39 protein-coding genes and 1 pseudogene are annotated in these 46,060 nt (G+C 74.1%); 24 read left to right on the forward strand and 16 right to left on the reverse strand.

Annotation, left to right across the window (positions count from 1 at the left end; translation table 11 throughout):
* Positions 1-93: 93 nt before the first annotated feature.
* The 3 genes from ACFWH7_RS05370 to ACFWH7_RS05380 form a co-directional block, all read right to left on the reverse strand.
* The gene (locus tag ACFWH7_RS05370) at positions 94-8,022 is read right to left on the reverse strand and encodes a DUF5979 domain-containing protein (protein WP_378215431.1); all 7,929 of its coding nucleotides are present in this window, start codon (positions 8,020-8,022) and stop codon (positions 94-96) included.
* 180 nt (positions 8,023-8,202) lie between these two features.
* Positions 8,203-10,092 carry an alkyl/aryl-sulfatase gene (locus ACFWH7_RS05375; protein WP_378215432.1) on the reverse strand — a complete coding sequence of 630 codons (1,890 nt, stop codon included), beginning with the start codon at positions 10,090-10,092 and terminating at the stop codon, positions 8,203-8,205.
* A gap of 58 nt (positions 10,093-10,150) precedes the next feature.
* Positions 10,151-11,221 (reverse strand): DUF389 domain-containing protein, encoded by a 1,071-nt coding sequence (locus ACFWH7_RS05380; protein WP_378215433.1) that lies wholly within the window; start codon positions 11,219-11,221, stop codon positions 10,151-10,153.
* A gap of 234 nt (positions 11,222-11,455) precedes the next feature.
* On the opposite strand from ACFWH7_RS05380, the gene trxB reads away from it, so the two are divergent.
* From trxB to ACFWH7_RS05405, 5 genes are read left to right on the forward strand one after another with little or no spacing between them, the layout of a single operon-like run.
* A complete protein-coding gene (trxB, locus tag ACFWH7_RS05385) occupies positions 11,456-12,469 on the forward strand; it encodes a thioredoxin-disulfide reductase (protein WP_378215434.1) in 1,014 nt (337 codons plus the stop codon).
* Complete coding sequence (trxA, locus tag ACFWH7_RS05390) at positions 12,466-12,789, forward strand: thioredoxin (RefSeq protein WP_378215435.1); 324 nt, start codon at positions 12,466-12,468, stop codon at positions 12,787-12,789. The genes trxB and trxA overlap by 4 nt, the downstream gene beginning before the upstream one ends.
* A complete protein-coding gene (gene arsB, locus ACFWH7_RS05395) occupies positions 12,786-13,892 on the forward strand; it encodes an ACR3 family arsenite efflux transporter (protein WP_378215436.1) in 1,107 nt (368 codons plus the stop codon). The genes trxA and arsB overlap by 4 nt, the downstream gene beginning before the upstream one ends.
* On the forward strand, positions 13,889-14,899 hold the full coding sequence (locus ACFWH7_RS05400; protein WP_378215437.1) for a metalloregulator ArsR/SmtB family transcription factor: 1,011 nt from the start codon (positions 13,889-13,891) through the stop codon (positions 14,897-14,899). The genes arsB and ACFWH7_RS05400 overlap by 4 nt, the downstream gene beginning before the upstream one ends.
* 23 nt (positions 14,900-14,922) lie before the next feature.
* A complete protein-coding gene (locus ACFWH7_RS05405; RefSeq protein ID WP_378215438.1) occupies positions 14,923-15,360 on the forward strand; it encodes an arsenate reductase ArsC in 438 nt (145 codons plus the stop codon).
* A gap of 21 nt (positions 15,361-15,381) precedes the next feature.
* On the opposite strand, the gene ACFWH7_RS05410 is transcribed toward ACFWH7_RS05405, so the two are convergent.
* On the reverse strand, positions 15,382-16,800 hold the full coding sequence (locus ACFWH7_RS05410) for an FAD-dependent oxidoreductase (protein WP_378215439.1): 1,419 nt from the start codon (positions 16,798-16,800) through the stop codon (positions 15,382-15,384).
* A gap of 87 nt (positions 16,801-16,887) precedes the next feature.
* Here ACFWH7_RS05410 and ACFWH7_RS05415 point away from each other — a divergent pair, with 87 nt between their 5' ends.
* Entirely contained in the window at positions 16,888-17,253 is a 366-nt protein-coding gene (locus ACFWH7_RS05415; RefSeq protein WP_378215440.1) for an ArsR/SmtB family transcription factor, read from the forward strand.
* A gap of 31 nt (positions 17,254-17,284) precedes the next feature.
* Here ACFWH7_RS05415 and ACFWH7_RS05420 read toward each other — a convergent pair whose 3' ends face one another.
* Entirely contained in the window at positions 17,285-18,865 is a 1,581-nt protein-coding gene (locus ACFWH7_RS05420; RefSeq protein ID WP_378215441.1) for a SulP family inorganic anion transporter, read from the reverse strand.
* Positions 18,866-19,087: 222 nt separating this feature from the next.
* Here ACFWH7_RS05420 and ACFWH7_RS05425 point away from each other — a divergent pair, with 222 nt between their 5' ends.
* The 4 genes from ACFWH7_RS05425 to ACFWH7_RS05440 all read left to right on the forward strand — a co-directional run bounded on the left by ACFWH7_RS05425 (position 19,088) and on the right by ACFWH7_RS05440 (position 23,227).
* Positions 19,088-19,474, forward strand: a complete 387-nt coding sequence (locus ACFWH7_RS05425; RefSeq protein ID WP_378215443.1) for a MerR family transcriptional regulator — start codon at positions 19,088-19,090, stop codon at positions 19,472-19,474.
* 170 nt (positions 19,475-19,644) lie between these two features.
* Positions 19,645-20,340 carry a hypothetical protein gene (locus tag ACFWH7_RS05430; protein ID WP_277515297.1) on the forward strand — a complete coding sequence of 232 codons (696 nt, stop codon included), beginning with the start codon at positions 19,645-19,647 and terminating at the stop codon, positions 20,338-20,340.
* Positions 20,341-20,510: 170 nt separating this feature from the next.
* The gene (locus ACFWH7_RS05435) at positions 20,511-22,529 is read left to right on the forward strand and encodes a sensor histidine kinase (RefSeq protein WP_378215445.1); all 2,019 of its coding nucleotides are present in this window, start codon (positions 20,511-20,513) and stop codon (positions 22,527-22,529) included.
* Positions 22,526-23,227: a response regulator gene (locus tag ACFWH7_RS05440; protein ID WP_378215447.1), complete on the forward strand. Its 702-nt coding sequence runs from the start codon at positions 22,526-22,528 to the stop codon at positions 23,225-23,227. Before ACFWH7_RS05435 ends, ACFWH7_RS05440 begins: the two co-directional genes overlap by 4 nt.
* 52 nt (positions 23,228-23,279) lie before the next feature.
* On the opposite strand, the gene ACFWH7_RS05445 is transcribed toward ACFWH7_RS05440, so the two are convergent.
* The 4 genes from ACFWH7_RS05445 to ACFWH7_RS05460 all read right to left on the reverse strand — a co-directional run bounded on the left by ACFWH7_RS05445 (position 23,280) and on the right by ACFWH7_RS05460 (position 25,599).
* Complete coding sequence (locus ACFWH7_RS05445; protein ID WP_378215448.1) at positions 23,280-23,657, reverse strand: VOC family protein; 378 nt, start codon at positions 23,655-23,657, stop codon at positions 23,280-23,282.
* A 180-nt stretch (positions 23,658-23,837) separates the two neighbouring features.
* On the reverse strand, positions 23,838-24,236 hold the full coding sequence (locus ACFWH7_RS05450; RefSeq protein WP_378215449.1) for a DUF1214 domain-containing protein: 399 nt from the start codon (positions 24,234-24,236) through the stop codon (positions 23,838-23,840).
* Positions 24,214-24,948, reverse strand: coding sequence for a DUF1254 domain-containing protein (locus ACFWH7_RS05455; protein WP_378215451.1), 735 nt, complete (start codon positions 24,946-24,948; stop codon positions 24,214-24,216). The genes ACFWH7_RS05450 and ACFWH7_RS05455 overlap by 23 nt, the downstream gene beginning before the upstream one ends.
* Positions 24,949-25,143: 195 nt before the next feature.
* Positions 25,144-25,599, reverse strand: a complete 456-nt coding sequence (locus ACFWH7_RS05460) for a DUF6325 family protein (RefSeq protein WP_378215452.1) — start codon at positions 25,597-25,599, stop codon at positions 25,144-25,146.
* Between the two features lie 247 nt (positions 25,600-25,846).
* Here ACFWH7_RS05460 and ACFWH7_RS05465 point away from each other — a divergent pair, with 247 nt between their 5' ends.
* Positions 25,847-26,716, forward strand: a complete 870-nt coding sequence (locus ACFWH7_RS05465) for a CPBP family intramembrane glutamic endopeptidase (RefSeq protein ID WP_378215453.1) — start codon at positions 25,847-25,849, stop codon at positions 26,714-26,716.
* Positions 26,717-26,732: 16 nt separating this feature from the next.
* Here the strand turns inward: ACFWH7_RS05465 and ACFWH7_RS05470 are convergent, their stop codons facing one another.
* Complete coding sequence (locus ACFWH7_RS05470; RefSeq protein ID WP_378215454.1) at positions 26,733-27,026, reverse strand: hypothetical protein; 294 nt, start codon at positions 27,024-27,026, stop codon at positions 26,733-26,735.
* A 196-nt stretch (positions 27,027-27,222) separates the two neighbouring features.
* On the opposite strand from ACFWH7_RS05470, the gene ACFWH7_RS05475 reads away from it, so the two are divergent.
* The 4 genes and pseudogenes from ACFWH7_RS05475 to ACFWH7_RS05490 all read left to right on the forward strand — a co-directional run.
* Positions 27,223-28,185 (forward strand): 5'-3' exonuclease, encoded by a 963-nt coding sequence (locus tag ACFWH7_RS05475; protein WP_378215471.1) that lies wholly within the window; start codon positions 27,223-27,225, stop codon positions 28,183-28,185.
* A 158-nt stretch (positions 28,186-28,343) separates the two neighbouring features.
* Positions 28,344-29,081 carry a hypothetical protein gene (locus ACFWH7_RS05480; protein WP_378215455.1) on the forward strand — a complete coding sequence of 246 codons (738 nt, stop codon included), beginning with the start codon at positions 28,344-28,346 and terminating at the stop codon, positions 29,079-29,081.
* A 76-nt stretch (positions 29,082-29,157) separates the two neighbouring features.
* A complete protein-coding gene (locus tag ACFWH7_RS05485) occupies positions 29,158-29,955 on the forward strand; it encodes an alpha/beta hydrolase (protein ID WP_378215456.1) in 798 nt (265 codons plus the stop codon).
* A 115-nt stretch (positions 29,956-30,070) separates the two neighbouring features.
* Positions 30,071-30,610 (forward strand): annotated as a pseudogene (locus ACFWH7_RS05490) (FAD-binding oxidoreductase); the annotation flags it as partial.
* An 822-nt stretch (positions 30,611-31,432) separates the two neighbouring features.
* Here the strand turns inward: ACFWH7_RS05490 and ACFWH7_RS05495 are convergent.
* Complete coding sequence (locus ACFWH7_RS05495) at positions 31,433-31,873, reverse strand: protein-tyrosine phosphatase family protein (protein WP_378215472.1); 441 nt, start codon at positions 31,871-31,873, stop codon at positions 31,433-31,435.
* 11 nt (positions 31,874-31,884) lie between these two features.
* On the reverse strand, positions 31,885-32,511 hold the full coding sequence (locus ACFWH7_RS05500) for a DedA family protein (protein ID WP_378215474.1): 627 nt from the start codon (positions 32,509-32,511) through the stop codon (positions 31,885-31,887).
* Between the two features lie 219 nt (positions 32,512-32,730).
* Here ACFWH7_RS05500 and ACFWH7_RS05505 point away from each other — a divergent pair, with 219 nt between their 5' ends.
* Together ACFWH7_RS05505 and ACFWH7_RS05510 are read left to right on the forward strand one after the other, a co-directional pair.
* Positions 32,731-33,894, forward strand: coding sequence for a sensor histidine kinase (locus tag ACFWH7_RS05505; RefSeq protein WP_378215457.1), 1,164 nt, complete (start codon positions 32,731-32,733; stop codon positions 33,892-33,894).
* Complete coding sequence (locus ACFWH7_RS05510; protein ID WP_378215458.1) at positions 33,885-34,532, forward strand: response regulator transcription factor; 648 nt, start codon at positions 33,885-33,887, stop codon at positions 34,530-34,532. The genes ACFWH7_RS05505 and ACFWH7_RS05510 overlap by 10 nt, the downstream gene beginning before the upstream one ends.
* A 13-nt stretch (positions 34,533-34,545) precedes the next feature.
* On the opposite strand, the gene ACFWH7_RS05515 is transcribed toward ACFWH7_RS05510, so the two are convergent.
* Entirely contained in the window at positions 34,546-36,291 is a 1,746-nt protein-coding gene (locus tag ACFWH7_RS05515) for an acyl-CoA dehydrogenase family protein (protein WP_378215459.1), read from the reverse strand.
* A gap of 70 nt (positions 36,292-36,361) precedes the next feature.
* Positions 36,362-37,054 carry a TetR/AcrR family transcriptional regulator gene (locus tag ACFWH7_RS05520; protein ID WP_378215460.1) on the reverse strand — a complete coding sequence of 231 codons (693 nt, stop codon included), beginning with the start codon at positions 37,052-37,054 and terminating at the stop codon, positions 36,362-36,364.
* Positions 37,055-37,204: 150 nt separating this feature from the next.
* Here ACFWH7_RS05520 and ACFWH7_RS05525 point away from each other — a divergent pair, with 150 nt between their 5' ends.
* Positions 37,205-38,767, forward strand: a complete 1,563-nt coding sequence (locus ACFWH7_RS05525) for a class I adenylate-forming enzyme family protein (RefSeq protein WP_378215462.1) — start codon at positions 37,205-37,207, stop codon at positions 38,765-38,767.
* Between the two features lie 37 nt (positions 38,768-38,804).
* Here the strand turns inward: ACFWH7_RS05525 and ACFWH7_RS05530 are convergent, their stop codons facing one another.
* A complete protein-coding gene (locus ACFWH7_RS05530) occupies positions 38,805-39,266 on the reverse strand; it encodes an Lrp/AsnC family transcriptional regulator (protein ID WP_047231713.1) in 462 nt (153 codons plus the stop codon).
* Between the two features lie 191 nt (positions 39,267-39,457).
* On the opposite strand from ACFWH7_RS05530, the gene ACFWH7_RS05535 reads away from it, so the two are divergent.
* From ACFWH7_RS05535 to ACFWH7_RS05550, 4 genes are all read left to right on the forward strand, one after another.
* Entirely contained in the window at positions 39,458-40,906 is a 1,449-nt protein-coding gene (locus ACFWH7_RS05535) for an NAD(P)/FAD-dependent oxidoreductase (protein ID WP_378215463.1), read from the forward strand.
* Between the two features lie 87 nt (positions 40,907-40,993).
* Positions 40,994-41,719: a HEAT repeat domain-containing protein gene (locus tag ACFWH7_RS05540; RefSeq protein ID WP_378215464.1), complete on the forward strand. Its 726-nt coding sequence runs from the start codon at positions 40,994-40,996 to the stop codon at positions 41,717-41,719.
* 140 nt (positions 41,720-41,859) lie between these two features.
* Positions 41,860-42,495, forward strand: a complete 636-nt coding sequence (locus ACFWH7_RS05545; protein WP_378215465.1) for a sugar O-acetyltransferase — start codon at positions 41,860-41,862, stop codon at positions 42,493-42,495.
* Positions 42,496-42,592: 97 nt separating this feature from the next.
* Entirely contained in the window at positions 42,593-42,928 is a 336-nt protein-coding gene (locus ACFWH7_RS05550) for a YnfA family protein (RefSeq protein WP_378215466.1), read from the forward strand.
* 4 nt (positions 42,929-42,932) lie between these two features.
* Here the strand turns inward: ACFWH7_RS05550 and ACFWH7_RS05555 are convergent, their stop codons facing one another.
* Positions 42,933-43,358 (reverse strand): MerR family transcriptional regulator, encoded by a 426-nt coding sequence (locus ACFWH7_RS05555; protein ID WP_378215467.1) that lies wholly within the window; start codon positions 43,356-43,358, stop codon positions 42,933-42,935.
* Between the two features lie 66 nt (positions 43,359-43,424).
* On the opposite strand from ACFWH7_RS05555, the gene ACFWH7_RS05560 reads away from it, so the two are divergent.
* Both ACFWH7_RS05560 and ACFWH7_RS05565 read left to right on the forward strand, forming a co-directional pair.
* Complete coding sequence (locus ACFWH7_RS05560; RefSeq protein ID WP_378215468.1) at positions 43,425-44,663, forward strand: MFS transporter; 1,239 nt, start codon at positions 43,425-43,427, stop codon at positions 44,661-44,663.
* A 66-nt stretch (positions 44,664-44,729) separates the two neighbouring features.
* Complete coding sequence (locus ACFWH7_RS05565; protein WP_378215470.1) at positions 44,730-45,863, forward strand: RDD family protein; 1,134 nt, start codon at positions 44,730-44,732, stop codon at positions 45,861-45,863.
* Positions 45,864-46,060 lie beyond the last annotated feature (197 nt).

A 46,060-nucleotide genomic window follows, 5' to 3' on the forward strand; every position in this document is an offset into this window, starting at 1 on the left:
CCCCACTCACTTTATATGCGACCCCGCCCCCCCCCTGTCTACCGCCCCCCCCCCGGGGGCCCGCCCCCCGGGGGGGGGCCCCCCTGCCGCGCGTCAGACGTGGCGCGTCGCCCGCGTCCCGCGGCGTCGCGCGTCGGCGAGGAGCGCGCCGGTCCCGCTGAGCAGGACGGCGAGCACCGCGAGCGCGCCGACGCTCGCGCCGGTCGGCGGGAGGCCGCCCCCGCCGGTGGCGCGGAACGCGTTGGTCACGCTCAGATCGACCTCGGCCGCGTCGCCCGTCGGGACGGTGAACTCCTCGGACGTCGGGGCCCCGTCGTCGGGGTCGACCGTGACGCCGGGGCCGCCCGCGACGGTGAGCGTCACGGCCTCGGCGTCGCCGGCGTCCGTCTCGCTGACCGTGCACGTCGCGCCCTGAGGCACGAGCGCGTAGACGGCGGTCCAGTCGTCGTCGGCCGAGAGCGTGCGCTCCGCGCCGCCCGGGATCACGACGTCGGTCTCGACACCGTCGACGTCCCACGTGCACGCGAGGGTGACCACGAACTCGTCGTCGCGGTGCTGGGACGCCCCCGGCCCGGCGAGCTGCTTCGTCACGACGACCTGACCGGCGTCGAACGTGTTCGTGACCGTCACCTGGGCGGGGTCGGCGCCGATGGTGGCGGCCCCGGGCTCGCCGCCCTCCACGGACGCGGACACCGTCGTCGAGGACGCACCTCCCGTCGCGGTCTCCGTGACCACGCACTCCGCCCCGACGGGCAGGCCGTCGAACACGGCGACCTCGCCCCCGGAGATCGTGCGCTCGGCGCCACCCGGGACCTCGATCGGCTCACCCAGGAACGTGCACTCCGCGGTCACCGTGAAGGGTCCGGCGCCGAACGCCTCGCCACCGTCGCCGTCCACGACCTTGGTGACCTCGATCGCGCCGGCGTCGTAGGTGTTGGTCACGGCCGCCTCCACGGGGTCGAGCGCGCTCGACGTCCCCGTGATCACCACCGGGTTGGGGTCGTAGGTCACCCCTGTGGCACCGCCCGTCTCCGTCTCCGTCACGGTGCACGTGTCACCGTCCTGGAGCCCGAAGTAGAGCGCGGGGAACCCGGGCCCGAACCGGCGGTCGGGGCCTCCCGGAATCACGGTCACCGGAGCTCCCTGGGACGTGGTGCACTCCAGGGTCACCGCGTACGGGAACTCGTCGAACGGCACCGCCGCCAGGTACTCCTCGAGCTGCTCCAGCAGCTCGAGCAGCGTCTCCGGGTCGATCGGGCCGTCGGGCACCTCGGGCAGCGGCGGCAGCTCCGGCATCGGGGGCGCGAACTCCGCCGCGTCACCGTCGACCACCTTCCTCACGACGAGCGGTGCCGTGGTGAACGTGTTCTCGACCGCGACGGTGACCGTCGTCGGATCGCCGTCGTCCGCGGGCGGGACGACGATGCCCTCGACGCTCGACCCGTCGACCGGCTCCCCGCCGTCGACGGTGATCTGCGTCGACGAGGCACCGAAGTCGTCCGACTCCGTGAGCGAGCACACCGACCCGACCGGCAGCCCGTCGTACACGACGCTCGCGCCGCCGTCGACCTCGCGGACCGCGCCCCCCGGGATGGTCAGGGCCACGTCCTGGTAGAGGCACTCGAGCGTGAACTCGAACGGGCCAGGCCCGTAGAGCGCGCCGAGACCCGCGAGCTCCTTGTCCACCTGGATGGAACCGATGTCGAAGGTGTTGGTGATGACGACGTTCGCGACGTCGCCGCTGCCGACCGTGACGGTGTCCGGGACGACGACGGAGCCCGTGGCTCCGGCGTCGTCGATCTCCTCGATCTCGCACACTGCGCCGGTCGGCAGGTTCGCGATCTGTGCCGTGAGCGGCCCGGCGCCGCCGAGCACGACCTGGCTGTCGTAGACCGTGCGCGGCTCGCCCGGCCCGTCGCCGTCGTCGTCGTACGTGCAGACCACGGTGACGGTGAACGGGCCGGTCCCGTACGCCGGGCCGCCCGCGCCGTCCACGACCTTCTGCAGTCCGATCGCCCCGACGTCGTACGTGTTGGTCAGCGTCACGTCGTTGGTGCTCGCGCCGAGCACGTCCGGGGTCAGCGTGACGTCGGTCGTCGGACCGTCCGTCGTCACGGGGTGTCCCGGGAGGCCCTGGTCCACGGTGATCGTCACCGACGACGCGTTGCCCGTGCCCGACTCGGTGACGATGCAGACCGAGCCGACGGGCAGGCCCGTGAGCTCGACGGTCTCGCCGTCCTCGATCGGGATGTTCGTCATCGAGTTCTCGGCGTCGTACCCCTCGGCGTAGACGTCCTGCCCGAGGAAGGTGCACTCGACGTCGACCGCGAACGGCCCGAACGGCACGGGGTTCCCGTCCTGGTCCACCGCGTCGGTGACGACCTCCTTGGAGATCTCGATGCTCGACAGGTCGTAGCGGTTGGTGGCCGTGATCGTCGTCGGGTCCTCGGGATCCTGGCTGTCGATCGTCACGGTGCCGACGATCAGCTCGGTCTGCCCGTTGGTCCCGTCCTCCGTGATGGTGCACTCGGCGCCGTAGGGGAGGTTCGGCACGACGACCGGCGTCCCGGGGACGACCGTGATGGGGATCGGGTCCAGCACCGTCTCCACCCAGGTCCCGACCGCCGACGTGCACTGCACGGTCAGGGCGAAGGAGTCGGGCGCGTTCTCGGCGCCCTCGCCCGTCACGACCTTGTTGACCTCGAGCGGCCCGGTCGCCGTGGCGACACCGACCTTGGTGCCCTCGGTGGCGAGCATGGCGAACTCCGTGCCGTTCGGCGCGACGGCGATGCCGGACGCACCGGCGGAGTTCCACGCGATGGACCGGTCGCCGGCCTCGGGCACCTCGGCGGGCGTCGTCGTGGTTCCCTCGAGCGCGACGAACTGGCCCGGCCTGAACAGGTTGTCCGGATCCATCTCGACCACAGCCTTGATCGCCGTGATCTGCGCATACGTGTCGGCGCTGGTACCGGCAGTCAGCTCGACCCAACCGGTCGTCGGGTCGTCGGTCGGGCACAGCGGCTCGTTGAGCGGGTCGTTGATGTCGTCCATGCAGTAGTCGTCGACGGTCGTGTAGTAGAACGTCGTCGTGCTGCCCTCCGGCGCGTTGACCATCGTCGGCGGCGGGTCGTTCGTCAGCAGCGGAGCCCAGGCAGACCCACGGGCCTCGTCGACGGCGTACGAGCCCGTGTCGCCCTCCGCGGGCAGCCGGTCGTAGAGCACCACCTTGTCGAGCGGCAGGTTGCCCACGTTGTCCACGCGGATGCGCCAGGTCTCGTTCTGCCCCGGCGGGATGATCGGCGTGCACGGGTAGGCGTAGAAGCCGTCCGCGTCCACGGGCTCGCAGTCCTCGGCGCCCACACCGCCGGGCGGCGGCTGCGCCGGGTCGACGATGAAGCCGAGCGGGTACTGGCCGTCCGTCGCCTTGACGTACTTCGACTGCGCGATCGCCGCGCCCGGGATGGTCGTGACGTCCGAGTCGGCCTCGCACGCCCCGGTCTCCTCGTTCAGCCGGGTGACGCACTCGTCCCACGGGCGGTCGCCGGTCACCCCGGCGGTGTTGCGCACCACCGTGCCCGCGTCGAGCGTGACGCGGAACTGGACCTGGACCGTGATCGTGTACGTCTGGCCCACCTCGAGGACGGTGCCCTCGGGGAAGGTGAACGTCAGGCCGGCGAGGTTGCCGTCCTGGTCCACCGTCACGTCCGCGGCGTCTGTGGGCATGGGGGTGCCGTTGGCGGGGTCGGGCGCGTCCCCGGCGAGCGCGTAGGAGAACGGCTCGGCGACGTCCGCCAGGCGCAGCTGCGGCCCGTCGGCGTCGGCGGGCATCGGGTCGTCGAGGATCACCGGGTCGTAGATCGCCCGGTCCCCGGTGTTCGTCACGGCGATGTGCATGGGCACGACGGCGTCGGGCGCCTCGGTCCCGCCCGTGACGGTCCCGTCGAAGTCCTTGACGATCTGGACCCCGTTCGTCGCGTGCTGGTAGAGCATCGAGGCGGCCGCGTCGTCGTCGTCGGACACCGGGACCGTCCCACCGGTGCCCGGGTCGACGACGAGGTCGGCCCCGGTCACCGTGCCCTGGACGTCGTTGCTCGCCACACCGGGGGCGTCCTCCCCCGGCGCCGGCGCGTTCGCCGCGAGGTCGGGCAGCACGGGTCCCCCCGTACGGAGGTCGTCGCGCCGCAGGATCTGGATCGGGATCGGCTGCGTCGGGGTCGCCGGGTTCTCCCAGATGGCGCCGTCGGCGCGCGTGAACGTGAACCGCAGGCCCTGCACCTCCGACGGCTCGACGCCGTCGGGCAGCGCGAACGTGCCAGCGGGCTCACCGGTGACCCAGGCGCCCCCCGTCACCGTGACGCCGTCGGCGTCACCCGTGAACGTTCCTCCGGTGAACGCGTCCACCTGGACCTGGTCGATCGGGGTGACCAGGGCGGCGCTCGGGTCGAAGCCGACGACGTCGTACTGGTTCCAGAACTGCGGCTCGTCGTCGGTGAGCACCATCTCCACGGCGCGCGACGGACCGAGCGGCTGGCCGGTGAGCGTCATGACGACGGGCGTCTCCGACTGGTTCGCGCCGTGGAAGGGCTCGACCACCGTGGCGGGGTCGAAGGACTTCTCCACCGCGAGCTCGATGCCCGCGGTCTGGAGGGTCATGTCCGCGTCGTCGTTCGCGAGGCGGACGTCCTGGTCCGTGCCGCCGGGGTCGTTGATCGTCGCCGCGGACCCGTTCGGCACGGGGTTCTCGTCGACGACGATCACACCGTCGTCGCCGTAGACCGGTTCGCCCGTGTACCGATCGGTCTCGCGGAGCTGGAGCGTGAGGATCATCGACCCCGAGGCGCCCGGCTCCACCAGGCCGTCGTAGGCGACCTCGATGCCGACGACGTCCGCCAGGACACCGGGCGCGAGCGCCTCGGCCTCCGCCTCGTCGAACGTCGCGGTCTCGCCCTGGGCGTTGGTCAACGTCACCGTGGTCGACGTCGCACCCTCCGGCGGGGTGAGCGCGAGCGCGGTCAGGGTGAACGTGTCGAACGGGTGCGTCCCCGGGGCGGTCTGCACCGTGCCCGACCCCTGGTCCGCGGGGTCGACGAGGCGGAGCTGGTCCACCTTCGCGTTCGAGGCGTTGGTGCCCGTGACGGTGACCGTGGTCGACGGGTAGAACTCGGCCGGCGTGTCCGGCGGGGGCACGGAGATCGGGCCGCCCGTCCAGTCCTTGGTCACCGTGACGTTGAGCGGCTGGTCGATGATCAGCACGTTGTCGTCGTCCGCGTCGGTGAACTCCTCGCCGTCGAACGTCGCCGTGCCCTCGGCGACGTCGTTGACGAGTCCCGGGTCGTCGGTGTTGTACAGCGTGCCGTTCGTGGAGCCGAGCGCGGGAGAGCCGTCGCTCCGCTTGTCGTCCCGGACGTCGAACGTCAGGTCCAGGTGGCGACCGTCCGCCTGGGTCGACCGCGCCACACCGTCGCCGGCCGCGGGCGCGAGCGGGTCGCTCGGCGTGGCGGACCGGGAGGGCGACTCCGTGTACGTCAGGCGCACGGAGGTCGCGTCCTCCTGCTCCTGCGGCGTCAGCGTGTACCCGGGGAACCCGCCGTCGCACGGGCACGGGTCGCCCGAGGCCGGGACCCAGGCGCCGCCGACGAAGAGCTCGACGCTCTCGACCTGGTCGTACTGGATCAGCGGGTCGTCGACGGCCACGCTCACGAGGTCGAAGGCGTCGTAGAAGGAGTCGGCGATGTCGGTCGTCTCAGGGTTCTGGATGTCCGAGACGACCATCGGGTCCACTCCCGTGAAGCCGCCCGTCGACCAGGTGATCTGTGCCGTCACCTGGTCGTCGGAGCGTGCCAGCACGCTCACGGGCTGCTCCCCGAGGAAGGCCTTGTCGATGAAGTCGCCCGGGCCGTCGCCGTCGACCGGGAACGGGTCCACGGTGGCGCAGCCCTCGGCGGGTTCGGTGGGGTCGACGGTGCCCGACGACGCGCTGGAGGCGCCGCAGTTCTCGACCGGGTCGTCCCAACCCTCGGGGCCTGTGAACTCCGCGACGAAGTTCGGCTGGAAGGAGGTCCCCGGCGGAAACCCGTCCGCCGTGGAGTCGTAGACGAACTGGACGCCCTGCGCGCCGTCGGGCAGGTCACAGCTCACCGTCGTCGGGCCGGTGATCGGGCTCCCGCAGTCGGGGGCCTCGACCCACTCCGAGCCGTCCCAGTAGTTGACCGTCAGCGTCGAGCCAGCGGGGACGTCCGTGCTCCGCACCGACGTCGCCACGAAGTGGTCCCAGAACGCGTCAGGGTCGTTCGGGTCCGTCGGGTCGGAGATGACGACCTGGTCGGCGTTCGTGGTGGACCCGTCGGGGCCGAAGGGCAGGAGCTGGCTCGGGAGCTGGACGATGACGCTCTGACCCGGGACCGCGGGGATCGTCGACGGGGAGATGAGCTTGTCCGTGCTCGTCGCGAGCCGGTCGTTCAGCGTCACCAGCTCGGCGTCGGCCGTCGTGTTCGCGTTGGGGACCTCGGCGGAGATCTCGTTGGGGTGCGTGACGTCCTCAGGGTCCTGGTCCGGGTCGGTGTCCGCGGTGAACGGGATGACCGCGGCTCCCCCGGTGACGATGTTCCCGGTGAACTCGACGCTGAACCCGACGACCTCGCACCCGCCGGGCGGGTCCGGCAGCGTGTTCGGCGCGGTCGCCGGGATCGGGTCGGTCGTCGTGCCGTCGGCGCACGTGAACGTCACCGCTGCCGCGGTCGCGTTCGACGGCCACTGCACGCCCGCGCCGGCGCCGTCCGTGCCCCAGCCGGTGAACGTGATCGGGTCGTCGCCCTCGAACGGGCTCGGCGTGCCCGGCGCTGGCTCGGTGATCGTCAGGGACGTCACGGGCGTGCCGGTGTTCGTGCCGCCGAGCGTCACCGTCGTCGGCTCGCCCGCACTGACCGTGGCCGGGTCGAAGGTCTTCGACGCCGTGACGGAGTTGTTCGGGGGCGTGATGACGTACGCGTCCTCCGCGGTCGTCGGGTCGGACTGGCCCTCGGGGTGAGTCACGAAGGACGACGTGTCGTTGGTGACGGTCGTCGGGTCGGTGAGGTCCTCGACCGCGTCGCTCTGCTGGACGTTCACCGGGATCGTCGCCGTCGCGCCGGGCTGGATGTCGCCGCTGAACGTGTAGCGCACGCCCTGCACCGTCGCCGGGTCGACCGAGTCGTCGAGCGGCTCCCACGAGTCGCCGTCCCAGTACTCCTCGGTCACGGTGTCGGCGTTCGAGGGCAGCGTGATGTCGCCGGTGCTCACGTACTCGAGGTACGTGAACGGGTTCGGGTCGGCGGTCGGGTCCACCGGGTCCTGGATCACCAGGGTGTCCACGGGGTCGTTCGACTCGTTCGTCGACCCGATCGTCATCGTCGCGGGGGTGCCGGGCGCGGCGAGCGCACCCTCGGGCTCGATCGTCTTGGTCGTCGTGGAGTCGAGGACGAGCGGAACGACCGGCGTGATGTCGTCGCTGGCCTGGTTCTGCGCGGCGTTGTCCGAGACGACGGTCGCCGTGTTCGTGATCGTCACGCCGTTGGCCGAGTACGGGATGTCCTCGGAGACCTGGGCGGTGATGAGGATCTGCACCTGGCCGCCGTTGGGCACGCTGTCTGCGGTGTACGTCACGGTGTCGGCGTCCGTGTCCGCGACGAGGTTCGCGCCGGTCGCGCCACCGCCGCTCTGGATCGACGCGCTCACCAGCTCGATGTTGTCCGGCATCGGGTCGGTCATCGTGGTCGGGACGCAGGGCGCCGCGTTCGGGTCGGAGCACGACACGGTCACGACCCACTGCACCTGCTGCCCCGGCTCGTAGGGCCCGGTGCTGAGCTCGACCTTCTGGATGCCCCACGTCGCGGCCGACGCCGGAACGGTCGGCACGAGGACCAGCGGCAGCGCGAGCAGGAGAGAACCGAGGGTCGCCCACGTGCGCCGGAGGCGTCTGGCCCGCCGTTCGGCCCGCCCGCGCGTCCCTCGCGTCGTCCCGTCGCTCGCCCACGCGTTCGCCATGCTGTCGCCCTCCGGTCACGCCTGCCCCTGAGCGCACGCCAGCGTGCGCCTCGTCGCTACGACCTTGACACAGGGCCTTCACTTCGTCGCGGCGAAGGGGACAGCCGCCGGGGACCGTGGTCCCGGCACGACGACGCCGTGTCGCGAGTCGTCGGGGCTCGTGACGCGGGCGTCGGTCGGTCAGGGCGTGACGATCGCGAAGTTCGGGTCGCCCGCGTCGAGGACTGCCGTCAGACGCCCGAGCACGCCGGCATCGCCCGACACCTCGATCCCCGCGGCAGAGAGGGCGTCCGGCGTCGCCGCACCGGCGGCGAGCGCCGGGAGCGCGGCCCTCGTCGTGGTGAGCGTCGCGTCGGCGTCGCCGCGCTGTGGTGCGCCGCTGTAGGTGAGCACGCCGTGGCGCAGCCAGAGGCGGTACCGCTCGTCGGCGTCGGTGAGCACGACGTCGACCGACAGGTCCTCGTCCCACGCGCGCGGGCCGTCGACCTGCACGGCGAGCGCGTCGAACAGCATGGTCGGGGTGAGCGAGGCGACGATGTCGGGAGCCGACGTCGCCGTCGGAGTACCGAACGCGCCGTCGCGCAGCTCGGTGGCCCCCGACAGGTAGACGCTGCGCCACGTCCCGTTCTCCGAGCCGTAGCCGAGCTGCTCGAACGTGTCGGCGAGGAGGTCGCGCGCCGCGGCGTGGTCCGGCTCGGCGAACACGACGTGGTTGAGCAGCTCCGCGACCCAGCGGAAGTCCCCGGCGTCGAACGCCACTCGCGCCTTCTCCACGACGGCGTCTGCACCGCCGCCGAGATCGACGTAGCGCCTCGCCTTCTCCACCGGGGGGTGCTCCCACAGGTGCGCGGGGTTGCCGTCGTACCACCCCATGTAGCGCTGGTAGATGGCCTTGACGTTGTGGCTCACGGATCCGTAGTAGCCGCGCGCGTGCCACGCGTTCTCGAGCGCGGGTGGCAGGACGATCTGCTCCGCGATCTCCGGGCCGGTGAGGCCCTGGTTCAACAGGCGCAGCGTCTGGTCGTGCAGGTAGCCGTAGAGGTCACGCTGCAACGAGAGGTACTCGCGGATCCGCTCGTTGCCCCACGTCGGCCAGTGGTGCGACGCGAAGACGACCTCGACCTCGCCGCCGAACAGGTCGATCGACTCGGTGAGGTAGTGCGACCACACGTGCGGGTCTCGGACCACGGCACCCCGCAGGGTCAGCAGGTTGTGCAGCGTGTGGGTCGCGTCCTCCGCCGCGCACAGGGCCTTGTGGTCCGGGAACCAGATGAGCATCTCCGACGGCGCCTCGGTGTCGGGCGCCATCTGGAAGACCATCCGGACGCCGTCGACCATCTCCTCCTGCCCGGTGGTCGTGATCCACAGGGTCGGTGGGATGAGCGTGACGGTCCCGGTCGAGGTCGTCTGGCCCAGGCCGGCGCCGACCTGGCCCTGCGGACCCCGCGCGAGCGCAGCACCGTACATGTAGCCCGCGCGCCGCGACATCGCCGTCCCTGCGTAGACGTTCTCCGCCACGGCGTGCTCGGTGAAGCCCTCCGGCGCGACGACGGGCACGCGGCCGGAGTCGACGTCCTCCTGGGTCGTGACGCCCTTGACACCGCCGAAGTGGTCGACGTGCGAGTGCGTGTAGATGATCCCCGTGACCGGCCGATCGCCCCGGTGCTCGCGGTACAGGGCCAGCGCCGCAGCGGCCGTCTCCGTCGAGATGAGCGGGTCGAGCACGATCACACCGGTGCTGCCCTCGATGAACGTCACGTTGGACAGGTCGAACCCGCGCGCCTGGTAGATCCCCTCGACGACCTCGAAGAGACCCTGCTCGGCGACGAGCCTCGACTGCCGCCACAGGCTCGGGTTCACCGTGTCCGGCGCGTCGCCCTCGAGGAACGCGTAGGTGTCGTTGTCCCAGACGACCCGGCCATCGTCCGCCGTGATCGCGTTGGGCTCGCGCCGCGCCACCAGGCCGCGCGTCGCGTCGTCGAAGTCGCGGGTGTCCGAGAAGGGGAGCGTCTGGAGGAGAGCAGTGTTCTGCGCGACGATCGCGGGCGTCGCTGGCTTCGGAGTCGACATGGTTCGGAGCATCGCAGCGCCGTCCCGATCGTGCATCCGGAACAGTCGGGCCGGCGGGTCAGCCCGCGGACGGGTCGACGCGCTCACCGACGGTGTGGACGACGACGACCTCGGGCTGCCACGGGACGAGGTCGTCGACCCGTCCTGGAGCGTGCCGACGTCCGGCAGGCCGCCCGGGCTGCGCACCTCGACGACGAGGTCCTGGCCCTGCCAGCGCACGTCGTCGACCGTCGCGCCGTCCGTCTCGCCGACCCACGCCTCCGCGGCCGCGCGGCTCTGGCTGAGCCAGAGGTTCGGACAGCGCGGCCTGCACGGTGTTCGCCACCATCGGCACGGCGACGACCAGCACCGCGACGAGGGCCACGACAGCCGCGGTCCGGCGCCGGGGTGCGGCGGCACCTGCCCGCGCCGCCCGCGCGTCGTGCAGGTAACCGACGCCGGAGAAGACGACGGTCGCCGCGACGACGAGCGCGACGGCGTTGGACACGAACAGCAGGAGCGCGCCCGCCGCGAGCGCCGGCTGGCCCTCCCCGAGGCAGACCCCGACGACACCGAGCGGCGGCACGAGCGAAATGGCGATGGCGATCCCCGGCAGGACGTCGGCGAGGTCCCTGCGCGCGAGCGCGATCGCGCCGGCGAACCCGGTCGCGAAGGCCGCGGCGAGGTCCCCGATGCCGGGGGACGTGCGCCCCGTGACCTGGGAGTTGGTCACGACGTCCGACGTGGCGGGCAGCACGAGCGTCACGAGCAGGCCGAACACGACGACGGTCACGAGCCCGCCCCCGACGTACGCGACCGATCGCAGCACCTGGGACCGGTCGCCGGCGACGACGCCGAGCCCGACCCCGAGGATCGGCGTGGAGAGCGGCGCGACGATCATGGCGCCGATCACCGTCGCCGTGGAGTCCGTGACGACCCCGGCCACCGCGATGACGCCGGACAGGACGAGCATCGTCCAGAAGGCGGAGCGCTTTGCGCGCACGTCGCCGACGTCGAGGTCGAGCCGGTCCGCGACCTTCGCGAGCGGTCGTCGCTGCGCGGTGGGCACGAGGAGTCGCAGCACACGCCCCTGCTGCTCTGCCGGCCGGTGCGGCGCAGGCGCGGGTCCGAGGTCGACGGGGTCGGGCATGGCGCCTCCACGGGGACGGCACGGGACGTCGCCCGTGGCGGCTCGAACAGTAGAACGGCGCCCAGGACGGCGCCACCGACGTCCCGGGCCGACGTCGCCGGCGGGACCGGCTACGACGTCGTGGAGGTGACCGAGCAGCGGCTGAAGCCGAACACGATCATCACGACGCCGAACTTGGACGTCATCTACGGGCCGGCCTTGCACACTCATATCGATGGGTGTCAATATAGACACATGTCGATACAGAACCTGATCGTCGTCGGGTCCGGTCCCGCGGGGTACACCGCGGCGATCTACGCGGCGCGCGCGGGGCTGGCCCCGCTCGTGCTCGCGGGCTCCGTGACCGCCGGCGGTGCGCTGATGAACACGACGGACGTGGAGAACTTCCCCGGCTTCCCCGACGGGATCATGGGCCCGGACCTCATGGAGAACATGCGCAAGCAGGCCGAGCGGTTCGGCGCGCGCATCGAGTGGGACGACGCCACGCTGCTCGACCTGCAGGGACCGGTCAAGACCGTCGTGACGGGCAACGGCCAGACCTACCGCGCCCGCGCGGTCATCCTCGCGACCGGGTCCGCCTACCGCGAGCTCGGCCTGGACGACGAGAAGCGCCTCTCCGGGCGCGGGGTGTCCTGGTGCGCGACGTGCGACGGGTTCTTCTTCCGCGACCAGCACATCGCCGTCGTCGGCGGCGGGGACTCCGCGATGGAAGAGGCCACGTTCCTGACCCGGTTCGCCGAGAAGGTCACCCTCGTCCACCGCCGCGACGAGCTGCGCGCGTCGAAGATCATGGCCGACCGCGCGCTGGGCGACCCCAAGATCGACTTCGCCTGGAACAGCGAGGTCGCCGGCATCGGCGGCGAGAACAAGGTCGAGGGCCTCACGCTGCGCGACACCGTGACCGGCGAGGAGCGCGAGCTGCCCGCGACCGGCCTGTTCGTCGCGATCGGGCACGAGCCCCGCACCGAGCTCGTCAAGGGTCAGATCGACCTGGACGACGAGGGCTACATCCAGGTCCTCGGACGCACCACCGCGACCAACCTCGAGGGCGTGTTCGCGTGCGGCGACGCCGTCGACCACACCTACCGCCAGGCCATCACCGCGGCCGGCTCCGGGTGCGCCGCCGCGCTCGACGCGCAGCGCTACCTCACCGAGCTCGCCGACGCCGCCGGCCTCGCGGACCTCGCCGGCACCCCGCAGACCCCGAACCCCGACGAGCTGCCCGAGGCGCTGGAGGCGGTCCGATGAGCACCGTGACGGTCACCGACGACACCTTCGACGAGGTGGTCCTGGCCTCGGGAGCGCCCGTCCTGGTGGACGTGTGGGCGACGTGGTGCGGCCCGTGCCGCCAGGTCGCACCGATCCTCGAGGAGCTCGCCGAGGAGTACGGCGGCAGGATCACGATCGCCAAGCTCGACGCCGACGCCAACCCGAGGACCGTCGCTGCGGCCGGTGTCGTGTCGATCCCGACGCTGAACTTCTACTCCGCCGGCCGGCTCGTGAAGTCGATCGTGGGTGCGCGGCCGAAGCAGGCGCTGGTCGCCGAGATCGAGGAGGTCCTGGCGTGAGCGACCGGGCCGCCACCACGCGCGGGCGCCTGTCGACGCTGGACCGGTGGCTGCCGGTGTGGATCGGGCTCGCGATGGTCGCGGGCCTGGTCCTGGGCCGGTTCGTCCCGGCGCTGTCGGACGTCCTCGCGGCGATGGAGGTCGGTGGGATCTCCGTCCCCATCGCCCTCGGCCTGCTGGTGATGATGTACCCCGTGCTGGCCAAGGTCCGCTACGACCGCGTCGGCGCGGTCACGGGCGACAAGAAGCTCCTGGTGTCTTCCCTGGTGCTGAACTGGCTCGTCGGGCCGGCGCTGATGTTCGCCCTGGCGTGGGTCTTCCTGCCGGACCTGCCCGAGTACCGCACCGGGCTGATCATCGTCGGCCTGGCCCGGTGCATCGCCATGGTCGTCATCTGGAACGACCTGGCGTGCGGAGACCGGGAGGCGGCCGCGGTGCTGGTCGCGATCAACTCCGTGTTCCAGATCGTCGCGTTCTCCCTGCTCGGGTACTTCTACCTCACGGTGCTCCCGGGGTGGCTGGGCCTGGACACCCAGGGCCTGGACGTGTCGGTGGGGCAGGTCGCGCTCAACGTGCTCGTCTTCCTCGGCCTGCCGCTGGCCGCCGGGTTCGCCTCGCGCCTGGTCGGCGAACGCGCCAAGGGCAGGGCCTGGTACGAGGACCGGTTCCTGCCCGTCATCGGGCCGTGGGCGCTGTACGGGCTGCTGTTCACGATCGTGCTGCTGTTCGCCCTGCAGGGCGACGCCGTCACGTCCAACCCCCTCGACGTCGCGCGCATCGCGCTCCCGCTGCTGGTGTACTTCGCGGCCATGTGGGGCATCGGCGTCGTCGTCGGCAAGATGCTCACCCTCGGCTACGCACGATCCACCACGCTCGCGTTCACCGCTGCGGGCAACAACTTCGAGCTCGCGATCGCCGTCGCCATCGGCACCTTCGGCGCGACCTCCGGCCAGGCTCTGGCCGGTGTGGTCGGCCCGCTCATCGAGGTCCCCGTCCTGGTGGGTCTCGTCTACGTCTCGCTGTGGGTCGCGCGCCGCTGGTTCGCCATCGACCCCTACGCCACCACGACCCCTGCACGCGAGCTGGAAGAGGTGAGGTCATGACCACCATTCCCTTGACTGTCGCGGACCCCGACTGCGCCCCGCAGATCGAGGCGCACGCGATCGGGACCGAGGTCGCCGGTGCCGTCGCGGTCACGCTCAAGGCCCTCGCCGAGCCGCTGCGCCTGCGGATGCTGTCGTTCATCGCGACCTCACCCGCCGGGGAGGCGTGCGTGTGCGACCTCGCCGCGCTGACGGACGTGTCCCAGCCCACCGTCTCCCACCACCTCAAGGTGCTGCGCGACGTCGGGGTGCTGGCCTCCGACCGGCGCGGCACCTGGGTCTGGTACCGCATCACCCCCGGGTACAAGGCCGCGGTCTCCACCCTGCTGGAGTCGTTCGCCCCGGCCGCGCTCGAGGCCCTGGTCGCCCCGCACGAGCTCACCGGCCTGGAGGACGTCGACGCCGCGCTCGACCACCTCGCGACCGACCTCACCGCCCACCACCCCAGCCTCGGGGCCGACGTGGTGCTGGCCACCGTGCGCGAGTCCTACACGGCCCTGGCCCGCTCGGCCACCGTCTCGGCGCACCTGCTCACCCTCACCGAGCGGTTCGCCCGCCAGCGCCTGGCCGACCTCACCCGCGAGGCCGGGGCCCGCCCGCAGGTGCTGTTCGTCTGCGTCGCCAACGCCGGCCGCTCCCAGCTCGCCGCCGCCCTGGTGCGCCGCTACGCCGGCGACCGGGTCGTGGTCCGCTCGGCCGGCTCGACCCCGGCCGCGGACGTGCACCCCGCCGTGCGCCCCGAGCTCGCCGCGCTCGGCACCACCGACGGCGAGGCCTACCCCAAGCCGCTGACCGACGACGCGGTCCGCGCCGCCGACGTCGTGATCACCATGGGCTGCGGCGACGTGTGCCCGGTCCTGCCCGGCACGCGGTACGAGGACTGGCTCGTGGGCGACCCCGCCCTCGCCTCCCCGGCCGGGGTCGCCGCGATCCGCGCCGAGCTCGACACCCGCGTGCGCACCCTGCTCACCGACCTCCTGCCCGACCTCAACCTGCCCGCAGCCTGACCCCCTCATCCCGGGAGACCACCATGACCGACACCACCGCCACGAAGCCGTCCGCCCTGTTCGTCTGCGTCCACAACGCCGGCCGCTCCCAGATGGCCGCCGGCTACCTGCGCGCGCTGTCCGGCGGGGCCGTCGAGGTCCGGTCGGCCGGGTCCGCCCCGGCCGACCAGATCAACCCCGTCGCCGTCGAGGCCATGCTCGAGGAGGGCATCGACCTCCGCGCCGAGCAGCCCAAGGTCCTCACGACCGAGGCCGTGCAGGCCTCCGACGTCGTGATCACCATGGGCTGCGGCGACGCGTGCCCGATCTTCCCCGGCAAGCGCTACGAGGACTGGCAGCTCGCCGACCCCGCCGGTCAGGGCATCGAGGCCGTGCGCCCCATCCGCGACGAGATCCGCGGCCGCGTGCTCACCCTGCTCGACGAGCTCGGCGTCGCGCCCGTCCGGGACGCGACCGCCTGACACCCGTCCGAGGAGTCGGGCTCACGCCTCCTGGCCGTCGCCCGAGCGCCCGTGCGCGACGCCCGTCGCGAACCCGACGCCGGCCGGCGCCCCGACACCGAGCGTGACCAGCTGCGGCTCGGCCGGCGCGGTGCCGCAGCACGACCCGCCCGCGCTCTCGCCGTCGGCCTCCAGCGCCAGGTCGCTCGAGCAGACGCCCGTCGCGGGCAGGTCCAGCTCGACCGCGTCGGCCGCGGCGCGGTCCCCGGCGAGGGCCGCGGCGATCGAGCGCACCTGCTCGTACCCCGTGGCGAGCAGGAAGGTCGGCGCCCGCCCGTAGGACTTCATGCCCGCGAGGTAGAAGCCGTCGTCGGGGTGGGACAGCACCTGCTCGCCGTGCGGGGGGACCGTCCCGCAGGAGTGCTGGTTCGGGTCGATGAGCGGAGCCAGCGCCGACGGCGCCTCCACGACCGGGTCGAGGTCCAGGCGCACCTCGCGCAGCATGTCGAGGTCCGGGCGGAAGCCGGTCGCGTTGACGATCTGGTGCACGTCGAGGTGCAGCGCGCCGTCGCGGGCCGTCCCGAGCACCTGGACGGTCTCCCCGTCGGGCACGAGGCGCTCGATCGAGACGCGCGTGAGCAGGGTCAGGCGCCCCGCCTCCACGGCGGCGCGCAGGCGGGTGCCGAGCAGGCCGCGCGCGGGGAGCTCGTCGTCGGACCCACCGCCGAACAGGCGACGCGCGGACCCGCCCCGGATCGCCCACGTGATCCTCGTCCCCGGCTCGGCCTCGGCGAGCTCGACGAGGCTCAGCAGGGTGTTCGCCGCCGAGTGCCCCATCCCGACCACGAGCGTGTCCCGGCCGGCGAACCGGTCGCGCTGGGACCCGAGGACGTCGGGCAGCGGCCCCGTCACGAACCCGGCCGCCTGCGCCTCCCCGGCGGCCGGGAGACCGGACACGCCCAACGGGTTCGAGGTCGCGAACGTGCCCGAGGCGTCGATCACCGCGCGCGCCAGCACGTCGCGCACGACGCCGTCACCGTCGACCGTGCGCACCCGGTAGCCGCGGCGCTCCCGCCCGAGCGACTGCGTCTTGTCCGCCCCGTCGCGGGCGACCGCGAGCACCCGCACCCCGGTGCGCAGCCGCGCGGAGATCTCCGGCGTCGCCGCCAGCGGGGCCAGGTACCGCCCGACGAGCTCCCCGCCTGTCGGCAGGGTGTCCGGGTCCGGCGCCACCCAGCCGGTCGGCTTCAGGAGGCGCCGCGCGGCGGCGTCCACGTCGTACCGCCACGGCGAGAACAACCGGACGTGCCCCCACGACGCGATCGCCGCACCCGGGCCCTCGCCCGCCTCCAGCACGACCGGCTCGAGCCCCCGCTCCAGCAGGTGCGCCGCCGCCGCCAGACCCACCGGACCCGCCCCGACCACCACGACCGGCAGCTCGTCCCGCACGACCTCGCTCATCACCGCTCCTCACACATTGAAGACTGTCGATGCGAGCATCGTGAGGCCACATATCGATGTTTGTCAATCTGTGCGACGATGGTGGTCATGACGACGACAGAGCTCCCCCTCGCGCCCACCGCGAGCGCCACGGGGTGCTGCGCGCCGGACGCGACGACCGCCGTCGACCCCGAGGCGGCCCGCGGGCTGGCCCGCGCGTTCAAGGCGCTCGCCGACCCGGCCCGGGTCCAGCTGCTCGCGATCGTCGCCGCGCAGGAGGGCCGCGAGGCGTGCGTCTGCGACCTCACCGCCCCGGTCGGCCTCTCCCAGCCCACGGTGAGCCACCACCTCAAGATCCTCGTGGACGCCGGCTACCTCTCCCGCGAGCAGCGCGGCCGCTGGGCGTACTACGCGGTGGTGCCCGGCGCCGTCGACGAGGTCGCTGCGGCGCTCGTCGCCACGGCCGGCACCTGACGGCGCCGAGCGGCGGCGGGCCGCGCCGCCGTCAGTGGCCCGCGGTGACCCGTCCCGCGAGCCGTTCCAGGCGTTCGGTCGTGTCGGCGTTGGCGCCGACGATGGTGACGGTCTTGCCCTTGGCCTCGTACCGGGAGCGGATCGCGTCGAGCGTCGCGACGGTGGAGGCGTCCCAGACGTGCGCCCGGCTCATGTCGATGACGACCCGCGGCGGGTCGCCCGCGTAGTCGAACTGGTAGACGAGGTCGTTGGAGGAGGCGAAGAACAGCTCGCCCTCGACGGCGTAGGTGCGGGTGCCGTCGTCGGCCCCCGGTCCGGGCTGGGCGTCCAGGCGCGTGACGGTGGTGAGGTGCGCGACGCGGCGAGCGAAGAGCACCGTCGCCACGAGGACGCCCACGACCACCCCGTAGGCGAGGTTGTGGGTCCACACGGTCACGACGACGGTGGCGAGCATGACGGCGGTCTCGGACTTCGGCATCCGCCGCAGGGTGCTCGGCCGGACCGAGTGCCAGTCGAACGTGCCGACGGAGACCATGACCATCACGGCCACGAGGGCGGCCATGGGGATGATTGCGACGACGTCGCCGAGGCCGACGACGAGGATCAGCAGGAAGACGCCGGCCAGGAACGTCGAGATGCGCGTGCGCGCCCCGGAGACCTTCACGTTGATCATCGTCTGGCCGATCATGGCGCACCCGCCCATGCCGCCGAAGAAGCCGGTGACGATGTTGGCGGCGCCCTGACCCCAGGCCTCGCGCGTCTTGTTCGAGTGGGTGTCGGTGACGTCGTCGACGAGCTTCGCGGTGAGCAGGGACTCGAGGATGCCGACGAGCGCCATCGCGAGCGCGTACGGGGCGATGACCTGGAGGGTCTCGAGGCTGAGCGGCACGTCGGGGAGGAACAGCGAGGGCAGGGACTCGGGCAGCTCGCCCTCGTCGCCCACGGTCGGGACGTGGATCGCCGCGAGCACGGTCGCCGCGGTGAGCAGCACGATCGCGACGAGCGGCGCGGGGACGACCGTCGTCCAGCGCGGCAGGAGCACCATGATCGCGATGCCGACGGCGACCAGCGGGTAGACCATCCACGGCACGCCCTGCAGGTGCGGGAGCTGGGACAGGAAGATGAGGATCGCCAACGCGTTGACGAAGCCCACCATGACCGAGCGCGGGATGAACCGCATGAGCCGGGCGACCCCGAGGAGCCCCAGGACCACCTGGATGACCCCCGCGAGGATCACCGTGGCCACAAGGTAGTCGATCCCGTGCTCGCGCGCGACGGGGGCGATGACGAGCGCGACCGCGCCCGTGGCGGCGGAGATCATCGCCGGGCGTCCACCGAGGAACGCGATCGACACCGCCATGGTGAACGAGGCGAAGAGACCGATCCGGGGGTCGACCCCGGCGATGATCGAGAACGCGATCGCCTCGGGGATGAGCGCGAGCGCGACGACCAGGCCCGCCAGGACCTCGGTCTTGAGCCGCCGCGGAGACCTCAGCGCGGCGAGGACGGAGAAGGACTCGTCCGCCTCGGGCGCGCCGGAGACGGGCCGCGGCGTCGGGGTGGGGTCGGGCTGGGTGGGGTCGGGCTGGGTGGCGCGGACGTCGTCAGGCACGCGGAGATTCCTTCAGGGTCGACGGGCGCGGCGCGCCCCGGGGCCGGGCCGGGCGGCACGGTCCCGTCGGACAGGACGGGGGCACGCCACGCTGCGCGCGAAGAATGAGGGCGGCGGCGAGGGTCCTCGGGAGCGGGGAGCGGAGGAGTCGAGCCGTTCGGAACTCTACCCTAACGTGAGGGTAGGGTCGGAGCCCGCCCGCGGCACGAGAGAATCGGGACCATGGACGAGCCCACCGGTACCTTCCCGGCCACGATGCACATCGGCGCCGTGGCCTCCCGCACCGGCCTGTCGCTGCGCACGCTGCGCCACTACGACGAGGTGGGGCTCGTCCGTCCCTCGGGTCGCTCCGACGGCGGCTTCCGCCTGTACACCGAGCAGGACGTCGAGCGGCTGCTCGTCGTGCGCCGCATGAAGCCGCTCGGGTTCACGCTCGAGGAGATGGCCGACCTGCTCGAGATCTCCGACCGGCTCGCCGCGGGCGACGTCGACTCCCGGCTGCGGGAGCGCCTCGCCGTGTACGTCGGGACCGCCGAGGAGCGCCGGGCCGACCTCGCGCGCAAGCTCGACATGGCCGACGAGTTCATCGCGGTCCTCAAGGCGCGCTGAGGCACCACCGGTCGCGACGGGACCCACGGGGACCCGCGCGATCCGCCCGCACGGTCGGGACACCTGCCCCTGGGGCCCGGGACGCCGCCCGGTCGACGCTGCGGGGACCGCCGCGGCACGTGGCGGGCCCCGGCCGCGGGATCAGGCGGCCTCGAACGGAAGGTCGTCCCATGCAGGACAGCTCGCTCACCGCCCCGTCGCCGCTCGCCGGCGAACCCGCCCGCCGCGCTCGCGGCACGTCGCCGCGCGCGTGGGCCTGGACCGGCGTCGTCGCCGGGGCCCTCGGCCTCCTGTCGATCCAGTCGTCCATGGCCCTCGGCGTGAACTGGGAGGAGACCGCCGGGGACGCCGACGCGATCGTCGCCGACCTCGCGGGCCGCACCGGGACGCAGATCCTCTTCCACACCGCGACGATCGCGTGCGCGCTGCTCGTGCTCGTGTTCGCCGCGGGCCTCAAGCGCCGGCTCGACGCGCAGGCTCCCGCCGGGTCGCTCCTGCCGACGGTCGCGGGCTGGGGGCTCGTGCTCGTCTCGGTCGCCGGGCTGCTCGGCTCGGGCCTCGACACGCAGTTCCTCTTCGGCCTCGGCGACACCGCGCTCATCGTCCCGGAGTCGGGCGCGTTCTACTCCGACTGGGTCGCGACGATCCCGTGGCTGTGGGTCGGCGCCGGCGTGTCGGGCGTCGCGCTCGCCGTCGCGGCGCTGCGGCACGCGGCCGCGCCCCGCTGGATCGGCGTCGTCGGGCTCGTGCTCGGCGGCCTCGCGCTCCTCACGGGCGTCTCGCCGCTGCAGTACATGGCGGGCTTCGTCGGGCCGATCTGGCTCGTCGTCACCGCGCTCGGCTTCGCGCTCGGGGACCGGCGCTGAGCACGACCGGCGCGATCGGCAGCACGCGGCGAGATCGGCGCGTCCGGTCGAGGTCGGCGGACCTGACCGCCGACCTGGGCCCGGACCGCCGGTCTCGCCGCCGCCCGCGGCCGGGTGATCTCCCTCCCGGCCCCTTCTCGCCGCGCGTGCCGCGGCCCTACCGTGGGCCCGTGGCCGACCCCGGGCCCGGCCGCGCCGGGATGCCCCGCACGGGCTGGACGATCGGCGTCCTCGCCTGGGTGCTCGGCGTGTCCGCGCTCGCGCTCCAGCTCACCTCCGGGGTGCCCCTGCTGCTGGGCGACCTGCTGTTCGTCGTCGTCGACGCGACCGTCGCGCTCGTCTACGGCACCGTCGCCGCCGTGATCCTCGTGCGACGGACCCACGTCGTCGGGTGGCTCGTCGCGCTCGCGGGGATCGGCGGCGGGGTCGCCGCCCTGGGCGGGGCCTGGCGCAGCTACGCCTCGACCCACCCCGGCCTGCCGCCGCTCGCGCCGCTCGCGGACGCCTACGGGTGGGCGTGGGTCCCCGGGACGGTCGGGCTGTTCGTCCTCGTCCCGTGGTTCGTGCGCGGCGGGCGGCTCGGCGCGGGCGCGTGGTGCGGCGTCGCGGGCGGGGTCGCGTCCGTCGCGTTCTTCGTCCTCGCCCCCACGGACGACCCGCGCCCCGCGATCGCCGGCGTCGTCGTCATGGGGCTCGTCACCGCCGCCGCGACCGCGTGGCGCTGGCGGCACGGGCCCGCGGACGAGCGCCGCGGCCTGGGGCTGCTCGCGCTCGGGACGGCGCTCATGGCCCTGTCCTTCCTCCCGCTGCTCGGCACCTGGGCCAACCCCGACGTCCTCCTCGCGCTGCCCCTCACGCACCTCGCGTGCCAGGCGCTGTTCCCCGCCGCGATCCTCGTGTGCGTGCTGCGCAACCGCCTGTGGGGCATCGACCTCGTGCTGTCGCGCGCGACCGTCGCCGCGATGCTGGCCGTGGGTCTCGCCGTCGTCTACGCGGTCGTCGTCGTGCTCGCGACGACCGTCGTGGACGGCCCGGCAGCGCAGGTCGTCGCGGCGGTCGGGGTCGCGCTCGCGGTGCAGCCGTTGCACACCTGGCTGCGGCACCGGGTCCGCACGCTCGTCTACGGCGAGGGCAACGACCCGGGCCGCGCCGCACTGAGCGTCGGTCGACACCTGTCGTCGGCGTCGACCGCCGACGACCTGGTCGTGAGCCTCGCCGTCGGGGTGCGGGAGGCGCTGCGCCTGGAGAGCGTGACGATCGAACGGTCCGCGGCGGGCCCGACGACGCCCGGTGGCCCGGTGCTCGACGTCGCGTCCGAGCCCGGCTGGTACGGCCCGGTGGGCCCGGCGACCGGCCGGACGGTGTCGCTCCCTGTGGAGCACGGCGGGCGGGTGCTCGGCCGCGTCCACGTGGTCGCGCGGGCGGGCGAGCGCCTCGACGCGCGGACCCGGGATGCGCTCGACCAGCTCCTGCCCGTGCTCGGCGCGGGCCTCGCGCTCGCCCAGGGCGCGCGCGAGCTCGAGGAGGCGCGCGACGCGACGACCCGTGCCCGCCTCGCCGAGCGGCGCGTCATCCGCCGCGAGCTGCACGACGGCGTCGGGCCGTGGCTCGTCGGCCTGCGCCTGGGCCTGCAGGGGGCGCGCAACACGCTCGAGACCGACCCGGGTGCGGCTGCCGCCGTGCTCGACGCCCTCGGCGCCGAGGTGGCGCAGCGCGTCGAGGACGTCCGCGCCCTCTCCCGCAGCCTCCTGCCGCCGTCGCTCGACGAGCACGGCCTGGAGGTCGCGCTCGGCGAGCTCGCGGGCCGGCAGGCGCTCGGCGGGTTCGTCGTGGACGTGCGGTGCGACCCGTGCGACGGCCTCGACCCGCGCGTCGCCGCGGCCGCGTACGCGATCGCGAGCGAGAGCGTCGTCAACGCCGCGCGGCACTCCGGCGCGGAGGAGTGCCGGCTGACGGTGCGGCTCGGCGACCGCTGCCTCGTCGTGGCGTGCGAGGACGACGGGCGCGGGATCGCGCCCGACGCGACGCGCGGCGTCGGCTCCAGGTCGCTGCGCGAGCGCACGGACGAGCTCGGCGGGCGGCTCGACGTCACCGCGGTGCGGCCCGACGGCGACCGCCCGGGCACGCGCGTGCGCGCCACCCTCCCGCTGCTCCCGTCCGGCGCGCTCGCGCGCGAGGGGGCGTCGTGATCCGCGTGGCGGTCGTGGACGACCACCCGGTCTTCCGGCTCGGGATGGCCGCGCTGCTCGACTCGTTCGAGGGCGTCCGGGTCGTCGGGCAGGCGGCGTCGGCCGCCCAGGCGCGGTCGCTGCTCGGCCTCGCCCCGCCGGATGAGCGGGCCGGCGCGGACGGCGCGGACGGCGCGGACGGCGCGGGGACGACGCCCGACGTCGTGCTCATGGACCTCGACCTCGGCGACGGCTCGGGCGTCGACGTGACGCGCGAGCTCGTGCGGGCCGACCCCGGCGCGCGCGTGCTCGTGGTCACGATGCACGAGGACGACGACGCCGTCGTCGCCGCGGTGCGTGCCGGGGCGCGCGGGTTCCTCGTGAAGTCCGCGAGCCCCGCGGAGGTCGAGCGCGCCGTCCGCGCGGTGGCCGACGGCGCGATGATCCTCTCCCCGTCCGTCGCCGACCGGGCGATGGCCTACGTCGTGGGCGGTCGCGCCGCGGCGCGCGTGCCGTTCCCGCAGCTCACCGACCGCGAGCGCGAGGTGCTCGACCTCGTCGCCGCCGGCCTCGACAACGCCTCCATCTCGCGGCGCCTCGTGCTCAGCCCCAAGACCGTGCGCAACCACGTCGCGAACGTGCTCGCCAAGCTCGCCGTCCGCGACCGCGCCGCCGCGATCGTCCGGGCCCGCGAGGAGGGTCTGGGCACCGCGAGGTAGAACCGTGGTCACGGGGGCGAACCGCGGTCCGCCGTCCTCGGCGAAGGGCCGGTCAGCCCTCGTCCTCCTGGATGATCGACAGCACGTTGCCCGCCGGGTCGGTGAACCACGCGATGAGCGGGCCGCCGCCGCGGAAGACGAAGTCGTCGTCGGTCTCGACCGGCGTCCCCTCGTACCGCTCGAACACGACGCCGCGCTCGCGCAGGGTCGCGACGGTGCCGGGCACGTCGTCGACCGGGAAGTTGAGGACGGTGAACGACGCGGGCTCGTGCGCGTCGCCCTTCGGGTAGACGAGCACGCCGGAGTCGCCGGGCACCCGGATCCACAGCAGGTCGTCGCCTTCGACGGTGAGCCCGAGCAGGTCGCCGTAGAAGTGCCGCGCCGCCTCGACGTCGTCGACCGAGAACCCGCTGAACGCCTTGCCGAGCATGTCGCCTCCTGGGGTCGGGGCGGGCCGGGCGGCCCGCTCTCCCCAGGGTCGACCGGCGCGGGCTCTCCCGCTCATCGGTCGCGGACCGCCGCCAGCAGCAGATGTGCCCGAAGCCTGAGCGTCGGGACCGCTGGACCTCCCCGTGCGACCACGTCGAGCCACGACGTCAGCCTGACCGGCTCAGACCCGCTCGATGTCGCCGGGGCGCCAGGTGCGGTCGAACCACGCCTCGAGCGGACCGTAAAGGCGCAGGAGGACGAACCAGCCCTTGCCCGGCACGGTCTGGACCCAGTTCGAGGCGAGCTCCTGCGGTTCGTCCGGCCCGAAGACGATGTCCACGGAGCCGTCGTCGTTGCGGACGAGGTCGTCGCGCTTGCTGTTGCGGCTCGGCAGCGGCTGGCCCGTCTGGAGCTCCGAGCGGGTCTGCGGGTCGTACACCACGACCGACCAGAAGTCCGCGGCCGGTATGCCGGCCGGGAGCCGGAGCCGGTACGCCTTCCCGCCGTCGAGCGGAGCATCGTCCACGTCCACGGTGGCCAGCGCGTACTGCGACCCCTTACCGACCATCTTCAACGCCATGGCCGGTGTCGTTCGCGTGGACGGTGTTCACCGGGACGCCCGAGAGCGAGGTCCACTCCATCGCCGGAGGGTCGTCCCGCCGCGAGAGGGGGTAGACCCGGACGCCTGACCGGAACTTCTGCACGGCGGCGTCGGGTCGGCCGTCGACGAGGAACCCGCGCAGGACCACGAGGTTCACCGCGCTCGGCGACTCGGCCACGAACCAGCCCTCCGGCCGCTCCCCGTCGTAGCCCGGCGGAACGATCAGGTACGTCCCGCCTGCCCCACGGTCCGGCCCCGGCGCGCCGAGGTCCACGACGAACCGGAACCACGCGTCGTCGACCGTGCCGGGACCGCACCCCGGCGGCACCTCGATGACGGTCGGGCCGTCACGCTCGACGTCGAGCATGACGATGGCGTACACGGTGTCGGTGTTGCCCGTGAGGAGGAGCGGGTCGGAGTCGAGCAGCCTGTCGGTGATCACGCCCTGGTGGCACGCGTCCCCTGCGACCTCGACCATCCCCCGCCGGATGCCCTCCAACGACGCAGCCGGGACGCAGTTGAGGAACACCTCGACACCCCGCAGGAGGTCGAGGTGGTCGTACAGGCGCACCGTCGTCTCGGCGGTCGGCACGCCGTCGTCGAACCGTAGCTCGCCGATGCTCGTCGCGACCCGATCGGGCGTCGTGATCTGCACCGGGACCGGCGTGTTGTACCCGGAACGGGCGTTCATGCTCATCGACCTTCTCTCCTCGAGCTCGCGGTCAGCGCCGACCGCGTCGGTCGTCCCGCCGGTCCTGCCGGCGATCCTGCCGCCGGTCGACCCCGTTCGAGACCACCTTCGCGGTGCCGACCACCGCTGCTGTCCGTGCGACGGGGCGGCCGATCATCCCGACCCGCCCGACCCGTCCGATCCCGATCGGCATCGTCATTCCCCTCCGCTCGTCATGGACGCGACCAGCGCCTGCGTCGGGATGCGCCCCGACGCGATGAGCTGGCCGCCGCTGCGACGGGCCGCGACCGCGAACGGCGCCGCCCACGTGTTCTCCCACACCAGCACGCCCGCGCTGCTGCCGGGCTCCATCGCCGCCGCGACGTGGACCAGGTCCTCCTCCGCGAGCAGCTCCGCCAGGGTCGCCTCGACCGTGCCGAGCACCCCCAGGTCCTCGAGGTCCTCGACCTCGTCGACCTCGATCGACCCTTCGTCGCCCTTGTGGACGAGGACGAGGTCCAGCACGCGGACGGTGCCGTCCGCGACCAGGGTGGCCAGCTCGATGGCCATCTCCCCGGTCAGACGGCGCTCGCCGGCGGGGAGCTCGATCACGACGTAGTCGATCGGCCCCAGCTCGACGTCGTCCTCCGCCTCGACGTTCAGCTCGGTCATCGGGTGCTCCTTCCGGGACGGCGACCTGTCTGGTCTCGTCATCCATCAGAGCCGCCAGGCGGGCCGGGAGCCATCACGCGATCCGCGTGAACCCGGGTCACGCGGGGCGCCGGGCCACGCCCGCAGGGGCCGCGGGTCGTCCTCGACGCGCGCTCTTCCCCGCACCTCCCTACTCTCGCTCTGTCGGTGCCGGTCGCTCGCGCCGTCGTGGTCGTCGACCACCGTGCGGGGGACGAAGGGAAGCACCATGACCGACCTGACGGGATCGATCGAGCAGACGACACCGTCGTCCGGGTGGCAGCGGTTCTGGGGCCGCGGCGGCTGGTGGCGTGCCTTCCTGTTCGCCGTGCTCTACATCGCGGTGTACCTCGGCGTCGGTCTGCTCGTCGGGCTCCTCCACCTCGGACCGCCGAGCTCGGACGCGATGCTCGACTCGTCTGGCCACGTCTTCTTCGGCCTCGTGCTGCCGATCCTCGTCATGTGCGTCCTGCTCGTCGTGTTCGTCCGGAGCGTGCGGTGGCGTCGCGAGGTGTTCGGGCCGCAGCCCGTCGCGGGCCGGCCGTGGATGTGGGTCGCGGTCGTCCTGGTCCTCGTCCCGATCGTGCTGCACGTCGCGGGGACGAGCTGGTCGTCCTACAGCCCGACGGTCGTCCTGACAGTGCTGTTCCTCGGCCTGTGCGTCGGGTTCTCGGAGGAGGTCCTCACGCGCGGCGTCGCCGTCACGATGCTGCGCCGCGCGGGCTACGGGGAGAAGGCGGTGATGGTCCTGTCGTCGCTGCTGTTCGCCTTCCTCCACGCGAGCAACGCGCTCTCGGGGCAGGAGCTCGTGACCGTCGGCACCACGATCGTCTTCGCCTTCGGGTTCGGCACGATGATGTACCTCTCGATGCGCGTGACCGGCAGCATCGTGCCCGCGATCCTCCTGCACGCCGCGACCGACCCGACGACGATCCTCGCGACGGGCGGCGTCGACACGCACGGTGCGAGCGGCGGGACCGGGTCGCTCGTCGCGCTCGCCGGGATCTTCAACATCGTCTTCGTCGTCGCCGCCGTCGTGGCGATCTTCCTCGTCTCGGGGCGCTCCGAGACGCGTACCGCGGCACCGGACGGCGCCTGAGCGAGCGCGCCGACCGTCAGGACCGACGGCCCCGGAGCGCGATCACGGGGCCGGAGAACAGCGCGATGCCGAGCATGAACCCGACGTCGTACCAGTTCCCGTTGTTGTCGACCTCGTAGATGTTCACCGTGTCCGTGAAGAGCGACACGATGAACGTGAACGGCAGGATCATCCCCTGCCACAGGCCCCACCAGAACCCGTAGCCGCCCGGGTTCGCCTCCAGGTTCGGCCCGGCCGCGCAGGCCCCCAGCAGCAGGACCACCGCGATGGCGAGAGCCGCACCGGCTCCTCGTCGCGTCGTCGTGGACATGACGCTCACCTCCGGCACCAGTGAACCGCGCGCGCCGTCCTGCGGCGAGGGCTGGGGCGCGCGGCACCACGGCAGGCCGGGTGTCGGGGCCGTGCGGCAGGATGGCGGCATGACGCAGAGCACGGACGACGGCGCCCTCTCGAGCGGCCCCGCGGGGGACCCGGCGGGCAGCGGCACGGCCGCGGGCGGGGAGCTCATGCTCCTCGACACCGCGAGCCTGTACTTCCGCGCGTTCTTCGGGGTGCCCGACTCGATCAAGGCACCCGACGGCACGCCCGTCAACGCGGTGCGCGGGCTGCTGGACATGATCGCGACGCTCGTCGCCGACCGTCGCCCGTCGCGCCTCGTCGCGTGCTGGGACGTGGACTGGCGCCCGGCGTTCCGCGTCGAGGCCATCCCGTCGTACAAGGCGCACCGGGTCGCGGAGCAGGTCCCCGGGACGACGGGCGTCGAGGAGGTCCCGGAGAAGCTCGTCCCGCAGGTGCCGGTGATCGTCGACGTGCTCGCCGCGCTGGGGATCGCACGCGTCGGCGCGGCGGGCTACGAGGCCGACGACATCATCGGCACGCTCACCGCGCGCGAGGTCGCGCGGCGCGGGGCCGAGGACGTGGCGCCGGACCCGTCGGGCCGGGCCGCCGTCGAGGTCGTCACGGGAGACCGCGACCTGTTCCAGCTCGTCGACGACGCCGCGGGCGTGCGCGTCCTCTACCCGACGAAGGGCGTGAAGAACCTCGACGTCGTCGACCAGGCGCGCCTCGCGGAGCGGTACGGGATCACGACGGGCGCGGCGTACGCGGACATGGCGGTGCTGCGCGGCGACCCGAGCGACGGCCTGCCCGGCGTCCCGGGCATCGGGGAGAAGACGGCGGTCGCGCTGCTCGGGAGGTACGGCGACCTCGCGGGCGTGCTCGCCGCGCGCGACGCCGGAGACCCGGGCCTGACGGCGACCCAGCGCCGTCGGCTCACCGAGGCGGCCTCGTACCTGAAGGTCGCACCGCTCGTGGTGCGCGTCGCTCCGGACGCCCCGGTCGGGGACGTCCGGGACGCGCTGCCGACCGCCCCCGCCGACCCCGACGGGCTCGCGGAGCTCACCGAGCGGTGGGGACTCGGGACGTCGGTCCGGCGCCTGCTGGACGCTCTGGCGCATCCGGAGCGCTGAGGCACGTCCGCCTCGCCCGGCGGCGCCCGCGGGGCCCGGTCGGGCGACCGTGACCTCCTCGCGGCAGGACGTTCATCTCTCGTTCATGCTCTGTTGCCATCGTCGGCACCCGCGCCGGGCGACGAGCCCGGCCCTCGCAGGACGACCAGGAGGACCCCATGCCCGTGCCCGGACGCGCCGTCGGCGCAGCACTTCTCGGGACGGGCGCCGCGCCCGTCGGCGGGCTGCTCGCGCTCCTGCTCCTCGCCGACCTCGCCCTCATCGGCCTCCACCTGTCGCTCAAGATCTTCGGGGAGCCGTCGGGCTACACGTTCGACCTCGGTGTCGACCGCGGGTACGGCGAGCTCGTCCAGTACCTGAAGTCGCTCTGGGCGGGCGCGCTCGCGGCCCTGCTCGCCGTCCGCCGTCGGGCCGCCGTCTTCGCGGCCTGGGCGCTCGTGTGCGGGTACCTGCTCGCGGACGACTGGTTCCAGCTGCACGAGCGGTTCGGCGCCGCGTTCGCCGCGCGGGTCCCCGCCCTCGGGTCCCTCGCCAACGACGTGGGCGAGCTCGTCTGGACCGGTGGCGTCGGCCTCGTCCTGCTGACGATCGTCGCCGTCACCCACGTGCGCGCCGGTGCGCGGGACCGGGCGGTGTCGGCGGTGCTCGTCGTGCTGTTCGGCGTCCTCGTGCTGCTCGGGATCGTCCTCGACGCGGTGCACCACACCGTCCTGGACGTCCCGGCCTTCGACGTCCCCCTCACGACGCTCGAGGACGGCGGCGAGCTCCTCGCCCTGAGCGTGATCGTCACGTTCCTCTTCGCGGTGGCCTTCACGGGGCACGAGCCGGTCCTCGGGCGACGGCTGGCCTTCCTCGCCCGTGGGCGCGCCGACCACCCGGCGCGCACCGCGTCCTGACGGCGGTCCGGCAGACTGGGCGGGCGCCGTCGGGCACCCGGCCCGGGCGACCGCTCGACCCCCTGGAGGCGACCCCGTGGCCCTCGTCCGTTGCAGCTTCTACTCCGACGTGCTCGAGGTGAGCACGACGATGACCGTCGTGCTCCCGCAGGCCACGACGACCCAGATCGGGATGTCCGGGTCCGCGAGCGCCCGCGCCGAGGGCGCACCGGTGCTGTACCTCCTGCACGGCATGAGCGACGACGAGACGATCTGGACCCGCCGGACGTCGATCGAGCGGTACGTGGCCGACCGCGGGCTGGCCGTCGTCATGCCGCGCGTGGAGCGCAGCTTCTACGCCGACGAGGCACACGGCCACCGGTACTGGACCTTCCTGTCGGAGGAGCTGCCGAGCCTGGTCGACCAGTTCTTCCGGGTGTCGTCGCGCCGCGAGGACACGTTCGTCGCAGGCCTGTCGATGGGCGGCTACGGCGCGTTCCGGTGGGCGCTGCGCCACCCCGAGCGTTTCGCGGCGGCAGCGAGCCTGTCCGGGGTCCTCGACCTCGCCGACGAGTCGTACCGCGAGCGTCGCCTGCCCGACATCGAGCGGGTGTTCGGCGACCGCGAGATCGCGGGCTCGGACGACGACCTGCTCGCCCTGCTGCGGCGCGCCGAGGCCGAGGGCCGCACGGCCGACCTCCCCGACCTGTTCCTCGCGTGCGGGACGGAGGACTTCCTCGTCGACGGCAACAGAGCGTTCGAGCGCGCGGCCGATGAGTCCGGCGTGGCGCTGCGGTCGGAGTTCTCGCCCGGGACGCACGAGTGGGGGTTCTGGGACCGCACGATCCAGGACGTCCTCGACTGGCTGCCGCTGCCGGGGTCGCCACGAACCTGACCCGGCGCCCTCCCTACCCCTCGGGGCACGTGTCACACACCGTGCCCGCGCGTCGTCGTGTGGGTGACCGCACCTAGCGTCGACACGCGCACACCGCGACGAAGGGGACCACACCATGACCACCTCTGCCACCACGCTCTCGCCCGCCGACGTCGCCGCGCTGCGCGACCGTGTCACCGGGCGCGTCCTCGCCCGCGACGACGTGCCCGACGGCGGCCCCACCGCCGCGGAAGCCGTCGCCGCCCACAGCACTCTCGTCGTGCACGACCCCGACCTCGCGGTGCTGGCCGCGACGGAGTCGGACGTCGTCGAGGCGGTCCGGTTCGCGGCCCACCACGGGCTGCGCGTGCGGGCCCACGCGACAGGCCACGGCGCGGCGGCCCCGATCACGGACGGCCTGGTCCTCGGCACGAGCGACCTCGGGGGCGTGGAGATCGACCCGGAGACGCGGGTCGCGCGCATCGCCGCGGGCACGCGCTGGAAGTCCGTGGTCGAGGCCGCGGCGGAGCACGGCCTGCTGCCCGTCACGGGGTCGTCCACGGGCGTCGGCGTCGTCGGCTACACGCTCGGCGGCGGGTTCGGACCGCTCACGCGCAGCCACGGGCTCACGACGGACTGGGTCCGCGGGTTCCGGGTCGTGCTGGCGGACGGCTCGGTCGTCGAGGCGAGCGCGGAGTCCGAGCCGGACCTGTTCTGGGCGCTGCGCGGCGGCAAGGGCGGTCTGGGCGTGGTGACGCGCGTCGACGTCGAGCTCGCACCGCTGCGCACCCTGTACGCGGGGGCGCTCACGTTCGACTCCCCGCACATCGAGGACGTCCTGCGCGGCTGGGTCGACTGGACGGCGACCGCGCCCGACGACGTCACGACGTCGGCCGTCGTGCTCGCCCTTCCGGACCTGCCGTTCATCCCCGAGCACCTGCGCGGTCGTACGGTGCTCAACCTGCGCTTCGCCTATCCGGGCGACGCCGCCGAGGGCGAGCGCCTGGCCGCCCCGTTGCGGGCGCTCGCGCCGGTCATGGCCGACGCGGTCGGGGAGATCCGGTCGACCGCCGTCGCGACGATCCACTCCGACCCCGAGGACGCCGGTCCCTCGTGGGTCTTCGGCGCGGGCCTGCGCGCGGTGGACGGGGAGTTCCTCGACCGATTCCTCGCCGGCCTCGGTCCGGGCAGCGGCTCGCCCTTCGTCGCGGCAGAGCTGCGGCACGCCGGCGCGCGTTCTCGTCATCGTCGTCGAAGTCCCAGTCCTCGCCGGTGGGCTCGCTGCATCTCGCCCGCGGTGAGCCGCTCGACGAGGAGGTCGGTCAGGATGCCTGACAGCGGGTCGTCCTCGGCGCCGCGGTCGTCGGCACCCGCACCCGCCCGGTCACGCGCGGCGTCGACGATCCCCCAGAAGGTCCCTCGATCCATGGCCCGGACGGTACGGCCGGTCACCCACAGACGATGGTCCCCCGGCGACGTCGTCGGTCCGGATCTGGATCTACTGGATCGTCCGCACCCCGGTGCGGCGCACCCAGCGGCGCTGCCACGGCGTCTCGACCGCGCGGGGCCGGTAGTGGGCACGGACCCAGGCCACGGCGTCGTCGGGACGGACGCCGCCCCAAACGGCGAGGAGCGCGAGCGCCGTGCCGGTGCGCCCGGTACCACCCGCGCAGGCGACCTCCACGCGCACGTCGGCCGCCCTCTCGTACGCCTCGCGGAGCGTCTCGACAGCGTCCGGCGTGGACCGCGGCAGCGCGAAGTCCGGCCACCGGACCCAGCGCGACTCCCACGTCGTGACCGGCGGCGGCGTCCCGGTGAGGTAGACGCCGAGCTCCGGCACGTCGTCCCGCCCGGGCGGCCCTGAGCGGAGCCCGCGGCCCCGCACCCGGCGCCCGTCCGGCAGCTCCACGACCCCGTCGCCGTGCTCCCACGAACCCATGCCCTCCCCCTTCACCGACGGGCGTGCCGACGCGGCGCCGTGCCCGCGGACCCGGGGCCCGCGCCGGCCCGCGAGCGCCGGAGCAGCACGTGGACCAGGTAGACGACCGCCAGCACCACGACGACGGCGACGACGCCCTTCTGGTACGTCCCGATCGCGGCCTCGATCTCGGGCCACCGCTCCCCGAGACCGTAGCCGAGCAGGACGAGCGTGGTGTTCCAGACGCCGCTGCCGACCGCGGTCAGGACGAGGAACCTGCCCAGCGGCATGCGTTCGACGCCGGCCGGGATCGAGACGAGACTGCGCACGATCGGGACGACGCGCCCGACGAGGACCGCGGTCGTCCCGTACCGGGCGAACCACGCCTCCGCCGTGTCGACGTCCTCGACCCGGACGAGCGGCAGGCGTGCCGCGACGGCGCGGAGCCGCTCGGCGCCGAGGGCCGCGCCGAGCCAGTAGAGGAGGAGAGCTCCGACGACGGAGCCCGCCGTCGTCCACAGGATCGCCTCGAGCAGCCCGAGGCGCCCCTGCGCGGCCGTGAAGCCGGCCAGGGGCAGGATCACCTCGCTCGGGATCGGCGGGAAGAGGTTCTCCAGGGCCACCGCCACACCTGCTCCCGGCGCGCCGAGGGACTCCATCAGGCTCACGGCCCAGTCCGTGAGACGGGTGATCGGGCCCGCGTCAGAGGACGCGACCGCAAGTGCAGAAGCTGGGGAGAAGGTCATGCCGACGACGCTAGGAACGACCGGGACGCACCGGAACGCGGTGTCACGCACGGCCTGCGGCGGCTTCCCGCGGCACAAGGGGTGCGGTTTCCCTCAGTCCGCTCGTCAGGACGCGTCGTTAGGGTGAGTCGCGTGCCCAGCCGAGCGCCGTCCGTCGTCCGTGCCTCGTGCGGTGTCGTGGTCGGGGTCTGCCTCGTCCCGATGGACGCGGCGACGCTGCTCGCCGCCGCGGTGGCGGCCCCGTTCGCGCGCGCGTCCACCCGGACGGCGGGCTGGCGGGACGGACGGGTCCGGGCCGCCGTGCGTGTGCACGCGCGGCGCCTGGAGCGGTGGTTCGCCTGGCACACCGATGCTCCGGACGGCACCGGTCGACCTGTGCGCTACCTCGCCGCCCGCCTCGCCGTGGGCCTGCTCAGCGCGGGGATCCTCCTCCTGCTCGCCTACGGGGCGTTCGCGGCGGTGCTCATGACGGCGTCGTGGGCGTTCGACCTGCGGGTGCCCGCGCTGGCGGACGACGACAGCGACCCGACGACCGGGCTCACCGTCCTCTCGGCGGTCGTCCCGGGCGGGATCCTGCTGTACCTCGCGTTCATGGGCCTCGTCGGCTCCGCGGCGCTCGAGCGGGCGGCGGCGAGCCGGCTGCTGGGCGAGGAGGACCGGACGCAGCTCCTCGCCCAGGTCGAGGCCCTCGCCGCGTCGCGCTCGGACATCGTCGCGGCCGTCGAGGCGGAACGCCGTCGGGTCGAGCGCGACCTGCACGACGGCGTCCAGCAGCAGGTCGTGGCGCTCGGCATGCTGCTCGACCGGGGCCGGCGGGCCACCGACCCCGTGGTCCGCGACCGGCTCCTCGCCGACGCCGCGGACGAGACCGCCCGGGTGCTCGCAGCCGTCCGCGACGTCGCCTGGCGGGTGCACCCCGCGGCGCTGGACACCCGGGGACTGCGACCGGTCCTGGCGCGCCTCGCGGCGCGGGCGACCCCGCCCGCGGAGCTCGACTACCGCCTCGACGGGCGAGCGGGGCCCGCGGTGGAGGCGTGCGTGTACTACGTGGTCGCCGAGGCTCTGGCGAACGTCGCCAAGCACGCCGGCGCGACCCGCACGACGGTCACGGTGGCCTCGGCCGACGGCGTCGTAAGGGCCGCGGTCACGGACGACGGCCGGGGTGGCGCGTCCCCCCGCGGCGGTCGCGGGCTCGCGGGCCTCGCTGCCCGGGCGGCGGCGCTCGGCGGCTCGCTCGACGTGGCCAGCCCTCCCGGCGGGCCGACCACGGTGACGGCGGTGCTGCCGTGCGCGTGATGATCGCCGAGGACTCCGCCCTCCTGCGCGAGGGTCTCCGGGCCCTCCTCGTGGACGAGGGCGTCACGGTCGACGCCGCCGTCGGCGACGCCGACGAGCTCCTCGCCCTGCTCGGGCGTCGTCCCGCGCCGGACGTCGTGCTGCTCGACGTGCGCATGCCCCCGACGCACACGGACGAGGGCATCCGGGCCGCGATCGAGGTGCGGCGCCGCTTCCCCGGGGTCGGCGTGCTCGTCCTCTCGCAGTACGTCGAGGCCGAGCCGACGCGGGACCTCGTCACGAGCGACGGCGCGGGGGTCGGCTACCTGCTCAAGGACCGCGTGATGCGGGTCTCGGAGCTCCTGGACGCCCTGCGGCGCGTCGAGGCCGGCGACTTCGTCGTGGACCCGGAGGTCGTCCGCCAGCTCTTCGCGGACACCCCCCGCGCCGACCCCCTCTCGCGGCTGACGGAGCGCGAGCACGACGTCCTGCGCCTCATGGCCGAGGGCCGGACGAACGCCGGGATCGCGGCTGCGCTGCACCTGTCGCTGTCGGCGGTCGAGAAGCACGGCAACGCGATCTTCACCAAGCTCGGCCTCGACGCCGCGGGCGGGTACAGCCGCCGTGTCCTCGCCGTCCTGCACTACCTCCAGGGCTGACGACGGCGCCGGCTCACGCGCCCGCGTGCCGCGCCAGGATCGCGTGCGCGTCGGTGCCGCGGGGCAGGACGCCGTAGCCGTGGCCGCGGTCCTCCCCCAGGCGCGCCGTGACGAACGCGTCCGTCGTGGCCGACGGCGCGTGCCGCACCAGGAGCGACCCCTGGAGCGCGAGCGCGAGCGACTCCACGACGCGACGCGCCTGCGCCTGCTGCGCGCCGGCGTCGGACGCCGCGACCTCGGCGAGCAGGCGACGCGTGTGCGCGACGTGCGCGTCGAGGACCGGGTGCGCGCCCGCCGTCGTGCCCAGCTCGGCCTCGAACGCGGCGACCGAATCCGGCTCGCGGCCCATGGCCCGCAGGACGTCGAGCGCGATGACGTTGCCCGACCCCTCCCAGATCGCCATGACCGGCTGCTCGCGGTAGCGGCGCGCGAGGGGGAACGCCTCGGTGTACCCGTTGCCGCCCAGGCACTCCATCGCCTCGTACGCGTGGTGCGGTCCGCGCTTGCACACCCAGTACTTGCTCACGGCAGTCGCGAGGCGACGGAACGCGCGGTCGTGCTCGGACTCGCCGTCGTGCGCGGCGGCGAGTCGCACGGACGTGAGCGTCGCGGCCTCGGACTCGAGCGCGAGGTCGGCGAGCACCGCGGTCATGGCGGGCTGGTCGACGAGCGCCGCGCCGAACGCGCTGCGGTGCCGCGCGTGCCACAGGGCCTCGGTCACGGCCTGACGCATCCCCGCGGCCGAGCCGTGCACACAGTCGAGCCGGGTGCGCGACACCATCTCGATGATCGTCCGCACTCCGCGCCCCGGCTCACCGACGAGGAACCCGACCGTGCCGTCGAGCTCGATCTCCGACGACGCGTTCGACCGGTTGCCCAGCTTCTCCTTGAGCCGCTGGATGCGGAACACGTTGCGTGTCCCGTCCTCCAGCACGCGCGGCACGAGGAAGCACGACGGCGCCCCCTCGCCCGGTCCGCCCGGCACCTGCGCGAGCACGAGGAACGCGTCCGACATCGGCGCCGAGCAGAACCACTTGTGCCCCGTGAGCAGGTAGGCGCCGTCCGCGCCGGCGGGCACGGCCGTCGTCGCGTTCGCGCGCACGTCCGAGCCGCCCTGCTTCTCCGTCATCGCCATGCCGACGAGCGCGCCGGGCTTGCTCCCCGGGGCCGCGAGGGCGCCGTCGTACCCGCGGGACAGCAGGCGCGGCTCCCAGACCGCGGCGAGCCCCGGCGCGTGCCGGAGCGACGGCACCGCCGCGTGCGTCATGGAGACCGGGCAGGCGTGGCCCGGCTCGACCTGCGCGAACAGCGAGAACACCGCGCTCCGCACGACGTTCGCCCCCGGCCCTGGCTCCGCCCACGCGCTCGTGTGCGCGCCGTGCGCGACGGCCGCCCCGATCACCTCGTGGTACGCGGGGTGGTACTCCACCTCGTCGACGCGGTTGCCGCGGCGTTCGTGCGTGCGCAGCACGGGCTCGTGGACGTTCGCGAGCTCGGCCGCGCGCTGGAAGTCCCCCGACCCGACGAGCGCGCCGACCTCGATGAGCCGCTCCTCGCCCCACGCCCCGCCGTACGCGTGCACGGCGTCGCGCAGGACGGGGTGGTCGAGGTACTCGTTGACGCCCTCGCGCTCGGGCGGCTGGTTCGTCACCCGGTGGGTGACGTGGGGTGCCGGGCGCGACGCCGTCGCGGCCGGGTTCGAGGCAGGGGCCGAGGCACGGGCTGAGGCGGATGTCATGGTGGTGTCGGTCGGGGTCACGGTGTCCTCCTGCGGCTCTGCGGGTGGTTCGGGGCCGCGCTGTGGCGGCGGTGCGGGCGAGGTCCGGTGCTCAGGTCGGCTCGGACGTGGTCAGGGCGACCCGCGCGGCGGCCTGGGCGCCGACGGCGCCGAGGCAGAAGCGCAGGATCGTCGCGACGACGGCGTCCCGCGCCGCGGGCGGGACCGTGCCGTCGGGAGCGGTCGTGCCGCCCGCGAGCGGGGAGAGCGGTCCGGTGAGCGACTCGCCGATCGCGCCGACGAGGGCGGTCGCGACGACTGCCACGTCCTGGTCGGGGATCTCCCCGGCCTCGACGCCGGCGCGCACGACGTCCGCGAACGTCTCCGCGTACGCGCGGCGGTACTCCAGGCGCGCGGCGTCCACGGCCGGGTCGACCGGCTCGAGCAGCAGCGCCCACGCGAGCGTCGGGCCGCGCAGCGCGCGCCGCGCGAACGTGTCGACGGCGCGGCCGAGGCGCGCGACGGTCGTCCCGCCGGGCGGGTCGTCCGCACGCGCCGACGCGGCGTCCCGCACGGCGTCGAGCTCGACGTCGGCCGCCTGCCGGAACACGGCCACGAGCAGGTCCGCCTTGGTGGGGAAGTAGGAGTAGACGCCGCCCGTGCTCACCCCGGCGCGCGCGGCGAGGGCCTGCACGCTCGCCCCGGCGAACCCGCGCTCCGCGACGATCGTGCGCGCCGCGTCGAGCAGGGCCTCGCGCTTGCGCTCGCGGGCGGCCCGCGTGGCGGGCGTCTCGCGGTAGGGCACGGTTCCTCCGTCGTCGTCGAGGGTGCGCCGCCTCGTCGCGGCTTCCCACCAAGAATTGAACCATGGTTCAATTCATCGCGGTACCGGCCCCGGCCGGGCCGCCGAGACGGCGTCGAGGACGACGCCGGGCAGGACGTCGAGGAGGACGACATGCACCTGGGCAGCATGCTGGAGAGCACGGCACGCAAGGTCCCCGCCAAGGAGGCGCTCGTGCTGGGCGAGCGCCGGCTCACCTACGCCGAGCTGGACGACGCCGCGCGCCGCGCCGCCGCGGTGTTCCGCGACGCCGGGGTGCGCCCCGGCGACCGCGTCACCGTGATGACGTTCAACACCCCCGGCTTCGTCGTCGCGGCGTTCGGCCTGTGGCGGGCCGGGGCCGTGCTCGTGCCGGTCAACCACAAGCTCCAGGCGCCGGAGGTCGCGCGGCTCGTCGCGCACAGCGGCGCGGTGCTGGGCGTCGCCGACGCCTCGCTCGCGCCCGTGGTCACGACCGCGGCGCCCGGGGTGCGGTGGCTGTGGACGGAGACGGACGCCGTCGGACCGGACGCCGCCGCCTCCGACAGGGACGACGAGCGCGACGGCTTCGACCGGCTCGTCGCGGCGGCGACGCCGTGGGACGGCGTCCCACCGGACCAGGACGCGATCGCGCAGGTGCTCTACACGTCCGGCACGACGGCGGCCCCCAAGGGCTGCGAGCACACCCACCGCGGGCTGAGCTCCGTCGCGGCGTACACGACGGCCGCCGTCGGGCTGCGCGCGGACGACCGGTTCCTCCTCGCGATGCCGATCTGGCACGCGTCGCCGCTCAACAACTGGTTCCTGTCGATGGTGTTCCTGGGCGGGACGACGGTGCTGCTGCGCGAGTACCACCCGATCGAGATGCTGCGCACCGTCGCCGCGGAGCGCACGACGGCCTTCTTCGGCGCACCCATCGCGTACGTCGCGCCGCTCCAGGTCGCGGCCGCGCAGGGGATCGACCTGTCGGCGTTCGACCTGTCGAGCGCGCGGCTCTGGCTCGCGGGCGGCGCGCCGGTCGGCGCGGACACCGTCCGCGCGATCCGTGCCGCCTACCCCGGCGAGCTGCACCAGGTGTACGGCATGAGCGAGATGGGTCCGGTCGGCACCGCGCTCGGCCCGGCCGACCAGGAGCGCAAGGCAGGCTCGATCGGTCACGCGGGCATGCCGGGCGTCGACGTGCGGGTCGTCGACCTCGACGGGAACGACGTCGGGCCGGGCAGGACGGGCGAGGTCTGGTTGCGGTCGGACACCCGGATGGTCGGCTACCTCGACGACCCCGAGGCGACCGCCGCCGTCCTCGTCGGCGACTGGTACCGGACGGGCGACGTCGTGCACGTCGACGAGGACGGGTACCTCTTCATCGTCGACCGGCTCAAGGACGTCATCATCACGGGCGGCGAGAACGTGTACTCGCAGGAGGTCGAGGAGGCGCTGCGCGGGTCGCCCGAGGTCGCGGACGTCGCCGTCGTCGGGCGCCCGCACGCCGACTGGGGCGAGACCGTCGTCGCGTTCGTCGTGCCGGCCCCCGGCACCGAGCCGTCCCTCGACTCGCTGCGCGCGTTCCTCGCCGACCGGCTCGCGCGCTACAAGGTGCCGCGCGACGTCGTGCTCGTCACCGAGCTCCCGCGCAACCCGTCGGGCAAGCTCACCAAGCACGTGCTGCGCTCGCGGGTCCGCGAGAGCACCGCGGTCTGACCGTCGCCCGTCCCTGACCCCGACCGCGCCGCCGGGGTCAGGGGCGCGCGTGCTCGAAGATCACGGTCGTGCTGGTCCCCGCGACCTCGGGCCGCACGCTGAGCGTCTTGGACACCAGGTCGCGCAGGGCGTCGGAGTCGGCGACGGCGACGTGCAGGAGGAAGTCGCGGTCGCCGGTGACGAAGAAGACGCCCTCGACGTCCGGCAGCGTGAGCAGGTAGTCGCGGAACGCCTCGAGGCCCTTGCGCGCGCCCGCCTGGAGCCGGATCGCGATGAGCGCCTCGAGCCCGCGCCCCAGCGCGGCCGGGTCGACGTCGGCCCGGAAGCCGCGGATCACACCACGCTCCACGAGGGCGCGCACGCGCGCGTGGCACGTCGACGCGGCGATGCCGACGCGGGCCGCGATCGCCGCGTTCGTCGCCCGCGCGTCGGTCGCGAGGACGTCGAGGATGCGGCGGTCCACGTCGTCCAGGACGGCGGGTCGAAGATCCTTCGGCATGAGGAGCCTCCTCAGGTCGATCGGCGGAGATCGGGTCGGTCGCCGCCGGGCGCGACGACGATCCTTCGGCACATCTTGCCGCACACCGAAGGATCCACCACGCTGGAGGTCGTGCGGCACCATCCCGTCGCACACCAGCCACGCGCCCGCCTCGCCACCCGCGAGGCGGGCGTCGGTCGAAGGAGCCCGGCGTGAGCACGACCTCTCGTCCCCGTCCCCGCACCCGCGACACCCGGTCCGCGTCGCCCGGCCGAGCGCCCCGCACGGCGGTCGTCGTCGGCGCCGGCATGGTGGGCCTCGCCACCGCCTGGCACCTGCAGGAGCAGGGCGTCGAGGTGACCGTCGTCGACCGCGAGGGCGTCGCCGCCGGATCCTCGTGGGGCAACGCCGGGTGGCTCACCCCCGGCATGGCGATGCCGCTCGCCGACCCGTCCCTGTGGACGTACGGCCCACGCGCCCTCCTCGACCCCGCCGCCCCCCTGCACGTGCCCCTGCGGTTCGACCCGCGCCTGTGGACGTTCTTCGCGCGCTTCATGGCGCACGCGACGCAGCGCCGCTGGGACCACGCGATGGCGGCGCTCACCCCGATCGACCGCGTCGCGCTCGACGCGTTCGACGAGCTCGCCGCTGGCGGGAGTCTCGGGCACGGCGTCGAGGCCGGCACCACGCCGGGGCCGTTCACCGTCGCGTTCGAGCACGTGCGCGAGGCCCGGCCCTTCCTCCGCGAGCTCGAGCACGTGGCCGCCGCCGGCCAGACCGTGCCCGTCCGGCGCGTCGAGGCCGGCGAGCGCGCCCACCAGCTCACCGACAGCGTCTCCACCGTCTACGCCCTCGAGGGCCAGCGGTTCCTCGAGCCGGGACCGTTCGTCCACGCCCTCGCCGACTCCGTGCGCGCCCGCGGCGGGCGGATCCTCACCGGGCTCGAGGTGCTCGACGTCGAGCCCGGCCGCCTCGGCGCGTGCGTCTTCGCACGCGCCGTGCACCCGGACGCCGCCGCGCACCCCGCGCTCGTGGGCGCCGCCGGAGCGACCGGGGCGAGCGGCACGGCCGGGGCGGGCGACGCCGTCGGGCACGAGGCCGGGACACCTCGCCGGGCCGGGTCCCCCACCGAGCGTGAGGAGGGGGTCGTGCTGCGCGGCGACGCCGTCGTGCTCGCGACCGGCGCGTGGCTGCCGACGCTCGCCGCGCCGCTCGGCGTGCGCACGCGCGTCCAGGCCGGGCGCGGCTACTCGTTCACCGTGAAGACCGATGAGCCCGTCGAGACGCCGATCTACCTGCCCGCGCGCCGCGTCGCGTGCACGCCGTACCAGGGGCGGTTCCGCATCGCGGGGACCATGGAGTTCCGCGGCCCGGACGAGCCGCTCCAGCCGCGCCGCATCGAGGCGATCCTCGCGTCCGTGCGGCACCTGTTCCAGGGCGTCGACCTCGACGACCGGCACGACGAATGGGTCGGGTCGCGGCCCGTCACGCCCGACGGTCTGCCGCTGGTCGGTGCGACGCGCACCCCCGGCGTCTACGTCGCGGGCGGTCATGGCATGTGGGGCATGGTGCTCGGGCCCGCGACCGGCCGCGCGCTCGCTCACCTCGTGACGACCGGGGAGACCCCCGACGAGATCCGCCCGTTCGACCCGCTGCGCTGAGCCCGACGGCGGCCGACCCCGGCCGACCCGGCCGACCCGGCCGAAAGACCCTGTCCGGCGGGGGCGCCGCGTCCTAGCGTGGTCGTCATGAGCGTGCGAGAGGAGCACCGGACGGCACTGCGCGCCCTCGACGGCGACCCGGCGGCGGTGCGGGCGTACCTCGCCGCGCGTTCCGGACTCCCGGGACCCCGGGCGAACCTCGAGCTCCTGGGCGCGTTCGCCGACGTCGCCCCCGCCGACCTCGTGCGCGCCCTCGCCGACGACCCCGACGAGTACCTCCGCTGCTGCGGCACGTGCGGGCTGGGCCGGCTCGTCGTCCAGGCCCCCGCCGACGCACGCGCGGCGTCGACCGACCGGCTGCGTGACCGCGCGTCGGACGGGTCGTGGCGCGTCCGCGAGGCCGTCGCCATGGCGCTCCAGCGGATCGGTGACGCCGAGCCGGCCATGCTCCGCGCGCTCGTGTCGTCGTGGGTGGCCGACCCTGACCCGCTGGTCCGCCGCGCGGCGGTCGCCGGGATCTGCGAGCCGCGCCTCCTCCGGAACCCCGCGACCGCGACCGCCGCGCTGGACGCCTGTGCGGCCGCGACCGCCTCGATCGGCGCGCTCCCCTCCGACGCACGCCGCGACGTCGACGTGCGCACGCTGCGCCAGGCCCTCGGGTACTGCTGGAGCGTCGCCGTCGCCGGTGACCCGGCCGCCGGCGTGCTGCGGTTCGCCGCGCTGCGGGGGTCGTCGGACCCGGACGTGGCGTGGGTCGTGCGCGAGAACGAGAAGAAGGCGCGCCTGCGCCGCGTGCTCGACCACACGGCCTGACCGTGCCACGGGAGCGTCGCGGCGACGGCGGCGCGGCGGGCAGCACGGCGCGCGGGGCGGCGGGTTGACCACGGGTCTTGCGCCACCTCGCCGCGGTCTATATGTTTAATCGAAATACTAATCCGCGAGGAGGGAGTCCGATGAGCAGCACCACCGAGCCGACGACGAGGATGGCCGAGCTGGCCGCCACGGACGAGGACCTCCGCAGCCTGCTCTCCGGCGGCTGGCTGCGCTACCGCACGTCGCCGGCGCTCCAGGAGCTGACCCGCGACGCGCACGCGACGTGCACCCGGATCGGGCGCGTGTACTTCGAGGACGTCGACGAGGCGCGCCGCCTCTTCCACCGCCTCGTCCCCGGCGCCGAGGACGGGATCGACTTCCGGCCGCCGCTGACGATCGACTACGGCGACCGCCTGCTGATCGGCGCGCGGACGTTCATCAACGCCGACTTCATGGTCATCGGCGGAGGTCTCGTCACGATCGGTCCCGACTGCCTCATCGGGCCGCGCTGCTCGATCTACACGCCGAACCACGCCGAGGACGTCGTCCGCCGCCGCGAGGGATGGGAGCGCCCCGAGCCCGTCACCATCGGGAGCAACGTGTGGATCGGCGGCTCGGTGACGATCACGCCCGGCGTGACGATCGGCGACGACAGCATCATCGGCGCGGGGTCCGTGGTCACGCGGGACGTCCCCGCGGGCGTCGTCGCGGTGGGGAACCCGTGCCGACCCGTCCGCGCGATCACGACCGCCCCCGAGGACACCACCTCCCGCTGAAGCAGATCCGGCGGTAGCGCCCACGGCGGCCCGCACCGGCCGCGCCCGGGCACGGGACCCCACGGGTGTGCGCGCGCGCTCGCCTACGCTGGCGCGCATGGACCTCGCGCGCTCGATCCCGCTGTTCGTGCTCGCCGCGCTGCTGGAGATCGGCGGGGCGTGGCTCGTGTGGCAGGGCATGCGCGAGCACCGGGGTTGGCTGTGGATCGGGGCGGGCGTCGTCGCGCTCGGGCTCTACGGCGTCGTCGCGACGCTCCAGCCGGACGCGAACTTCGGCCGCATCCTCGCTGCGTACGGCGGGGTGTTCGTCGCGGGGTCGCTCGCGTGGGGCATGGCCGTGGACGGCTTCCGTCCGGACCGCTGGGACGTCGGCGGCGCGCTGCTCTGCCTCGCCGGCGTCGCCGTCATCATGTACGCACCGCGGCCGGAGTAGCCGGTCAGAGGCCGACGGCGGCCGGTGCGGGCGCGGCGGACCGTGACGGGGCGCGGTCCTCGGGGCGCCGGGCGAACGGGCGGATGCGCTCGAGGTAGTCGGCGATGGCGTCGCGGTTCTTCTCGAGGATGCGGATGCGGTCCTCCAGGCGGCCGAGCTCCGTCTCGAGGAGCTCGATCTTGTCCGGGTACGCGTTGTGCAGGTGGATCTCGGGCGCGTTGCCGAGGCAGGGCAGGAACTCCTTGATGATCTTGGTCGTGAAGCCGACCTCGAGCAGGCCGCGGATCTGGAGCACGCGGTCGACCAGGTGCTCGCCGTACTCGCGGTAGCCGTTCTCGGCCCGCTCGGGCGTGAACAGCCCTTGCTCCTCGTAGTAGCGCAGGAGCCTCGTCGGGGTCCCGGTGCGCCGGGACAGCTCGCCGATCCGCACGTGATCCACCTCACCTGGTCGCGTCGCTTGACCTTCACATCAATGTCAGACATCGATGCTAACCCCATGTCCACGACGAGCACACCCACCACCGCCACCGTCCCGGACCCCGGCACCGCGTCGGCCGGCGCCCCTCTCGCCGCCTCCGGCGCCCGCAGCCCGGGCGCGCTGCCGCTCGGCGCGCTCCTCGCGCTCGCGGCGTCGGGATTCCTCACGCTGCTCACCGAGATCCTCCCCGCGGGCGTGCTGCCCGCCATGGCCGGCGACCTCGGTGTCGGGGCCGGCGCCGCCGGGCAGACCGTCACGGCGTTCGCGGTCGGCGCGATCGTCGCCGCGATCCCGCTCACGCGCGCCACGGCGCGGTGGGACCGTCGCACGCTGCTCCTCGTGACGGTCGCCGGGTTCGTCGTCGCGAACACCGTCACCGCGGTGTCGTCGTCGTTCGCGCTGACGCTCGTCGCCCGGTTCGCCGCAGGGCTCGTCGCGGGCCTCACGTGGGCGCTCCTGCCCGGGTACGTGCGTCGGATCGTGCCCGCGGACCGCGTCGGCCGTGCGATGACGATCGCCATGGCCGGCGGCCCGCTCGCCCTCACGCTCGGCGTGCCCGCGGGTGCGGTGCTCGGCGCCGCCGTCGGGTGGCGGTGGACGTTCGGCGTCCTCTCGCTCGTCGGCCTCGGCCTGCTCGCCTGGGTCCGGCTCGGCGTCCCCGCCGCCGCGGGCACCCCGCGCGGCGCCCAGCTCGCGATCCGCGCGGTGCTCCCCCGCCCCGGGCTGCGTCCCGTGCTCCTGGTGACGGGCCTCAACGTGCTCGCCAACACGTCGCTCTACACGTACGTCGCGATCCACCTCGCGCACCTCGGGCAGGGCTCGCGCACCAGCGTGCTGCTGCTCGTCCTCGGCGCGGCGTCCGCCGCCGCGCTCGTGCTCGTCGGTGCGCTCATCGACCACCGCCTGCGCGCCCTCACCCTGGGCTCGGTCGTGGTCTTCGCCCTCGCGATGCTCGTGCTCGGCCTCGCGCCGACGTCGACGGTCGTCGTCGTGGTCGCCGTCGCCGCCTGGGGCTTCGCGTTCGGCGGGGCCGGCACCCTCTACACGACCGCTGCGGCCCGGGCCGCGGGCGACGGCGCCGACGTCGCGCAGTCCGCGCTCGTCACCGTGTGGAACACGTCCGTCGCGCTCGGCGGCGCCGTCGGTGGCGCGGCGCTCGCCGTCGCCGGCCCGGCGGGCCTGCCGTGGGTCTCGCTCGCGCTCATGGTCCCGGTCCTGGCGACCGTCGTCGCAGGCCGGCGGCACTCCTTCCGCTGAACCGCTCCGCCGCTGAGCGGGAGGCACGGGCTTCCCGCCGAGCGGGGTCTCTGCCAGGATCGGCCCGTGGCCATCGACGCCCCGACCGGCAGGGGGCCGACGCACGCCGTCGGAGCCGGAGACCTCGAGCCTGCCCTTCCCGGACTCGGTCCGGAGCCGACGCGCGAGGAGTACGCAAGCTGGTCCCGCCGCGTCGTCGCGTCGCTGCTCGACACGGCGATCGTCGCGACGGTGCTGTTCCTCGCGGTCGGCCCTGCCTACGAGGTGGCCTGGCTCCCCGGGATCAGCTTCGGCGTGACCGCGAGCACCGTGGTCCCCGGCGGCACCTGGTGGGCTCTCGGCACCTCGGCCGCGCTCTTCGCCCTCCAGGGCTGGACCGGGGCGACGCCCGGCAAGCGGACGGTGGGGATCGTCGTCGTGCACGACACGACCGGCCGACCCGCCGGGCTCATCCGCACCGTCCTGCGCCACCTGGCCCACCTCCTCGACGCGATCCTGTACATCGGCTTCCTCCGCCCGCTGTGGCACGCGCAGCGCCGGACGTTCGCCGACTCGGTATGCAGCACGGTCGTGCTGCGACGCGTCCGCCCGCCCGTGCCGTTCCTCGGCCCAGGCACCGGCCTGGGCGGCCCGACGCCGTCACGCACCGTCACCGCCGCGGCGACGGTCCTCTCGGTGGGGAGCGCCGTCTTCGTCCTCGGGCCGGCCACGTACACCGGTGGGGACATGTGGACGGCGACGTGCACACCGGAGGTGTCGGACGAGTCCCCGCTGACCGTCGGCGACGTGCAGGTCGTCAACTGGTCGGTGCCGGGCACCGAGAGCCGGTGGGGCGTGACCCGGACGAGCCCCCTCCCCGACGAGGCCGGGGACGAGACGGGCCTCGACGCGTCGTTCGCGGTCGACGTCGACGTGAACGCCACGCCCGACCAGCCTCTCGACGCCGCGCTCGTCCTGCGCCTCGAGACGTGGCAGGGCGACGACCTCGGCACGTTCGAGTCGCCGTTCCGGGTCGAGCAGAGCGTCGACGGCAGCAGCACCTGGGAGATCGTCGGACCGACGCCCAGCGGCTCGGGGCTCGACGCGGTTCACGTCCCGGCGGCGACGGTCGCCGCGCTCCCGACGGCGTGGAACTGGGAGGCCTCGGTCGTCGTCGAGGGCGAGACGGTCGCGTCGTGCGGGGGCCGCGGCGCGCCCTGAGCACGCGCCCCCTGAAGGACGCGCTTCCCGCGCCACCGGGGCGGGCCGAGCACGACCCCACCCCGCGTCGAACACGACACGAGGGTCGTTATCCGGCGAATAACGACCCTCATGTCCGTCGTCGTGCCCTCGCCTGTGGACGGGCCCGTGATCGCCGGGCCGGTGGGTAGCCGTAGCGCCCCGGTGAGCGGTGCCGC

The organism is Cellulosimicrobium cellulans (genome assembly GCF_042723955.1).
Lineage (GTDB): Bacteria > Actinomycetota > Actinomycetes > Actinomycetales > Cellulomonadaceae > Cellulosimicrobium > Cellulosimicrobium cellulans_H.

Coding starts and splice junctions, on each gene's coding strand:
- ACFWH7_RS05525 (WP_378215462.1), top strand. CDS start 37,205: ATGCACCTGGGCAGCATGCTGGAGAGCACGGCACGCAAGGTCCCCGCC.
- ACFWH7_RS05450 (WP_378215449.1), bottom strand. CDS start 24,236: ATGGCGTTGAAGATGGTCGGTAAGGGGTCGCAGTACGCGCTGGCCACC.
- ACFWH7_RS05465 (WP_378215453.1), top strand. CDS start 25,847: ATGACCGACCTGACGGGATCGATCGAGCAGACGACACCGTCGTCCGGG.
- ACFWH7_RS05530 (WP_047231713.1), bottom strand. CDS start 39,266: ATGCCGAAGGATCTTCGACCCGCCGTCCTGGACGACGTGGACCGCCGC.
- ACFWH7_RS05410 (WP_378215439.1), bottom strand. CDS start 16,800: ATGAGCGAGGTCGTGCGGGACGAGCTGCCGGTCGTGGTGGTCGGGGCG.
- ACFWH7_RS05560 (WP_378215468.1), top strand. CDS start 43,425: ATGTCCACGACGAGCACACCCACCACCGCCACCGTCCCGGACCCCGGC.
- ACFWH7_RS05550 (WP_378215466.1), top strand. CDS start 42,593: ATGGACCTCGCGCGCTCGATCCCGCTGTTCGTGCTCGCCGCGCTGCTG.
- ACFWH7_RS05475 (WP_378215471.1), top strand. CDS start 27,223: ATGCTCCTCGACACCGCGAGCCTGTACTTCCGCGCGTTCTTCGGGGTG.
- ACFWH7_RS05370 (WP_378215431.1), bottom strand. CDS start 8,022: ATGGCGAACGCGTGGGCGAGCGACGGGACGACGCGAGGGACGCGCGGG.
- ACFWH7_RS05460 (WP_378215452.1), bottom strand. CDS start 25,599: ATGACCGAGCTGAACGTCGAGGCGGAGGACGACGTCGAGCTGGGGCCG.
- ACFWH7_RS05430 (WP_277515297.1), top strand. CDS start 19,645: ATGCAGGACAGCTCGCTCACCGCCCCGTCGCCGCTCGCCGGCGAACCC.
- ACFWH7_RS05540 (WP_378215464.1), top strand. CDS start 40,994: ATGAGCGTGCGAGAGGAGCACCGGACGGCACTGCGCGCCCTCGACGGC.
- ACFWH7_RS05375 (WP_378215432.1), bottom strand. CDS start 10,092: ATGTCGACTCCGAAGCCAGCGACGCCCGCGATCGTCGCGCAGAACACT.
- ACFWH7_RS05545 (WP_378215465.1), top strand. CDS start 41,860: ATGAGCAGCACCACCGAGCCGACGACGAGGATGGCCGAGCTGGCCGCC.
- ACFWH7_RS05425 (WP_378215443.1), top strand. CDS start 19,088: ATGGACGAGCCCACCGGTACCTTCCCGGCCACGATGCACATCGGCGCC.
- ACFWH7_RS05405 (WP_378215438.1), top strand. CDS start 14,923: ATGACCGACACCACCGCCACGAAGCCGTCCGCCCTGTTCGTCTGCGTC.
- ACFWH7_RS05415 (WP_378215440.1), top strand. CDS start 16,888: ATGACGACGACAGAGCTCCCCCTCGCGCCCACCGCGAGCGCCACGGGG.
- trxA (WP_378215435.1), top strand. CDS start 12,466: ATGAGCACCGTGACGGTCACCGACGACACCTTCGACGAGGTGGTCCTG.
- ACFWH7_RS05480 (WP_378215455.1), top strand. CDS start 28,344: ATGCCCGTGCCCGGACGCGCCGTCGGCGCAGCACTTCTCGGGACGGGC.
- ACFWH7_RS05455 (WP_378215451.1), bottom strand. CDS start 24,948: ATGAACGCCCGTTCCGGGTACAACACGCCGGTCCCGGTGCAGATCACG.
- ACFWH7_RS05445 (WP_378215448.1), bottom strand. CDS start 23,657: ATGCTCGGCAAGGCGTTCAGCGGGTTCTCGGTCGACGACGTCGAGGCG.
- trxB (WP_378215434.1), top strand. CDS start 11,456: ATGTCGATACAGAACCTGATCGTCGTCGGGTCCGGTCCCGCGGGGTAC.
- ACFWH7_RS05470 (WP_378215454.1), bottom strand. CDS start 27,026: ATGTCCACGACGACGCGACGAGGAGCCGGTGCGGCTCTCGCCATCGCG.
- ACFWH7_RS05495 (WP_378215472.1), bottom strand. CDS start 31,873: ATGGGTTCGTGGGAGCACGGCGACGGGGTCGTGGAGCTGCCGGACGGG.
- ACFWH7_RS05380 (WP_378215433.1), bottom strand. CDS start 11,221: ATGCCCGACCCCGTCGACCTCGGACCCGCGCCTGCGCCGCACCGGCCG.
- ACFWH7_RS05400 (WP_378215437.1), top strand. CDS start 13,889: ATGACCACCATTCCCTTGACTGTCGCGGACCCCGACTGCGCCCCGCAG.
- ACFWH7_RS05500 (WP_378215474.1), bottom strand. CDS start 32,511: ATGGAGTCCCTCGGCGCGCCGGGAGCAGGTGTGGCGGTGGCCCTGGAG.